This is a genomic window from Aliiroseovarius sp. (genome assembly GCF_030148435.1).
Taxonomy (GTDB): domain Bacteria; phylum Pseudomonadota; class Alphaproteobacteria; order Rhodobacterales; family Rhodobacteraceae; genus JASBTN01.
On the sequence record NZ_JASBTN010000001.1, the window covers coordinates 1 to 55,696 of the forward strand.

Sequence of the window (55,696 nt, forward strand, 5' to 3'; positions counted from 1 at the left end):
GTCGAGTCGTGAATGTCGCCGTCGAAAAACTCGCCATGATCGGAATAGAACATGATCTGGCCAATGGTCGAGCAGGCGCATTTCGGCACCACGCGATAGACCATGCTTTCGCTTTCCGTCATCCAGGTTCCGGGAAACCCCATGCTCGACTGCCTCCTCTTTTACCCTTTATAGGCCTGATCCTGCGCCTTTGGGATGATTGGGTCGAAAAAACCAAAAAAACAGTGTCTATTCAATGGTTCTTCACGCTATCTATGGCAACAATGCCGTGTAACTGAGGTTTTGGTTCCCCAAATGGCAAAAATCGCCTTCATTCTGCTGTGTCACAGGGACCCGGACGGAATCATCAATCAGGCCACGCGTCTGACGGCGGTGGGCGATTACATCTCGATTCACTTCGATGCGCGTGCCAGGCCCGAGCATTTCGAGAAGATTCAGGCGGCACTGAAGGACAATCCGAACGTGACCTTTGCCCGGAAGCGCATCAAGTGCGGATGGGGCGGCTGGTCGCTGGTGCAGGCGACCCTGCATGCGGTCGAAGCGGCGCTCGACGCCTTCCCGCGCGCCACTCATTTCTACATGGTCTCGGGTGATTGCATGGCGATAAAATCGGCCGAATACGCGCATGATTTCCTGGACGCCGAAGAAGTCGACTATATCGAGAGCTTCGATTTTTTCGAAAGCGACTGGATCAAGACCGGGATGAAGGAAGAGCGGCTGATCTACCGCCATTTCTTCAACGAGCGCACCCAGAAGCGGCGGTTCTATGCCAGCTACAACCTGCAGAAACGCCTCGGTCTGACGCGCAGGATCCCGGCCGACCTGCAGGTCATGATCGGCAGCCAGTGGTGGTGCCTGCGGCGGCGCACAATCGAATGGATTCTGAAAATGACGCGGGAGCGCAAGGACGTGATGCGCTTTTTCCGCTCCACGTGGATCCCGGACGAGACCTTCTTTCAGACCCTGGTCCGCCATCTGGTGCCGGAGGCGGAAATCCGCGCCCGCACCCTCACGTTCCTGATGTTTACCGACTACGGCATGCCGGTGACATTCTACAACGATCACTATGACCTGCTTTTGAGCCAGGACTTTCTGTTCGCACGCAAGATCAGCCCGGAGGCGGAAGAGCTGAAGGCGCGCCTGGGCGATCTTTATGCGGCCGAGGGAGTGGATTTCCAGATTTCGAACGAAGGCCGGTCGCTGTTCAAGTTCCTGACCGGCCGGGGCCGGATCGGCCGCCGTTTTGCACCCCGGTTCTGGGAGGTGGAAAGCAGCCTGGGCCGGGAACGCGAGCTGTTGATCGTGGTGGCCAAGAAATGGCACGTCGGCAAGCGGCTGGCGGATCGGGTCAGGCAGGTGATGAACCTTCCCGTGATCGAATACCTGTTTGACGAAGAAGGCACGCCGCTGCCGGACCTCGGTGGCATCCAGGGCAGCCTGGAAAAACGCACCCGCCACCGCCGCGCCCTGGTGCGCATGCTGTTTGACTATTACGAGACCGACAGGCTGCTGATCTGCATGGATCCCAACAACACGGACCTGATGCAGGATTTCTTTTCCGACCGCTCGACGACGCGCATGCTGGAGGTCGAAAGCGAGTTCAGTGACGATTATCTGCTGGGCCACGCAAAACGCATCGGGCTGGCGGGGGAGCGCACGCCACAGGATGCCATCGACCGCCTGCTGCCCACGATCCGGCGCGATGTGCGGTTCGAAAGTGACAGCATCCGCGATGTGGGGTTTGAGGAACACTACCGTGTGCGCGAAGCCGACGGGCCAGACGAGAACGCCCGCCCTCTTGCGAAATTCCTGTCCATCCCCGAAGAAAGGGCGCGTGAAATCGCTGCGACCGACCACCTGTTTGCTGATTGAGGGATCCCATGGCCTATCGATATGACGACCAGAACATCTTTGCGAAGATCCTGCGGGGGGAGATCCCGAATGACACGGTCTACGAGGATGAATTTGCCCTGGCCTTTCGCGATATCCAGCCACAGGCACCGCAGCACGTGCTGGTGATCCCCAAGGGGGCCTATGTGAACTACGACCATTTCGCCGCCGAGGCCCCGGAGGCCGAAATCGTCGGCTTTACCCGCGCCATCGGCAAGGTCTGCGCGGCCATGGGCGTGGAGCCGGGCGAGGGCGGCATGGGCTACCGGATGATTTCCAATGCCGGCGAGGCGGGGGTGCAGGAAGTGCCGCATCTGCATGTGCATATCGCCTCGGGCCGGGTGCTGGGGCGGATGCTGAAGCGGTTCGACTGAGGCGCTGCCGGATCGCGTACGCACACACTCCAGATGTCCCGCCGGGGCGTGGTCCGGCTCGGATTGCCCCCGGGAACGGCGGAATCGCTTGCGGGCATCGGACGCGCTGGTATCATGGCGCGACCGATTTGCACAAGGATATGACATGAGCCAGGATGCGCCCGAAACCAAGGTTGTGGACAGCTACAAGATAGCCTGTGACGGGGGTGAAGGCGCGCTGGGCCATCCGCGCGTCTGGCTGCAGATCCCGGCCGAGCAGGGCTGGGTCGAATGCCCCTATTGCGACTGCAAATACGTGCATAGGGACGCGGCCGACACGACGGTCTCAGGGGCCGCCTGAGGCGGTCTCCGCCCGAACAACACGCGAACAGGGGAGGGCGGGGCATGAGCTTCGGCAAGGGATGTCATTTGCACTTGGTCGACGGCTCGGCCTTCATCTTCCGTGCCTATCACGCATTGCCGCCGCTGACGCGGAAATCGGACGGGCTGCCGATCGGCGCCGTGGCCGGGTTCTGCAACATGCTGTTCAAATTCGTCGAGGATGCGAAGGGCGATGATGCGCCGACCCATGTGGCGGTGGTCTTCGATTACTCCGGCCACACCTTTCGCAACGAGATGTACCCGGCCTACAAGGCGAACCGACCGCCCGCGCCCGAGGATCTGGTGCCGCAGTTCCCGCTGACCCGCGATGCCACCCGCGCCTTCAATATTGCCTGTGTCGAGGTCGAGGGCTTCGAGGCGGATGACATCATTGCCACCCTTGCCCGGCAGGCTGATGCGGCCGGGGGGCGGGTGTCGATCATCTCGTCCGACAAGGATCTGATGCAGTTGGTCGGTGGTGGGGTCGAAATGGTCGACCCGATGAAGAACAGGCGCATCGGCGTCGAGGGCGTGGAAGAGAAATTCGGCGTCGGCCCCGACCGGGTGGTCGATGTGCAGGCGCTGGCGGGGGACAGTGTGGACAACGTGCCCGGCGCGCCGGGGATCGGCATCAAGACCGCGGCCCTGCTGATCAACGAATACGGCGACCTCGAGACCCTGCTGGCCCGCGCCGAAGAAATCAAGCAGCCCAAGCGCCGCCAGACCCTGATCGAGAAGGCGGATCAGATCCGCATTTCGCGTGATCTGGTCAAGCTGGTCGATGACATGGATCTGGACTTCGGCCTGGACGATCTGGAGCTGAAGGACCCGGAACCCTCGGTGCTGCTGCCCTTTCTGGCGGATATGGAGTTCCGCACGCTCACCAACCGCGTCGCTGGAAAACTGGGCCTGGAAGCTCCCGAAATCCGCGAGGTGACGCCGGAGCCGGACGCCCCCGAACAGGCCCCCATCGACCCGGAGAAATACGAGTGGGTGAAGGAGGCCGGGGCGCTGCGGAGCTGGATCACCCGCATCCGGGAACGCGGTTATGTCGCTGTCGATACCGAGACCACCGGGCTTGACGAGATGCAGGCGGACCTGGTGGGGATTTCGCTGTCGGTGGACCCGGGCGAGGCCTGCTATATCCCTCTGATCCACCGCGAAAGCGCAACGGATGATCTGTTCGGGGGCGACGCCCTGGCCGAGGGGCAGATGCCCGTGGACGAGGCGCTGGCGATCCTGAGGCCGGTTCTGGAGGACGCGGCGATCCTCAAGATCGGCCAGAACATGAAATACGACGCGAAGATTTTCGCGCGCTATGGTGTGGCCGTGGCGCCGATCGACGACACCATGCTCATGTCCTATGCGATGAACGCGGGGCTTCACAATCACGGGATGGATGCGCTCAGCGAACGCTATCTGAACCACAAGCCGATCTCGATCAAGACACTGCTGGGCACGGGCAAAAGCGCGATCACCTTCGACCGCGTGCCGATTGCCGAGGCGGTAAAATACGCCGCCGAGGATGCCGATATTACCCTGCGCCTGTGGCAGCTGTTCAAGCCGAAACTGCATGCCGCCCAGGTGACGCGGGTCTATGAGACGCTGGAACGCCCGCTGGTCCCGGTATTGGCCGAGATGGAGATGCACGGCATCCAGGTGGACCGCGATACGCTCTCGCGCATGTCCAACGCCTTCGCGCAGAAGATGGCGGGCTACGAGGCCGAGCTGCACCAGATTGCAGGCCGCGAGTTCAACGTGCAAAGCCCGGCGCAGGTGGGCGAAATCCTGTTCGGCGAGATGGGGTTGGAGGGCGGCAAGAAGACCAAGACCGGTCAATGGTCCACGCCTGCGGACGTGCTGGAAGACCTCGCCGCCGAACATCCCTTTGCCGCGCGGGTGCTGGACTATCGCCAGCTGCAAAAGCTGAAATCGACCTACACGGATGCGTTGCAGACCCATATCCATCCCGAAACCGGGCGCGTGCATACGTCCTATTTGCAGACCGGGGCGAACACGGGGCGTTTTGCCTCGACCGATCCGAACCTGCAGAACATTCCGGTGCGTACGGAAGAAGGCCGCCGCATCCGCGAGGCTTTCGTGGCGCCGGAGGGTAAGCGGCTGATCAGCCTCGACTACAGCCAGATCGAACTGCGGATCCTCGCTCAGATGGCCGGGATCGACGCCTTGAAGGAGGCATTCCGGGCAGGCCACGACATCCACGCCATGACCGCGTCCGAGATGTTCGATGTGCCGCTGGAAGAGATGACACCGGACATTCGCCGACAGGCCAAGGCGATCAACTTCGGTGTGATCTACGGCATTTCGGGCTTTGGCCTTGCGCGCAACCTGCGCATTCCACGTGCCGAGGCGCAGGGGTTCATCGACCGTTACTTTGAACGCTTCCCGGGCATTCGCCGCTACATGGACGAGACCGTCGGCTTCGCCAAGGACAACGGGTTCGTGCAGACCCTGTTCGGGCGCAAGATTCACACACCCGAGATCGGTGCCAAGGGTCCGCAGGCGGGTTTCGCCAAACGCGCGGCGATCAACGCACCGATCCAGGGCACGGCGGCTGACGTAATCCGTCGGGCGATGATCCGCATGCCGGACGCGATCCGCGACCTGCCCGCCAGGATGCTGTTGCAGGTGCATGACGAATTGATCTTCGAAGTTGACGAGGTCGCCATCGACGACACGATCGGGATCGTGCGCGCGGTGATGGAAGGGGCGGCCGAACCGGTGGTCAAGCTCGACCTGCCGCTGGTGGTGGATGCGGGTCAGGGGGACAACTGGGCCGAAGCACATTGATCTTTCGCGCAGCTTCTCTGGTGGTTGCCCTGGCGACCCCGGCCCTGGCCGAGGCACCACGGGTCCTGGTAATCGGCGACAGTCTGCTTTCTTGGAATTCCGTTAGCGGGCAATCCGTGGCCGACCGGCTGGAGGGTTTGTTGAGCGGCGAGGTGCGGGACCGATCCGTCGGCGGCGCACGGTTGATCTACAACCTGCCGATTACCGGTGCGATGGGGCTCTCGATCCCGAAACAGTATCGCAAGGTTGACCGAGACGCCGGCTGGGATTGGATCGTGGTCAACGGTGGTGGCAATGACCTGTTGTTTGGCTGCGGATGCCAAAAGTGCGACCGCAAGCTGGGCAAACTGATCTCGGAGGACAGCCAGCGCGGTGCAATTCCTAAACTGGTTGCACGGATGCGTGCGGACGGGGCCAAGGTGCTCTGGCTGGGCTATCTGCGCAGCCCAGGCGTGGACAGCCCGATCGACAGTTGCCGGGATGAAGGTGACATCCTTGAAGCGCGGATCGAACACCTGGCCGAGAGAGATGAGGGCATGGTGTTCCTGTCCATCGCCGACATGGTCCCCGAAGGAGACAGGAGCTATCACGGGGTCGACATGATCCACCCTTCTCGCAAGGCCAGCCTGGCCATTGCCCGCCGAATTGCAAAGGTAATCGGGCAGGACTAACGGCGACTTTTCCCGGTCAGCAAGTCACAGAGACCTGCGCAGGTCGATGGGGGGCAGGGCTGGGCCCCGGCCCGCTCGATGGCAATGCCCAGAATGATCAACGCGGCAAGAAGGATTGCTTTGAAATTGGTCATTGGAAGTCTCCCGTCACGGATGCGGTCTGCCCGCACCGCAAGGACAGCAGGAGGAGTGTCGCTATGCCATATCGCGGGTTTCCTGTGCAGTTCTGATCCACCCGGCCGGGGCTGTCATGGCCCGTCAGGTGCCTTGTGGGCCGCATAGAAGGCGGCCAGGGACTTGTCCGTTTCGGGCCGAAACGCCGCGCCTTCCGCCATTTCGCGGATGCGGTCGATGCGGAACATACGGAAATCATTGCGCAATTCACACCAGGCGGCGAGTGTCCAAACCTTGCCCCAGAAGAGAAGCCCCAAGGGGCGCACGTCCCGGGTGCTGACGGCGCCCTCGGCGTCCTCGTAGTTGAGCGTGACAGTCAGCCGGGTGTCCGTGGCGGCTTCCAGACGGTCGATCATCGCGCGCTCTTCGTCGGTCAGCGCCCAGTTGCCCAGGGCGTGGATCTCCACCCGCTCGGCCCCTTGCGCAAGCCCCGGCGGCAGCACCGCCTGGATCTTGCTCAGGGCCTCTTCGGCGGCCAGGGCCATCGAGGCGCCGCCCCAGCTGCGCACCATGCGCGCGCCGGCGACAAGGGCCATGACCTCGTCTCGGGTGAACATCAGCGGGGGCATGTCGAACCCTTCGCGCATGATGTAGCCGACGCCGGCCTCGCCCTCGATCGGCACGCCGGAGCCGATCAGGTCGGCCACGTCGCGATAGATCGTGCGCGGGCTGACCTCGAGCTTTTCGGCCAGCGCCTGCGCTGTGGTCAGCCGACCGCCCCTGAGCAGTTGCACGAGGCGAAAGAGGCGGTCGGCCCGGCGCATCAGGTCGCCTGTGCGGGTTCGAACAGGCCCAGTGAATTGCCGTCGGGGTCGATCGCATAGATGAAGCGGCCCGGCGGGATTTCGATTGCTTCGGACAGGACCGTGCCGCCCGCGGCGGTGCAGCGCGCGGCGGCTTCCTCGACCTTGTCGGGCACGACGATATGCACGGTCGGCCCATTGCCGCCCGCGGCAGGTTTGCCCGGATAGAGATGGCCACCGGCGGTGTTCATGTCACCGCCCAGCCAGGCCATCGGGTTCGGGCCGGTGTCGTCGATTGTCAGGGTCCATTTGAACACGGTGTTGTAGAACTCCACGGCCTTGTTCATATCGGAAACGGGAATTTCATTCCAGCAAACAGCGGTTTGGGGGGCTTGGTCGGACATTTACAGGTCTCCATCATCAATGTTGATGAGGAAAGGATGGCACAGGGCTGCTGACAGCTACCTGTCAGCAGTATTTGCAGATCGGAAATCCGGCAAAGAGCTGCGCGGCACGGGTCAATCCAACCCGTCCGTCAGCCAGGTCAGCCCGGCCTCTGTCTGGGCGGCGGGGTGATATTCCCCTGACACGAACCCCTTGTAGCCCTCGGCGTCCAGCTGGCGGAACCAGGCCGGATAGTCGATTTCGCCCTTTGCAGGCTCATTGCGCCCCGGATAGCCGCCGATCTGTATGTGGCGCACCAGGTGCTTGTAGGCCTCCCACTGGGCCAACATGTCGCCGGTGATCATCTGGGCGTGATAGGCGTCGAATTGCAGGCCGAGGTTGGGGGCGTTTACCGCAGCCAGAACCTCGGCGGCCTGGTCGAATCGGTGCAGGAAATATTCCGGCATGTCCGTGTGGTTGATCGGCTCGATGGTCAGGCTCTGATCGGGCGCCTGTTCACAGGCCCATTTCAGATTCTCGACAAAGGTCTGTTGCGCGACCAGACCCTTGGCCTTCCCGGCCATGATGTGCAGATGATTGGCGCGCAGGGCCTTGGCGAAGCGCAGTGCCCGCTTGAAGTCGTGGCGGAACCGGTCGGTGCCGCCCGGCAGGGCGGCAAAGCCGCGGTCGCCGCCGGTCCAGTTCGGAGGAGGCGTGTTGATCAACACCATGGTCAACCCGTTCACGGTCAGCCGCCGGGTGATCTCGCTGGCCGCGTCATCATAGGGAAACAGCACCTCGACCGCAGTGAACCCCGCGTCGGCCGCCGCCTGGAACCGGTCCAGAAAGGGAAGTTCGCGAAAGAGAAAGCTGAGATTGGCGGCGAAACGGGGCATGATCTCTCCTTTGTTGGGTGGGAAGGCAGACAGCGGAACAGAAGGGCGCAACGATGGGGGAATAGTGAAAAAGTGAAATTTCGCGGGGTGTTCTGGTGGCCTAAGGTCCAGAAAGGTTCGAATTCTCTCTGCCCCGGATCAGCCCTCCCGTGCGTTGGAGGAGGTAAGGGGAAAGAAAATCCCGCCCGACCAGAGACCGATCTGCCCGTCGAAATCCACCGCGTGATCAACGAGGCGATAATAGCTCTTGCGATCCAGCCGCGCCTCGAGATTGTGCCGCAGGGTGACATAGGGCACCTCGCCTTGGTCCAGGCGCAGGGGGTGTTCGGCGTCGATCCGCGCCGTGTCACCGAGGTTGGTGGTGAAATGCACCTCCTGGGCGCGGCCCATGCCTGTCACATCCACGTCGACGCCGACGAATGGCGCATCCTCGACCGTGATCTGCCATTTCTCGACCGGGGACACCAGGAAGTAGTCCTCTCCCTCGCGTTTCAGGATCGAGGCGAAGAGCCGAACCAGCCCCTCGCGGCGGATCTCGCCGCCCTCGTGGATCCAGCGCCCGTCGCGGGTGATCACCATGTTCATGACACCCGACTGGGGCGGGTTCCACAGATGTACGGGGGGCGGGCCCTTCGGCGCGGCGTCTTTCGCGGCTCCCGCCAAACCTTCGAGTTTCGGCGTTTTTTCACCGGATTTCGCTTTTGTCATTTGTGCCCACCCTCGGTTTGCGCCTTTAATGGATGGATAGACCGGCTGGCGGAGGATTTCCATGACGAACGAAGAGCTTGTGGGTGAGATCGAGGCGTTGGGCGCGAAGCTGGCCCGGGCCAGGGCGTCGATAGCGCGCCGGATCATCGGTCAGGAAGAGGTTGTGGACTTGACCCTGTCGGCGATGCTGTCAGGGGGGCATGCGCTGTTGATCGGTCTGCCCGGTCTGGGCAAGACACGGCTGGTCGAGACACTGTCGACGGTGATGGGGCTGGACGCGGGGCGGGTGCAGTTCACCCCGGATCTGATGCCGGCGGACATCCTGGGGTCGGAGGTGCTGGAAGAAGGCCAGGGCGGCGCGCGGGCCTTTCGTTTCCTGAAAGGGCCGATCTTCTGTCAACTGCTGCTGGCCGACGAGATCAACCGCGCCAGCCCGCGCACGCAATCGGCGCTGTTGCAGGCGATGCAGGAACGTGTGGTGACGATTGCGGGGCACGAGCACCGGATGCCCGCGCCCTTCCATGTGCTTGCCACGCAGAACCCGCTGGAGCAGGAAGGCACCTATCCGCTGCCCGAGGCGCAGCTTGACCGGTTCCTGTTGCAGATCGACGTGGACTATCCGACCCGCGATGCGGAGCGCGATATTCTGCTGGCGACGACCGGCACGCAGGACGCCCGGGCGGAAGCTGTGTTTACCGCCGAGGAGCTGATGGCGGCGCAACATCTGCTGCGCCGCATGCCTGTGGGCGAGGCGCTGGTCGAGGCGATCCTCGATCTCGTGCGTGCCTGTCGGCCCGATGATGACAGCGCACCCGAGGCGGTGCGCGAGGCGGTCAGCTGGGGGCCGGGGCCGCGGGCCGCGCAGGCCTTGATGCTGCTGGTGCGGGCGCGGGCCCTGCTGGAGGGACGACTGGTGCCGGGGCTTGCGGACCTCGAAGCGCTGGCGCGTCCGGTACTGATCCACCGCATGGCATTGAGTTATGGCGCACGGGCCCGTGGCGAGAGCCTTGCGGGTCTGATTGATTCAGTGGTGGCGGAGCGGGCCGGGAAGGCCGCCGCTTGAGCCCCGCCGTCCTGCGCGCGCGGGCCGAGGCGCTGGCCCAACCCCTACCGCCCCTGCTGGCGGAGGCGCGGCAGCTCGCGGCCTCGATCCAGCTGGGCGAACACGGGCGGCGCCGGCCGGGTATGGGGGACGCGTTCTGGCAATATCGCCCTGCGATGCAGGGGGATCCGGCGCGCGCGATCGACTGGCGCCGCTCGGCCCGGTCGGATCAGCATTTCGTGCAGGAAAAGGAATGGCAGGCGGCACAGAGCGTGGTGCTTTGGGTGGACCGGTCTGCCGCGATGCAGTTTTCCGCCGCCGAACGCGTGACCAAGGCGGACCGTGCGGCGGTCCTGGGGCTGGCGCTTGCCTCGCTGCTGGTGCGCGGTGGCGAACGGGTCGGCCTGTCGGACATGCCCAGCCCGCCGATGAGCGGTGATCTGCAGGTGGAACGGATGGCGCGGCTCCTGATGGCCGAAGAGGATGTCGAGTACGGAGAACCTCGTCTGACCCAGCTGCCCGCACATGGCCGCGCCGTGTTCCTGTCGGATTTCCTTGGTCCGATCGAGGCGGTGGAGGCGGCCTTGGCCCGTGCCACGGGCCGCGGCCTGTCAGGGGTTCTTTTGCAGGTGCTGGACCCGGTGGAGGAGGCATTTCCCTTTGCGGGACGCACGCTGTTTCACTCCATGTCCGGCGGGTTGCGCCACGAGACCCGCGAGGCGGCGGACCTGCGGGATGCCTATCAGGCGCGGTTGGCGGAGCGAAAGGCGGCGCTGTCGGCCCTGGCCGCAAGCCATGGCTGGCGCTGTCACACCCATCACACCGGTGACACCCCGGCGGCGGCGCTGTTGTGGCTTTATCACGCGTTGGAACGGCAGCGCTGATGTGGGCGCTGGGGCCGATAGGCTTTGCCACGCCGTGGCTGCTGCTGGCATTGGCCGGGCTGCCGGTGCTGTGGTGGCTCCTGCGCGCGGTGCCGCCCGCGCCGATCCGCAGGCGCTTCCCCGGTGTCGTGCTGCTTTTGGGGCTGGAGGATCGCAATCAGCAATCCGACCGTACGCCCTGGTGGTTGCTGCTGCTGCGCATGCTGGCGGTGGCGGGGCTGATCATCGGTCTGGCCGGGCCTGTGCTGAACCCGGACCGCGCCGGCCTGCCGCGTTCGGGCCCGCTGCTGGTGTTCATCGACAATGGCTGGGCCGCCGCGCCGGATTGGGCCGCCCGAATCGAGGCCGTGGATGCCGCCCTGGCCGAGGCTGCCCAGGATGGGCGTCCGGTGGCGGTGGTGCTGGCCTCGGACGTGCCGGGCGAGGGGCTGCCGCTGCGACCGGCCGGGGAATGGCGTGCCCGTTTGGCCGGGCTGGAACCCGTGGCCTGGGCGCCGGGCTATGGCGCTGCGATGGCCTGGGCGCCGGACCTGCCCGGCACGGAGGTGCTGTGGCTCTCGGATGGTTTGGACCACGAGGGGCGCGCGACCCTACTGGCCATGTACCAACGGGCGGGCGACGTGACGGTGGCCGAACCGCCCGCCCCGCGTCTGGGGCTGTTGCCCCCGCGGTTCGAGGATGGCGCGGTAAAGCTGGAACTTCTGCGCAGCGCCGAGGGCGGGGAACGCACCGTGCAGGTTGCCGCCATCGGCCCGGACCCCAACGGCATTGAACGGACCCTGGCCCGGGCCGAGCTGACCCTTGCCCCTGGCGCGTTGCGCGCCGAGACTGCCCTGACCCTGCCGCCCGAACTGCGCAACCGCCTGACCCGTTTCGAGGTGGAAGGCATGCGCAGCGCGGGCAGCGTTGCCCTGGCCGATGACAGCCTCCGCCGCCGCCGGGTGGCCCTGGTCGGCGGGGCTGATCGCGAGGGGTTGGAACTGCTGTCGCCGCTGCACTACCTGCGCCAGGCGCTGGAGCCGACCGCCGAACTGATCGAAGGCGCGCTGAACGATTTGATCCAGGCCAGCCCGGACGTGGTGATCCTGGCCGATGTGGCGACCCTTGCAGAACCCGACCAGCGTGCCCTGGCGGAATGGGTGGCCCAAGGGGGGCTGCTGCTGCGCTTTGCCGGGCCACGGCTTGCCGCGAGCGACGTAGGGCGCGGGATCGAGGATATCCTGCTGCCTGTGCGCCTGCGCGCGGGCGGACGCAATGTGGGCGGTGCGATGAGCTGGGGCAGCCCGCGCGCGCTGGCCCCGTTCAGCGATCAATCGCCCTTCCATGGGCTTGCGGTGCCCGACGACGTTCTGGTCTCGGCCCAGGTGCTGGCGGAACCCGGCCCCGATCTGGGCGAGCGGACGATCGCGGCTCTGGCGGATGGCACGCCGCTTGTCACCCGCAAGGCGCTGGGGGAAGGCGCGGTGGTGCTGGTGCACGTCTCGGCCAACGCGGAATGGTCTACCCTGCCGCTCTCGGGCCTTTTCGTGCAGATGCTGGAGCGGCTCGCCGTTTCGACCCGGCCCACGCGGCCCGAGGCCGAGACGCTGGCAGGCACGACCTGGCAGGCGGAGCAGCTGCTGGACGGGTTCGGCATGCTGGTGAAGGCCGAGGCGATGGCCGGAGTGGAGGGCGAACGCCTGGCCGGGCTGGCCGGGCCGGACCTACCGCCGGGGCTTTACGCCGAGGCCGACCGGCGCATTGCGGTCAATGCGCTGGGGGCAGGGGCGCAACTGGCCCCCGCCAACTGGCCCGCCGGTGTTGTGCCGGTCTGGGACGTGGCGCGCGCGGCGCAACCGCTGGGGCATTTGTTCCTGCTGGCCGCGCTGCTTCTTCTGCTTGTGGATATTCTTGCCGCCCTGCGGCTGAGCGGCCGCCTGGGCGGGGCGGTGGCCGCGCTGGCTCTGATCGGGTTGATACCCCTGTCCGAGGCACGCGCCCAGGAGGGTGAAGCCGTTGATCCCGCCCAGCTGGCCGCGGCGGCCGAAGTGACCCTGGCCCATATCCTCACCGGCGACGCAGACCTGGATGCGCTGGCCCGCGCCGGGCTGGACGGGCTTGCCGCCGAGCTCACCCGCCGCAGCTCTGTCGAACCGGCCCCGACGATCAGCGTGAATGTGGAGGCGGACGACCTGTCGCTCTTCCCGCTGCTTTACTGGCCGATCAGCGCGACGCAGCCGCTGCCGTCGCCTGCGGCCTATGGGCGGCTGAACCGCTATCTTGCCGGGGGCGGGTTGATCCTGTTCGATACGCGGGACGGGAACCTGAGCGGCACCGGAGGCTCGACCCCCGCCGGGCAGCGCCTGCGCGCGCTGGCGGCCCCGCTGGATGTGCCTCCCTTGGAACCCATTCCGCTGGATCACGTGCTGACCCGAACCTTCTACCTTCTGGGGGATTTCCCGGGCCGTTATGCAGGCCAACCGGTCTGGGCCGAAGCCGCGCCGCCGGATGCCGAACAGGCCGAGGGCATGCCGTTCCGCAACCTCAATGACGGGGTCACACCGGTGATCATCGGTGGCAATGACTGGGCCGGGGCCTGGGCGCTGGACGCGGGTGGTCGGCCCCTGCTGCCGGTCGGGCGTGGCGGCGCGGGCGAGCGTCAGCGCGAAATGGCCTATCGCTTCGGGGTGAATCTGGTCATGCATGTGCTGACGGGGAATTACAAAAGTGACCAGGTCCATGTGCCGGCGCTGCTGGAAAGGCTGGGCCAATGAATGCGACCAGCGTGATCTTCGACCCTGCCTTGCCCTGGCCCGTCCTGGCCGGGCTGGCGGCGCTGGCGGTGCTGCTGGTGGCACTGGGGGCATGGCGCGGGTTGGCGGGTTGGGGCCTGCGTGCGCTGGCTCTGACGGGGATCCTGTTCGTCCTGTCCGGGCCGTCCCTGCATCAGGAAGAGCGGGATCCGCTCTCCGATATACTCCTGGTCTTGCTGGATGAAAGCGCCTCGCAGGGCCTTTCCGATCGGGCCGCGCAGAGCGCTGCCGCTTTTGCCTCGATCGAAGCGCGGGTGGCGGCCACCGAAGGGTTGGAAATGTCCCTGGCTCGGGTGGGTGACGGCGAAGGGGATCTGGGGACCCGTCTGGCCTCGACCCTTTCGCAGGCCCTGGCGGAATTGCCCCGCGACCGGTTGGCAGGTGTCGTGATGATCTCGGACGGGCGGGTGCATGACGTGGAGCTGATGCCCGACAGCCCGGCGCCCGCCCATCTGCTGCTGACCGGGCGTGACACCGATTGGGACCGCCGCCTGGTGGTGGAAAACGCCCCTGCCTTCGCCATCCTGGGTGAAGAGCAGGAAATCCGGCTGCGCATCGAGGATCAGGGTGCGGCACCCGCGGGCAATGGGCGCACCATGCTGGAAATCTCGATCGATGGCGGCGAGCCGATCCAGCATGACGTGCCGGTCGGTGAAAGCCTGCGCCTGCCCGTCGTGCTGACACATGGCGGGCAGAACGTGATCCGCTTTTCGGTTGCCGAAGAGGATGGCGAGCTGACCGCGCGCAACAATGCGGCCGTGGTGCAGATCAGCGGCGTGCGCGACCGGCTGCGGGTGCTGCTTGTCTCGGGCCAGCCGCATCCGGGCACGCGCACCTGGCGCAACCTGTTGAAATCCGACGCCTCGGTCGATCTTGTGCATTTCACCATCCTGCGTCCACCGAACAAGCAGGATGGCGTGCCGGTGAGCGAGCTGAGCCTGATCGCCTTCCCGACGCAGGAATTGTTCCTGGAGAAGGTCTCTGAATTCGACCTGATCATCTTCGACCGCTACATGCTGCGCGGTATCCTGCCGGGGCAGTATCTTGGCTCGGTACGCGATTATGTGCGGGATGGCGGCGCGGTGCTGGTGGCCGCCGGGCCGGATTTTGCCACCGCGCAGAGCCTTGCGCGCTCGCCTCTGGGCGAGATTCTGCCCGCCACACCCAGTTCCCGGGTGATCGAACGCGATTTCGTGCCGGAAGTGACCGATCTTGGCGCCCGCCACCCGGTGACGCGCGGCTTGGAGCAGTTCGCTCCGCCCGATGGCTGGGGCCGTTGGCTGCGGCTGGTTGAACTGGAGGCGGGGGGAAGCGGCCAGGTGGTCATGGCGGGGCTGGACCGGCCGCTTCTGAGCCTCGACCGGGTGGGCGAGGGGCGCGTGGCGCTGCTGGCCTCGGACCATGCCTGGTTGTGGAGCCGGGGCTACGAGGGGGGCGGGCCTCAGCTGGAACTGCTGCGCCGCCTGGCCCATTGGATGATGAAGGAGCCGGAGCTGGAGGAGGAGGCGCTTGGCGCCCGGGCAGAGGGGCTGCGCCTGGTGGTGACACGCCGGACCCTGGGGGAAGGCGGGCGCGAGGTGCGTGTCACCCGGCCGGACGGTGTGGAAGAAACCCTGACCTTGACCGAAGAAGAGCCCGGGCTCTATCGCGGCACCTACCTGGCGCCGGAAATGGGGCTGTATCTTCTGGAAGAAGGCGACCTGAACGCAGTCGCCGCCCTGGGCCCGGCCGCACCCCGCGAGTTCGAGCAGACCGTGGCAACGGATGCTCTTCTGGCCCCGGCGCTGAAGGCATCGGGCGGCGAGACAAAACGGTTGGAAGACGGGGTGCCAGCCTTGCGTTCGGTGCGCCCGGGACGTCCTGCGGCGGGGCCGGGCTGGATCGGCTTCACCCCGCGCGAGGCCTATGTGACCACGGCGCTGACTGTCGTGCCCCTGGCGCCTGCCTGGCTGATCCTGCTGGTTCTGGCCGGGCTGGCGATCGGGGCCTGGCTCTGGGAGGGGCGGGAGCGCGGCTCGGGTCAAGGTTAGCCCTTGGCAGTGATGGAATCTTAGTGACCGAAAGTGCGCAGGCGGTTGATATTGAATGATTTTGCGTGGCGCTGATTTTCTGGATTTCTGGCGTTTGGCATTCCGCTGGTCCTACTCCAACGGCAAGACAAACACCTGATCCCCCCAACCATCCCGCCCACAGCGGGCGCGGATAAGCAGCGCCTCGACACCATCGGGCACATCCAGCAGCAAGGAGCGCGTGAAGGGCTGCTCGTCCACATGCGGATGGGCCAGAACGCGCAGCCCCAACGCCTGCCCGTCCTGTGCGCGAACCTCCCAGCCATCGGCATAGTGATTCCAACCCGTATCGGGATGAGACAGGGTCACATGCACAGTGCTGCCGCGCATCTCGGCTGCCTCGATCGCTGGGAAATCGGCCAGCGCTGGCAGGGCGGCAATCACGCTCGGTGCAATGAAAAACAGCGATTTCACACCTTGTCCTCCAACAGGACCGCGCGTGACCTGGACGCGAACTCGCGTCGCCACAGGACGAACAGCGTGATCAACGTGGCCGCGATGAGCCCCATTGGACCCGCGAACCAGGCCAGCGCGGCCATCGCGAAATAAACCGACCTGAGCCCCCGGTTGAAACTGCGGGCGGCGGTGATGTTGACCTCGGCGGCCTGGGCGGCGCGGGGAAAGGCGCGCGGATCCTCCGGATCGTTGGGGACCGACGCCATGACCACGGCGCAATACCCGAACAGGCGATGCGACCAGACAAAGCTCAGGAAGGCATGGGCCAACAGGCCGATCACCAGCAGGATGCGCACTTCCCAGACCAGAGCGGGCGCCTCGGCCTGGGCCAGGTCTGCGGCAACGCCGGACAGCCGGTCCGTGTTTCCCAGCAATGCCAGCCCGCCGCCGATGCCGATCATCGTCGCGGAGGCAAAGAAACTGGCCCCCTGGCGCAGGGTCGACAGGATCGACCCGTCAAAGATACGGGGCTGGCGCGTGACCATCTGAACCATCCATTCGCGCCGGTAACGTGCCACCAGCTTCGAGGTCGAGACCCGCCTGTCCGCCGGGTGTTCGATCCGCCAGCCGATGCCGATCCAACCTGCCAGAAGCGCGCAGACAGCCAGGGCATCAAGCAGAGAGAAAGGGGCCAATTGGTCAAGAATTTGCATGGAAAAACCCTAGCCGGATGGGAAGGCGCTTGCCAGCGTCAATTGGTTGGTTATATTTTCTTACCAATCAAGAGGAGGCGCGCCATGCAAATGCCGACCCCGAATGCGCGGATCATTTCCAGAAAGCCGCAGATTGTCGATCACCTGAAGGCGTTGTTGCCGGATGGAGCCGTGATCCATGAAGAGCGCGAGACGAAAGCCTATGAATGCGACGCGCTGACCGCCTATCGCTGCCCGCCGCTCTGTGTTGTGCTGCCGGAAAACACCCAACAGGTCGCTGCCGTCATGCGGCTGTGTCACGCGGAACGTATCCCGGTCGTGCCCCGCGGTGCCGGCACCTCGCTGGCCGGGGGCTCGCTGCCCACGGCGGATGCGGTCGTGCTGGGCACCGCGCGGCTGAATGGTGTGCTGGAAACCGACTATGAAAACCGCTTCATACGGGTCCAGGCGGGGCGTACCAATCTGTCGGTGACGGGTGCGGTCGAGGAAGACGGGTTCTTCTACGCCCCCGATCCGTCGAGCCAGCTGGCCTGTGCCATCGCCGGCAATATCGCGATGAATTCGGGTGGGGCGCATTGCCTGAAATACGGTGTCACCACGAACAACCTGATGGGTGTGACCATGGTCATGGCTGACGGCGAGGTGGTCGAAATCGGAGGGCCCTATCTGGATGCGGGCGGGCTCGATCTGCTGGGGCTCATTTGCGGTTCCGAAGGGCAGCTGGGCGTCGTGACCGAGGCCACCTTGCGTATCCTGGCCAAGCCCGAAGGGGCGCGGCCTGTGCTGATTGGTTATGACAGCAACGATGTCGCCGGGCGCTGTGTCTCGGACATCATCAAGTCGGGCATATTGCCCGTGGCGATCGAGTTCATGGACCGCCCGGTGATCCGCGCGACCGAGGCTTTCGTGGGGGCAGGGTATCCGGATTGCGAGGCGCTGTTGATCATCGAAGTCGAAGGGTCCGAGGCGGAGATCCGGGACCAGCTGTCGCGCATCATCGAGATCGCCCGCCGCCATGACCCGGTGGAGCTGCGCGAGAGCACCTCGGAAGAGGAAAGCACCGCGATCTGGCTGGGGCGCAAATCGGCCTTCGGCGCAATGGGGCGGATCAACGATTACATGTGCCTGGACGGCACCATCCCGGTCAGTGAACTGCCGCGTGTGCTGACCCGGATCGAAGAGCTGTCGGCGGACTATGGCCTGGACGTTGGCAACGTCTTTCACGCGGGAGATGGCAACATGCACCCGCTGATCCTGTTCGACGCCAACAAGCCGGGCGATCTGGAAAAATGCGAGGCGCTGGGCGCGGATATCCTGCGGCTCTGCGTGGATGTCGGGGGATGTCTGACCGGTGAACATGGCGTCGGGGTCGAGAAACGCGACCTGATGGGCGCGCAGTACAGCCCGGACGACCTGGAAATCCAGCTGGCGGTGAAGGATGTGTTCGATCCGCAGTGGCTGCTCAACCCCGCCAAGGTTTTCCCCCTGGATGTGACCGAAGGACGCCGCACATGATCCCCGAAACCGAAGAGGATCTGGCCGAGGCGATCCGTGCCGCCTCGGGCAATCTGCGCATCCAGGGCGGTGGCACGCGCGATATCGGCCAGTCGATCACCGGCGAGGTGCTCAGCACTGCCGGGCTTGCAGGTGTAACCCTGTACGAACCCGGCGCACTGACCCTGGTGGCAAAGGCGGGCACGGCGCTTGCAGAAATCGAAGCGCTCCTGGCCCGCGAAGGCCAGCGCCTGCCGTTCGAACCGATGGATCATCGGGGCCTTCTGGGCACCTCGGGCACGCCTACCATCGGCGGGGTGGTGGCGGCCAATGTCTCCGGCCCCCGCCGCATTCAGGTGGGCGCCGCGCGCGACTTTACCCTGGGTGTGCGCTTTGTTGATGGCACCGGCGCCGTGCTGAAAAACGGCGGGCGGGTGATGAAGAACGTGACCGGCTACGACCTGGTCAAGCTGATGGCGGGAAGCTGGGGCACATTGGGCGTCATGTCCGAAGTGTCGCTGAAGGTTGGTGCGATCCCGGAGACCGAGGCAACCCTCATCGCGCACGGGCTGGATGTGTCACAGGCCGTCGCGGCATTGTCGGCCGCGCTTGGTTCGCCCTTCGACATCTCCGGCGCGGGGCATCTGGATGGGGCCGCATCGGGAGGCGAGAGCGAAACACGCATTCGTATCGAAGGTCTGGCGGGCTCGGTTGCCTATCGCATTGAGCGGTTGCGGGAAGGGATCTGTGCGGGTTGGGAGCTGGTCGAAGGCGCAATGAGCGCCGCCCTGTGGCAGGAACTGCGCGACGTAACCCCGTTCCACAACAAGCCCGGCCATGTCTGGCGCTATTCGGTCAAACCCTCGGACGCGCCGGCGCTGACCGGCTGGATCGCCCGGGAACGGCCCGGGGCAGAGTTCGTCCTGGATTGGGGCGGCGGGCTGGTCTGGGCATTGGTCGAGGCGGGCGCAGAGCTGCGTCCGAACGCCCTTGTACTGGGCGAAAACCACATCTCCGGCCACGCGACCCTGGTGCGGGCGGATGAAAAAAGCCGCGCAGAGCTTTCCATTTTCGAACCTTTGGCCCGTATCGAAGCACGAATTACAGAAGGTTTATTTCAAAAATTCGATCCAAGGCGGATTTTGAACCACCAGCGGATGGGACTGTGAGATGCAGACGACATTTACCCCGGAACAGCTGGAAGATCCCGGTATTGCCCGCGCCAACGAGATTCTGCGAAGCTGCGTACATTGCGGTTTTTGCACGGCAACCTGCCCCAGCTACCAGGTGCTGGGCGATGAGCTGGACAGTCCGCGCGGCCGTATCTACCTGATCAAGGACATGCTGGAAAACGGCCGGGACGCCGATGAGGAGGTGGCCAAGCATGTCGATCGCTGCCTGTCCTGCCTGGCCTGCATGACGACCTGCCCTTCGGGCGTGCACTATATGCACCTGGTCGATCACGCGCGTGAACATATTGAAAAGACGTACAAACGCCCGCTGATGGACCGGCTCCTGCGTTGGACCCTTGCGCGCATCATTCCCTATCCGGGACGGTTCCGTTTCGCCCTTCTGGGGGCCAGGATCGGCAAACCCTTGCGGCGCTTCGTCCCCGACCCCCGGCTGCGGGCCATGCTGGCCATGGCACCCGCGCGGATCCCGGCGCTCAGCCGCAATGACGACCCGCAGGTCTTTCCGGCCAAGGGAGAGCGTAAGAAACGCGTGGCGCTGCTGACCGGCTGCGCGCAGAAGGTTCTGGATACCGATATCAACGACGCCACCATCCGCCTGTTGACCCGGCTGGGCTGCGAGGTGGTGGTGGCCAGAGGCATGGGCTGCTGCGGGGCGCTGACCCATCACATGGGCAAGACCGCAGAAAGCCATGGCTCGGCAGCGGCGAACATCCGCGCCTGGATGGCCGAGGACCGCGGCGAGGGGCTCGATGCGATCGTCATCAACACTTCGGGCTGCGGCACGACGGTTAAGGATTATGGCTACATGTTCCAGGATGACCCCCTGGCCGACGACGCCGCACGAGTCAGCGAATTGGCCAAGGATATCAGCGAGGTGCTGGTGGATCTCGACCTGCCGGAGGGAAGCGTCGGACAGCGTGTCGCCTATCACGCCGCCTGTTCGCTGCAACACGGACAACAGATCAGGAGCCATCCGAAGAGCCTTCTGAAACGGGCGGGGTATGAGGTGGTGGAACCCGCCGACAGCCACCTATGCTGCGGCTCGGCCGGAACCTACAACCTGATGCAGCCGGACATCAGTGCAAAGCTGAAGACGCGCAAGGTGCGCACGCTGGAGGCCAAGGAGCCCGACATCATCGCGGCGGGAAACATCGGTTGCATGGTGCAGATCGGCGGCGGAACAGAGGTGCCGGTGGTGCATACGGTGGAGCTTCTGGACTGGGCCACGGGCGGGCCGAAACCGCGCAAACTGGGGTGAGTCGGGGTGCGCGGATCAAGTGCGCCGCCATGCGTGCGTCGGGGGGATCCGGATCGGGTGTGCCTCATTCTTGCCTCATTTCGCTGCCATACAAACCTGAACGAAAAGGGGCAAATGCGAAGACGGGCGAATGCGAAAACTATTGTCTATTCTGTTGCTTGGCCTGGGTTTTTCAACCCCTCTCGGGGCTTCGGATAACGCGCCTCTGCGCAATCTGATCACCGGAGATGACGGGCGTGGCTGGGAGGCCGTTGGCCGCCTCGACATGGCTGACGAGAGTTTCTGCACCGGCGCCATGATCGCCGACAACCTGGTGCTGACTGCGGCTCATTGCCTGTTCAACAAGGACAGCGGACGCCCCTATGAAGCTGGCGAGATTGAATTCCGGGCCGGGTGGCGCAATGGACGCGCCTCGGCCTATCGCGGTGCGCGTCGGGCGCTGGTTCACCCGGACTTCGAGTTTTCGAGCGGTAACAGGGCGCAGCGGGTTGCCAATGATCTGGCGCTGATCGAACTGGACCGGCCGATCCGCATGACCTCTGTCACCCCGTTTTCCATCGCGAAACGCCCACGCAAAGGGGCCGAGGTGGGCGTGGTGTCCTATGCCCACGACCGTGCCGATAGCCCCGCGCTGCAGGAGTTGTGCCACGTGCTGGCGCGGCAGTCGGGCACCCTGATCCTGTCTTGCGAGGTCGATTTCGGTAGCTCCGGCGCACCGATATTTATCCAGGAGGAGGGCGAGGCGCGCATCGTTTCAGTTGTCTCGGCCAAGGCCTCCGTGCGGGATACTCCGGTAAGTCTGGGCACCAGCCTTGAAAGGCCCCTGGCCGATCTGATGGCCGCGCTGGAGGAAAGCGACGGCCTTCTCACACGGGTCGAACCCACCGCGCGACGCATCGACCTCGGCGGGGGGCTGCACAGTTCGGGGGCAAGATTCGTCCGTCCCTGAGCATGGGGCGCGGCGAAATCCTCCCGGGTCTTGAACGCGAAGAAATCCGCCATACGTGACTGTCACGGGCGCCGCCGAGCGGGCCCGTTTCCTGAACCGCCTGTCCCATGGGGAAGGCAAACTACTCAGTCGCTCAATGGAGGACGACCCATGCGCAATTTTGACCTTTCGCCGCTTTACCGTGCCACCGTCGGTTTCGACCAGATCGCCGACCTGATGGACCGGGTGCTGACCAATGATGTCAGCCGTGAAAGCTACCCCCCGTACAATATCGAAAAAACCGGCGAGGATGCCTGGCGCATTTCCGTCGCCGTGGCCGGGTTCACCGAGGGTGAACTGTCGGTCGAGGTGAAGCAGAATGCCCTGTTCGTGTCGGCCAAGAAGGCCGGTGAAGACGAACGCACCTATTTGCATCGCGGCATCGCCACCCGCGCCTTCGAACGTCGCTTCCACATGGCCGACCATGTGCGCGTGACCGGGGCCGTGCATGAAAACGGCATGCTGCATATCGACCTGACCCGCGAGGTTCCCGAGGCGTTGAAGCCGCGCCGGATCGAAATCGCCCGCGCGGGTGACGTCGAGACCACGGCGATCGAGGCCTGATCGACCTTTCCCTGCGAAAGTGTTGGCACGTGGGCGCTCCCCCCCACGTGCCATTTTCCTGTTGGGTGGGCGGTCACGCTGGCCGTGCGGCACGGCTTTCCCGGTTGAGCAGAAAAAGGCTTGCACCCAGGATCACCGCCGTGCCCAGCCACATGGAACCGGTGGGGGCAAAACCGAAGGCGACAAAGCCTAGCGCCACATTCAGGGGCAGTTTCAGGTGATCGAAGGGCTGCAGGAAGGCGGCATCCGCGAGGCTGTAGGCCCGAACCAGAACGTGCTGCGCCAACGCCGTGAGCAGCCCCGCCCCGACCACGAACCAGAGCGCCGATTGCGGAAGAGAAAACCCGGTGCCTGCCGCCAGCGCAAAGTTGATCGGAGTAAGCAGGATCAGCAGGTAAATCGTGACCGTCTCGGGCCCGTCCTCGCGCGTCAGGTATTTGGTGACGACCGAGGCTGCCGCCCAGAACGCGGCGGCGGCGATGGGCAGCAGCGCGGTCAGCTGGAACCTGTCCGACCAGGGCTCCAGGATGATTGCCCCGCCGAGGATGCCCAGCAGGACGGCACCCCAGCGCTGCGGCGTGACCTGTTCGCCTAGCAGCAGACCGGCACCACTGGTGACGAAGAAGGGTGAGAGCATGATCAGCGCGATGGCCTGCCAGATCGGCACATGGGCGAGCCCCCAGACCCAAAGCTGTACGCCCAGGGCGGCCAGGCCGACGCGCAGCACATGTAGCCCCGCCTGACGCGTGCGCAGCACCGCCAGCCGGTGGCGGTTGATCCAGGGAATGTAGAAGCCCAGGGCAATGAGATATTGCCAGAAAGTAACTGCCGGGGACGCGGCCCCGTGCAGCATGGTGGCGGCCTGAAGTGCGGTGTTCACCAGCGCAAATGAGGCCCCTGCGGCGACCATCAGGGTCGCGGCATAAAGTGGTTTGCGAGTCATGGCGTATCTGTCCTTTCTGTCTTTACGCGCGTGACTCAAGGCAGACAGGACAAGGCGCCTCCATTGCTGGAGCCGCCGTACCCATTCTCTTCCATCCGGACTGTGACCGTCGGCTCCGGAGTTGCACCGGATCTGCTGACCTTGGAGGCCCGGTAGGACCTCCAAGCGCTCGCGGGCTTGAGACGTTGCCGCCCCTCTACCGCCGGTGGGGAATTCCACCCCGCCCTGAGAATGCGCCGCCCCGGATCGGGACGGCGCGCGAACCCTAGGGCCGGGGCCGGGGGAGTGTCAACGAGAGAGGGTTTCGGCCAGACGCATCAGCTTCACCGCCTCGGCACGGTAGCCGAACTCATCCGCACCCTTGTTGGCATTGGCGAGCGCGATGAGGTCAGAGTATCCCCAATTGCCCAGGTATTTTCCACCGCGCAGGAGCTGGCCGAACCCGGCCACCGCCACGCTGAAACGCGCGTCATCGCCGGCTGTTCCCATTTCGGGCAGGATCGGGGTCTCGATCAGGGTCGAGATTTCCTCGCCCGGCGCCTTGTAGCGCAGTTTGAGGAAGCCAAGCTCGCCGGAGCCATCTGCCTCCACCGGTGGGGCGTAGCGCAGGGCGTCGGTCATGACCGCCTCCGATCCGACCGGTGTGACCTCATAGATCGCGGTCACGGTATGGCCTGCGCCGATCTCGCCCGCGTCCACCGCGTCATTGTTGAAATCCTCGCGGGCAAGCGCGCGGGTTTCATAGCCGATCAGCCGGTATTCGGCGACCATGGCCGGGTTGAACTCGACCTGGATCTTGACATCGTCGGCAATCGGAAACAGCGCACCGGTGAGCTGATCCACAAGCACCTTCTGTGCCTCCGAAAGCGTGTCGATATAGGCAGCCTGGCCATTGCCGTTCTGCGCCAGCGCCTGCATGGTCGCGTCTTGCAGGTTGCCCCGGCCGAAGCCCAGAACCGACAGGTAGGTGCCGGTCTTGCGCTTGTCTGCGATATAGTTCTTCAGCGCCTCGGGGTCGGACAGGCCGACATTGAAATCGCCATCCGTCGCCAGGATCACGCGAGAGACCTCGCCGTCCATCGTCATGCTTTCGGCCACCGCATAGGCTTGTTGCAGCCCGGCCTGCCCGGCGGTGGCGCCGCCCGCGTGCAGCCTGTCCAGAGCGGCCAGGATAGTGGCGCGATCCGCGGCGCGGGTGGGTTCCAGAACCTGACCGGCGCTGCCGGCATAGGTGACGATGGAGACCTCATCCTCGGGGCGCAGCTCGGACAGCATCAGGGCAAAGCTCTGTTTGAGCAGAGGCAGTTTGGTCGGGTCGTCCATCGAGCCCGAGGTGTCGATCAGGAAGACCAGGTTCAGCGGTGGGCGGGCGTCCACTTCGGGCATCTCGCCCTGAATGCCGATATGCACCAGCTGCGTGCCCGCGTTCCAGGGCGTGCCCATCACACTCACGGTGGGCTGGAACGGGTGCGGGCCTTCCGGTGCCGGATAGGCATAGGGGAAATAGTTCACCATTTCCTCGATGCGCACGGCGTCCGAAGGGGGCAGCTGACCGCGTGAAATCATGTTGCGGATCAGCGACCAGCTGGCCGTATCCACGTCGGCCGAGAAGGTGGAAACCGGGTCTTTGGAGGTAATCTTCAGCGGGTTGGGAGCCGCGTTGGCATAGGTTTCCGTATCTGTGGGGGCGGGGCGTATCGCATCATCGAAAATCGCCAACCCACCGACGCCGGGGGCCGCGACGCGGGCAGTGGGCGTGGGCGGAGCCGCCGCAAGGGCCTCGGGTGCGCTGGCGGCCATGTCGGCCTCGGCCAGCTCCATCGGTGCCAACTCCATCGGGGCCGGTTCGACCAGCGGTTCGACGTCAACGAACTGCTCTTCTTCCATGCGCGTGTCGTCGGTTTTCTGCGTGGCCACTTCGCGCAGGCGCAGGTCGGTGCCAACCTGGTAGGTCGGCAGAACCGTCACCGCAACGGCAACGGCAACAAGGGCGGTGGAGGCGGCAATGGCGCCGCGTGTGGACAGGGTCTGAAACATCTTTGTCACTCCTTTGCGCAGCCACCCGGACCGGGTGGCTTCAGGAGTAGGACGCGTGCCGTCCCGACTTTCTTGGAGCCGATCGAAATTTTTCATCGCCAGCGCGAAGTTTTCCTCCCTTGCGCTCTCATCCGGGCTGGGCGGGGCCCGTTTCAGCCCGTCAGAGACCAGCTTGAGATCGTCGTCGCTCATGGCCAATCCTCCGTTTCTCGCAAGTGTTTGAGGCGTTTCTTGACCTCTGACATGCGCCAGGCAACGGTGCCTTCGGAGACACCCAGCACCTGTGCGGCCTGCGATTGTTTCATCTCCTCACCCAGCACCAGCGCCACGGTGTCGCGCAGATCCTCGGGCAGGGCGCGCATGGCCTGGGCGAGCCAGTCGAGGTTGCCCGCGGCCTCGTCATTCGCCGCGCGGCGGTTCTTCTCCCAGTCGCCCCACCCGTCGGCGGCGCGGTTGCGGCTGGCCATGCGCCTGCGCCGGTCATGCATTGCATTGACTGCCACCCGGTAGAGCCAGGTCGAAAACCGTGCCTCGCCTCTGAAGGTGGCCAGTTTCGCGGGCAGGACGGCGCAGATGTCCTGGGTCAGATCCTCGGCTTCGGGGCGCGATCCGGACAGGCGGAAGGCAAAGGCAAACAGCCGGTCGTAGTGGCGCGTCAGAAGCATCGCGAAAGCTTCGCGATCTCCGCCCGCAGCGTGTCGGGCCAATACCTCGTCCGTCCGTTCCATGCGCATCACATAGAGTATGACGCACGGGCGGGGTCAATCCTTGGATTTTTCCACTTTCTTGTTGGGGGCTAGCCCCCAAACCCCCAGGATATTTTTGGAAAGATGAAAGGGAGGGCCTGCTTTCATCTTTCTTCAAGTATCCCCGCCGGAGGCAATGTCGAGGCGGAGGCGCAGCCGAGGCCGAGACATCAAGCGCGCCGCAGGCGCTCCTTTGGAGAAGGCAACGAGGCGCCGTAGCGCCCCGTCAAGGGGTGTTCCCTCAGACTGACATGCAGATGTATTTCATCTCCAGGTAATCCTCGATGCCGTGATGCGAGCCTTCACGGCCCAGGCCGGACTGTTTCACCCCGCCGAAGGGCGCGACCTCGGTCGAGATGATGCCGGTGTTCACGCCGACAATGCCATATTCCAGCGCCTCGGTCACCTTGTAGACGCGGCTCAGATCCTTGGCGTAGAAGTAGCTCGCCAGACCGAAGATCGTGTCATTTGCCAGCTCGATCACCTCGTCTTCGTCCTTGAACTTGAACAGTGGCGCGAGCGGACCGAAGGTCTCGTCGGTGGCGAAGTCCATCTCGCGGGTGGCACCGGTGACGATGGTGGGTTCGAAGAACAATCCTCCGCTTGCGTGTTCCTTGCCGCCCAGGATCACTTCGGCGCCCTTGGCGGTGGCATCGGCGATGTGCTGGCGCACCTTGTCGACTGCGGCTTCCGAGATCAGGGGGCCGAGCGCCGTGCCTTCCGCCAGCCCGTCGCCCACCGGCAGGGCCGCCACGGCAGCGCTGAGTTTCTGGGCAAAGGCGTCATAGACCCCCTCCTGCACGTAGATGCGGTTGGCGCAGACGCAGGTCTGGCCGTTGTTGCGGAACTTGCAGGCGATGGCCCCCTCGACGGCGGCGTCCAGATCGGCGTCGTCAAACACGATGAAGGGCGCGTTGCCGCCCAGTTCCATCGAGCATTTCATCACCTGGTCGGCGGCCTGGCGCAAGAGGATGCGGCCCACGTTGGTCGAGCCTGTAAAAGTCAGCTTGCGCACCGTGTGGTTTTCGCAGAACTCCTTGCCGATCTCGGAAGCGTTGGAGCTTGGCACGACGTTGAGCAGCCCGCCGGGCAGGCCCGCGCGTTCCGCCAGCACGGCCAGGGCAAGGGCCGACAGAGGGGTCAGTTCGGCAGGGCGGGCGACGAAACCGCAGCCCGCAGCAATCGCGGGGCCAGCCTTGCGGGTGATCATAGCATTGGGGAAGTTCCAGGGCGTGATCGAAGCCGCCACGCCGATGGGCTGTTTGATCACCGTGATGCGCTTGTCGGGCTGGTGGCCCGGGATCGTTTCCCCGTAAATGCGGCGGCCTTCCTCGGCGAACCATTCGATGAAGCTGGCACCATAGGCGATCTCGCCCATCGCTTCGGCCAGCGGCTTGCCCATCTCGGCGGTCAGGATGGTGGCCAGGTCGGCCTGGTTCTCCATCATCAGATCGTACCAGCGGCGCATGATCTGGGCACGTTCCTTGGCGGTGCGCTTGGCCCAGGCCTTGCCGGCCACGTCGGCGGCGGCGATGGCGCGCGCGACCTCGGTGCGCGACAGGTCGGCCACCTGGCAGATCACGTCACCCCGGGCGGGATTGATCACGTCGAAAGTGGCGCCGTCATCGGCGTCGATCCACGCACCGGCCACATAGGCGCGGGTTTCCAGCAGGCTTGAATCGTTCAGAAGGCTTTTCAGATCGGTTGCATTGGCGGTCATTTTCATCTCCCATGGCCCTGCGTCACCTGTGCCGAAACACGCGGCCCAAGTAAAGAGCTTAACGTGTTAATTATCGCAAGGATTTCCCTTTGAACCCTGATCTAGCCTATGCAAATGCGGATTTCATCCCGAATGCGACACAGTTTCCGCCACGATGGTCGCATCAGGCGACAGAATTTCGCGCGAAGGCGAAGAATCTGCGAACGGGCCTGCGATACGGGCCCGGTTCGCGTCAGATTCTGGACCTGGTTCTGCCCGAAGGCGTGCCGCACGGGCTCGTCGTTTTCGTGCATGGCGGATACTGGCGCGCCTTCAGCCATGCGACCTGGACCCATCTGGCGGCGGGGCCTCTGGCACAGGGCTGGGCGGTGGCGTTGCCGTGCTACACGCTCGCGCCCGACGGGCGGATATCCGGGATCACGCGGGAGGTGGCGCGCGCCATCGACCTGGCCGCGGGAGAGGTTCAGGGGCCGATCGTGCTGGCGGGACATTCGGCGGGTGGCCATCTGGTGGCACGGATGAATTGTGCGGATGTGGCGCCTAAATCCGCTGATCGGATCAGGCGCATCCTGGCGATCTCGCCGCTGGGGGATCTGAGGCCGCTGCTGCACACATCCATGAATGCGGACTTGCGCCTGGACCCGGCAGAGGCAGAGGCGGAAAGCCCCGCGCTGGCCACCGACCGGCTGCACATCCCAACCACGGTCTGGGTTGGCGCGCAGGAGCGCCCGGCGTTTCTGGATCAGGCGCGCGGCCTGGCCGAGGCCTGGTCCGAAGCGCGGCTGCGCGTGGCGCCGGGGCGGCACCATTTCGACGTGATCGACCCCCTGGAGCACCCCGAGAGCGCGCTCACACGGGCCTTGCTGGCTTAGGGTCAGCCGCCGAAATCCTCCAGCGCCTTCACGTCGATCGCCTTCAGCACGGGGATCATCACATCGACCGGCGCGCCCTTGGCCTGAATCAGGATGCGGTTGTCCACGAGCCCGGAAAGCTCGCCGTCCTGATTCATGTATTTCATCCGCCCTACCCGTTCGAGCTTGGCGCCCATCATGCCGGCATTGCCGATCATGCCGGCAAAGGCCGCGATCATCGGATTGTCGGCCATGATGGTGATCGAGAAGGTCTGGCCGTCCCTGCTGTAGTCCGCCTCGGCCCCGATCCCGCCCCCCATGAAGGCGAGGCCGGCGTTCATCTCGGAGTTTACCTCGCGGGTCCAGCCGTCGGGCGCGGCGGGCAGAAAGGCCGACAGGGCGTCGGTCTTCATCGCCGCGATCAGTTGCTTGGCATATTCCAGCTCTTCCAGCGCGTATTGGATATCGCCCTCGTTATAGGCGGCAAGCGCGCTTTCCAGCGTGTCCGAAACCTCATCTGCCCGGGCCGCGATTGTGCTCAGCAGCAGGGCTGTAGCGGCAAGAAATACTTTCATGGAAACCTCCCTTGTCTGAATGGCGGCAGTCTCGCCGGGGAAGGGTGGGGATGCGTCGCCCGGTCAGCCTGACCCGAATCGTGCCTGCCATGTGGGCAGGATATCACCGGGCGCTGTTTTCGCAGCATGGACTCCGCGCGCGATGGCGCGGGCGAGGCAGGTGGCGGCGGCGTGGCCCAGTCTGAGCGCATCGAATGCGGGATCGGGCAGGCGGGTTGCGCCGGTGGCGGCGGCAAAGATCAGGTCTCCGTCGAAGGGCGTGTGGCTGGGGTGAATCGCGCGGGCCATGCCGTCATGGGCGGCTGTGGCAAGCCGTGTGGCCTGGGCCTGGGTGAGGATTGCGTCGGTGGCAATGATCGCAATGGTGGTGTTTTCGCCAAGCTGCGCCTCGGGGCGGGGTTCTTCGCCGGGGTCGTGATGGCCCGGGCCATGGCCACCGAACTCCGCGCCCATCTCCCACGGGGCGGCCCAGAATTCCGGACCTTCGCCCATGGTGACGGCCCCGAGCGCATTCACGGCAACCAGCGCGCCGACGGTAATGCCGTTTTCCAGCACCAGCGAGGCGGAGCCCAATCCCCCTTTCAGCCCGGCCACGGTCGCACCGGTGCCGGCCCCTTCCGTACCCAGGTTGAACTCCATGGAAGCGGCATCCAGAGCCGCCCGTCCCAACGCCTTGTAGGGGTTTTCCTGCCAGTCCTTGGCGCCTCCGTTCAGCAGGTCGAACAGGATCGCCCCGGGCACGATCGGCACACGCTGATCGCCGACCAGAAAGCCGCGTCCCCGGGTGCGCAGCGCGTCGGCCACGCCGCCGGGGGCATCCAGCCCGAAGGCCGAGCCACCTGACAGCACCAGCGCGTCGACCTCCTGCACCAGCTTGTCCGGGGCAAGCAGATCGGTCTCCCGTGTGCCGGGGGCACCCCCCATGACATGCACCGCGGCGGTAAAGGGTTTCTCGCCGACCAGCACCGTCGCGCCGGTCTTGATCACCGCATCCGAGGCATTTCCGACCTTCAGCCCGGCCACATCGGTGATCAGATTGCGTTTGCCCGGTTTCATGCCTGTCTCCATTGTGGCCTGCACAAAAGACTAGGCCCCCTTGCGGGGGCCTGAAAAGAGCTGATTTGGTCGCGGCCTGGCGCTTACTGTGCGGCCATCGGAATGCGCGCGATCTCACATTGCACCCAGAGCTCCTCGAGCGCTCCGAGGAGGTGTTCGATATCCGCATCCGTATGGACCGGGCTGGGGGTGATGCGCAGCCGTTCGGTGCCCTTGGGCACGGTCGGGTAGTTGATCGGCTGGATATAGATCCCGTACTCCTGCATCAGCGTGTCGGACAGGAACTTGCACTTGACCGCGTCGCCGACCATCACCGGGATGATGTGGCTGGGGTTTTCGACATGCGGGATGCCCATCGCGTCCAGTCCGGCGCGCACCTTGGCGACGCGTTCCTTCTGGCTGTCACGTTCGGCGTTCGAGCGTTTCAGGTGCTGGACCGAAGCCCGGGCGCCCGCGGCCACGGCAGGCGGCAGGGCGGTGGTAAAGATGAAACCTGAGGCAAAGCTGCGCACGAAATCGCACAGTTCGGTCGAGGCAGCGATATAGCCCCCCACAACGCCGAAGGCCTTGCCCAGCGTGCCCTCGATCACCGTCAGGCGATCCATCAGCCCTTCGCGTTCGGCAATGCCGCCGCCGCGCGGACCGTACAGGCCGACTGCGTGTACCTCGTCCAGATAGGTCATGGCGCCGTATTTGTCGGCCAGGTCGCAGATTTCCTTGATGGGCGCGATGTCACCGTCCATCGAATAGACCGATTCGAAGGCGATCAGCTTGGGCGCGTCCGGGTCGGCGGCGGCCAGCTTTGCTTCGAGGTCTTCAAGGTCATTATGTTTCCACAGCACCTTGGCGGCGCGCGAGTGGCGGATGCCCTCGATCATCGACGCGTGGTTGAGCGCATCGGAAAAGACGATGCAGCCGGGGATCTTCGAGGCGAGCGTGCCAAGAGCGGCCCAGTTCGACACGTAGCCGGAGGTGAACAGAAGCGCGGCTTCCTTGCCGTGCAGATCGGCCATTTCCTGTTCCAGAAGAACATGTTGGTGGGTGGTTCCCGAAATGTTGCGCGTCCCGCCGGCCCCGGCGCCGACCGTGTCGATCGCGTGGTGCATGGCCTCCAGCACATCGGGGTGCTGGCCCATGCCCAGGTAGTCGTTCGAACACCAGATGGTCACGTCATCCTCGCCGCGTTCGCTGGTGTGGCACGCTTTCGGGAAGTTGCCACGCTTGCGTTGCAGGTCGGCAAAAACGCGATAGTTTCCGTCTTCGCGCAGGCTGTCGAGGCTGGCTTTGAAGAAGGCCTGATAGTCCATGTGACGTCCTCCGGGGGTTGATCCTGGTTGCAAGCAATGAACATGTTCGGGAGGGTTCGGAACGTGATTTATGTCAAGTCGGGCAGAAAAAGTGTACCGGTGGAGGGGCGGCGCAGGCACATCCGGTTCCGATCGGAAACCCGCATATGGGTGAAAAGAGAGCGCCGCGGAACGCCATACGGTGCGGTATGAAGGAAGGTTAGACCAACCGTCCGCCACCCCCGAAGAGGCCTCGGCCCCGTGCTGCGTGAATCTTCACGCGCGCGGACGGCTGGCCTTGTGGGTTCGAAAACCCGTTTGATCCAGAGGCTGCCGCCGGCCTCACCCAAGAACAGTGGCAGCATGAATCATCGAGGCCGTGTTTGCAAAACGGATGCGGGGCAAGTCGTGCCTGCCAGCGCCGGGTGAGGCCAATGCGCGCAAGCTGGCACGGGGCCGGTCAAACCGTCTTGACCAACGTCAAGAGTGCGGGGATTTCATCTCGGGTGGCAGCGGCGGCGGCGGAGGGGGCGCCGGGCGGGCCGGACGTTCGGTTGTCAGAGCCTCGATGAGCCCCGCCAGGAACAGGGTGAAGGCCAGGATCCAGGCGGCCCCCGCCAGCAGCATCAGGTTGAAATACCATGAGGTCGGCCCGGTTGAGCCCAACCACCGCACCGCGGTGGCGAAAGCCATCAGCGCATAGGCCCAGGCGACCGGGGCAGGGGCCACCAAACCGCGCCCGGAATGGGCCAGGATGGCGCGCGACATCACCGCCAGGGTCATGCCGCCGACCACGCCCAGGCCCAGCACATGCAATGCGGCAACTTCGGAGCCGATCTTCCAGACGGACAGTGCCCAGAGCACGAGGCCGACCGGCAACATGCTCTGCGCCAGCGCAAGAGCCCAGAGCAATGCGTCGCGGCGGGTGGAAAGCAGGCGCCAGCGGATCAGCCGGGCAGAATGGGCAATCGCGAGGCCCAGGGCGACGACGGAGGCAATGCGCGGCCAGGTGGCGCTCCAGGGCAGGAGAATCGCCAGGGCGACGGTGGCGCGGTCGAGGCGTGGTGTCTCGGGGGGCAGCTGATCTTCGGGCGCCCCGGCCCGGCGCAGTGCATTGCGGATGAAGCCGGGCGTGACCCGGCCACCGAGAACGGCGATCAGCCCGATCAGCGCCATGATCCCGATACGCAGCCCGTTCTCGGTGCTGCCATAGGCCCAGCCGAGCCAGTCGAGATGCACCAGAAGGTTGCCCAGGGTCATGGCTGCGAGGAAGACCAGGAACACCGCCTGTTGCGGGTTGCGGCGACGTATCAGGATCTGCGCAACGTGCCCGGCCAGGAGCGGCAGGAAAGCAAGATCGATCGTGGCCACCACCAGCCCCGGCAGTGGGCCTGAAGCCCAGACAACCAGACGTCCCGCCAGCCACAGACCGGCAGCCAAGGTAATGAATCCCGCGCGCGCGCCCGCGAGGGAGGTCAGCAGGAACCCCGCCACCGCAGCCGCCGCGTAGCCAAAAATCATCTCGTGCCCGTGCCACAGATGCGGTGCCATGCCCGGCCCGGGCAGATCCATCATCCCGCCGGTGGCATGGACAAGGAGCCACAGCTCCCAGACGATTCCCGCCAGGATCGCCCAGAGCGGGGCGAGCAGGAAGAAAGTGCGATGACCCTGCTGGAGCACGAGCCTGACGGAAGAACGCATGGGGGTGGACCTTTCGTTGGACCGCGAAAGCCTACGCATGGGCGGGTGGCAATTCTTGACACTCGTCAAGTTGCAGCCGGCGCGAGAAGAGGTTGCGTGAAACTGTCGGGCATCGCGACTCTGCTCGGTTTATGCAAGAAATCGCGTTTAATTTCAGGGGATTGCCCTTGACGTCATTCGGGGGATTCCGTCCGAAGGGCCCGAATTCTGTGCCTTCATCCGGAGTTAAATCACGCGCCGCTCACTTTTTCGGGAGCATCGTTGACTTTTGTCAAGACGCACAGGTCCGGTCCCGACCATCTTCCGAAGTGCCTCACCAAGCAAACGGAGAGTGATCATGTCACTTGGAATCACCCAAAAGAAAACCCGCGGCATACTTGGCCTCGGTTTTGCGATGCTGCTGGGCGGCGTGGCCATCCCGGCTTTCGCCGAAGAGCCGTCACTGAGCGAGGATGCCTTTGACGCGTCCAAGCAGCTGTACTTTGAACGCTGCGCCGGCTGCCACGGCGTCCTGCGCGTGGGCGCAACCGGCAAGAACCTTTTGCCCGAATGGGAAAAGACTGCCGCAGATGGCACCGTGACCACCGGTGGCACGCTGAAACTGGGCCAGGAACGCCTTGAAAAGATCATTTCCTGGGGCACCGAAGGCGGTATGAACAACTTCTCGGACATCATGACCGAGCAGGAAATCAAGGATATGGCGACCTACATCCAGATGGAGCCGCCCAAACCGCCTGAGATGTCACTGGCGCAGATGAAAGAGACCCGCAAGGTCTATGTCGAGCCCGAGGATTACCCGACCGAGCCGCTGCATGGCCGCAACTGGGAAAACTTCTTCGTCGTCATCGAACGTGATGTGGGCAAGGTGGCCGTCATCGACGGAGACACCAAGGAAGTTCTGGCGCACATTCCCACGGGCTATGCCGTGCACGTGATCAAGGCGTCGGAAAAGAGTGAAATCGCTGATCCGAAGGATCCCGGCCGCTTCTGGTACACGATGGGCCGTGACGGCAAGATGACCAAGATCGACCTCTGGCAGACACCGGACAAGATGTTGGTCTCGGAAGTCAAGATCGCCTACGACGCGCGTGACGTGGCCGTGTCCGGCGACGGCAAATACGTGATCGGCGGGGGCTATTGGCCGCCGCATTTCGCGATCGTCGACGCCGAGACCATGGAGCCGCTCAAGGTCGTTTCGACCCGTGGCGTGAACATTGACGGCGAATATGTTGAAGAGGCCCGCGTTGCGGCCATCTACAACACGCCGAACGAGCCGACTTGGCTGGTCTCGGTGAAGGAGCTGGGCCAGATGTGGCAGGTCGATTACTCGAACCTCGACAGCCTGCGCATCGACAAGATCGACACCTCCAAGTTCCTTCATGACGGGTTCTTCGATCCAACCGGCCGCTACTTCCAGATCGCCGCGAACGCGTCGAACCAGATGGTCGTGGTTGATGCAAAAGAGCGCAATCTTGAAGCCATTATCGATACGGCTCCGCTGCCGCACCCCGGCCCGGGCGCCAACTGGGTTGACCCGAACTGTGGTCCGGTGGCTGCGACCCCCCACCTCGGCGAAGGTACTGTGACGGTCTGGGGCAATGATCCCGAAAGCAACCCGGACAATGCCTGGAAGACCTGTTACGAAGTTGAAACCGATGGCGCGGGCCTGTTCATCCGGACCCACCCGAATTCGGATTACGTCTGGGTTGACCAGACCAAGCATCCGGAGCCGGACGTGCAGCAGTCGGTTCAGGTCATCTCTAAAGAGACCGGTGAGATCGTGAAAACCATCCGGGTCACAGAAGAGGAAGGCAACGTCGCCGTTCACTTCGAATTCAACAAGGATGGCACCGAAGTCTGGGTCTCGAAGTGGAACCGTGCGACCTCGAAAGAGCCCAATGGCGAGATCGTGATCTACGACGCCAAGACTCTCGAAGAGGTCGGCCGCGTGAAGGGTCTCTATGCCCCGACCGGCAAGTTCAACGTCTACAACCGGTCGAACCACGTCACCTGATGTGATCGGAGAGACACCCAGGGGGGGCGGGCCAGGCGCCCGCCCCCTTTTGCGTCACCCGCGCAACCCCCCACACACTCACCGCGTCGGGATCAACAGCCGACGACGACCAGCCACTTAACGGAGCCAGGACATGACCCAGGACAGCGGTCAAGAACCGAAGAAACCGATCTGGCGGCGCACCCTCATCTGGGGCATGCCCATCGCCGCAGTTGCGGGCATTTTTGTCGCCGGCATCATCTTCTGGGGTGGTTTCAACACCGCCATGGAAGCGACCAACACCAAGGATTTCTGCATCTCGTGCCACGAGATGGGGGATTTCGTTTATGAAGAATACAAGGGCACGATCCACGATGTGAACCGGTCCGGCGTGGGCGCGGTCTGTTCCGACTGCCACGTGCCGAAGGACTGGACCCACAAGATCATCCGCAAGATCAAGGCCTCCAGGGAAGTCTGGGGCAAGATCACCGGCAAGATCTCGACGCCCGAGAAATTCGACGCCCACCGCCTGCAACTGGCGATGAACGAATGGGAGCGGATGAAACGCACGGACTCGGTCGAATGCCGCAACTGCCACGACTTCGAATCGATGATGCCGGAATTCCAGGCCCCGCGCGCGCGCCAGCAGCACCTGAACGCGATGGAGACGGGCCAGACCTGTATCGACTGCCACAAGGGCATTGCCCACCTCGACCTGCGTGACCGTGCGGACGAGGACTACCTGGCCGCGCTGGAGGCGCCGAACCCGGAATTCATCCGCAAAGTGCCGGAGGAATACCTGGCAAGCCTCGCGCGCATCGAAACGATCGAGGCCGAAGAGGCAGCCGCTGCCAAGGCCGAGGACGAGGCCGCGCGTCAGCGCATTGCCGATGCCGTCGCCAATGCACGCGCAGATGAACGCGCCAAGGTCGAAGCCGAGATGGCCGGCACCGCCAGCGCCGTCGATGAAGGTGTCGACGTGGCGCCGAACATCGACTGGGGCACGGTTGCCTCCAGCGACCTGACCCTGTTCTACCCGGGACAGGCAAGCTTCGAATGGGTGCAGAACGGCAAGACCCACGGTGGCGCACGTCCGTTGACCCAGGGTGGCGATGCCTGCACGACCTGCCACGCCAAGGAACTGGAAGACATCGGCAACAAGATCGTCGCCGGCGGCGGCGGCAAGAACGACGAGCTGGAACCGACCCCGATTCCGGGCAAACGTGGGACGATCGGTGCCACGGTCCAGGCAGCCTATGATGCGGACAATGTCTACTTCCGTCTGCAATGGCAGAATGCGATCCATGCCCCCGCGCCCTTTGTGGACGGCGGCAAGATGGACCCGGATAACCAGATCAAGGTCGCGATGATGATCACCGGGACCGGCATCGAGATGGGTGATCAGGTGGGGTGCTGGGCGTCCTGCCACGCCGACAACACCTACATGCCCTTCGATCCGGGCGCCGAGGCGATTGCCGCAAACGGCGAAGTGGCCACCGCGCTGATGGCCGAAGAGACCATCACCAAATACCTGACGGAAAGTCGCACCAAGGTTGAGGTCAAGGGGCGCCGCGGCAAGGCCCAGGGTGGCTGGGACAAACTGGCCGAGGCCGCTCAGATCGAGCAGTACCTGGCCGACGGCACCTATCTGGACCTGATGCGTGTCTACGCCGATGGCTCCGCCTCGAACGGCTACCGGCTGGAACGCCGGGTCGAGAACGACGGTGATATCGCGGCGCAGGCCAAGCTGGGTGACGATGGCATGTGGACCGTGGTCTTCTCGCGGCCGCTGGTCGGCGGGGTGGGCGACGTGCCGCTTGAATCCGGCAAGACCTATACGGTCGGCTTTGCGATCCACGACGATTACGCCGCCGCACGCTTCCACCATGTGACGTTGGACACCACCATGGCGCTCGACGACCCGGAGGCCCAGATCAACGTGGTTGGTCAATAAGAACAAAGACGCGGCCGCCCCTTGGGGCGGCCGCTTTTCTTTGGCATTATGCAGAGGATTTCAGAGAGGACACCATCATGCGAATCCCCCTTTCCCCCTTCGCATTCGCCGCCGCGCTGGCAAGCGCGGCTTTGCCCGTTCTGGCGGGCGACAAGACCGAGGCCGAGATTGCCGAGATCTGCGGCGAAGCCGAAGAACGCTATGTCGATATCTACGGCGCCCCGTCGGCCGAGGCCGAAGGCGTGACTGTTGTCACCATGTACAAGTACAGCTTCTGCCCGCCCGAGATCGCCGTGCCCGTCGGCACCACCGTGCGCTGGGTCAATGTCGACAGGCGCACCAGCCATTCGGTGATCGCGAAGGGCCAGCCGGAAAGCGACCGGGTTTTCCCCGAGGAGGCGATCGAGTTTACCTTCCTGGAGGCCAGTGACCCGCAGGAATATCTCTGTGGGCCGCACTGGGAAAGCCACGAGATGATCGGCATGGTCACAGTTGTCGAGGAATAAGGGCCCCCGGGCTCCCGCGGCCGTATTGTACCTTTGCGCCTAAGCGCCCTTCCCGGAAATTCTCCGGCAAACCCCACTCACCTGGCCCGCCACTGCAGGGCGCAGGAGAATGCCGTGTCGACCGGGCTCCAGCACGCGGCTTCGCGTGTCGCGCACCCTTCCCGGGCGAAACCCCTGGACGTTTACGCTGACAGTCCGCGCAGGGCCGTATTCAATCGCATGTGTGGCTTCGTCGCGCTGGAACGATGGCCACGGGACCGTGAGGACCGGTCCTTCAAAGAGCTGAAATCGCGCCTTTTAGGGTAGGTCGCCTGATGCAGGGTGACAGAGAAAATTGTTTGAATACAAGGGGGTTGAGCCAAAGCATGGCCCCCTTAACTTATGTCAAGGAATAGCAGCCCCCCCTGCGGCATTTTACCTTTGAAACCGGACCGAGCCTCACCCGCCGGCAATGTCATCGATTCGACACGCGCTGAAAGGGCGCGCCTGTCCGCGGGAGGGGTTTGCATCCAGCCAACCCTTGGGAAGAGCGAGACACACATGACCGGCAAAGTTCACCTCATCGGCGCAGGCCCTGGAGATCCCGAACTGCTGACCTTGAAGGCTGCCCGTTTGATCGCCGAGGCGACCTGTGTGGTCTATGACCGCCTGGTCTCGGACGAAATCATCGCCATGGCGAACCCCGAGGCGAAGATGATCTTTGTCGGCAAGATGCCGCAATGCCACCCCGTGACCCAGGACCGCATCAACGAGATCCTGGTCGAGGAGGCGCAGGCGGGCCAGGTGGTTGCCCGGCTGAAAGGGGGCGATCCGCTGATTTTCGGCCGCGGCTCGGAGGAGGCCGCTTACCTGGCGGAGCATGATGTCGAGGCCGAATATGTGCCCGGCATTACCGCCGCCCAGGGGGCCGCCACCGTGTCCGGCGTGCCGCTGACTCACCGGGGGCTGGCCACCGGTGTGCTATATGTCACCGGCCACCGCCAGGCCGACAAGGTGCTGGACCTCGACTGGAAACGACTGGCCGACCCGATGACCACGCTGGTGGTCTACATGGGGGTTTCGTCGATCGGCCAGATCGCCATGGGCCTGATGACCGAAGGCCTGCCGGGCTCTACCCCGGTGATGGCGATCTCGAAGGCCACGAATGCGGATGAACGCCGCATGGTTTCGACCCTGTCCAACATTGCCGCGGATACCCGCGATGCCGGGCTGAAACCGCCCACCCTGTTCATCATCGGCCAGGTCGTGTCGCTCTATGGCCGCCAGGCCGTGCCCTCGCGGGAGGTTGCTGCAAATGCCTGAACTGGTTGCCCTCTCCCTTCTGGCGACCACACTGGCCATGGCTGCCCCTCCGGCCATGGCCGACAGCCTCGATCCTGATGCGCTCAAGCGACTGGTGCATCAGGATTGCGGCTCCTGCCACGGGTTGACGCTGAAAGGCGGTCTGGGGCCGGATATCCGCCCCCAAACGCTGGAGGGCTACGACCCGGAAATTCTGCAATTCATCATCCTCGAAGGCATGCCGGGCACCGCCATGCCGCCGTGGTAGCCGCTGATCAGCGAGGCGGAAGCCGCCTGGATCGCCGATTACCTCCTGAAGGGAGACACCGAATGAAACGGCTGATTTCGACCCTTGCTCTGGGCATCGCCCTGGCCACCCCCGCCCTGTCCGACACCCTTGCCACCGGCGACCTGGGCCTGATCATCGAACGCGCCAAGGGGTCGGTCGTCCTGATCGACCAGTCGGACCGCGCCGCATTGGCCCGGATCGAGGGGCTGGGCGATCTTTCGCATGCCTCGATGGTCTACAGTTCGGACGAGCGCTATGCCTACGTGTTCGGCCGCGACGGCGGGCTGACCAAGGTCGATATCGTCGAGCGCAAGATCGCCAAGCGCGTCGTGCAGGGTGGCAACTCGATCGGCGGGGCGATCTCGGACGACGGCACGCTGGTGGCCGTGTCGAACTACGAACCCGGCGGAGTACGCATCTTCGACGCCGAAACGCTGGAGATGGTCGCTGACATCCCGACCGCATCCAAAACCATCGGCCTGGTCGATGCCCCGGGCCGTCGCTTCGTCTTTACCATGTGGGACACGGGCGAGACCTGGATCGCCGACATGGACGGGGTGGAACCGGGCGCCGAGCCCAGGATCACCAAGATCCCCGAGATGGGCGAAAACCCCTATGACGCGTTGATCACTGCCAATGGCCGCACCTATATCACCGGTCTCTTCGGTGAAGACGGGCTGACCGCCCTGGACCTGTGGGACGAGAGCCCGGAACCCATCCGCGTGCTGCCGGACTACGGCCGCGGGCAGGAGGAAATGCCGGTCTACAAGATGCCCCATCTGGAAGGTTGGGCCGATACCGGCGCCGAGTTCGTGCTGCCCGCCGTGGGCCACCACGAGGTGCTGTGGATCGACAGCGACAGCTTGCAGGAGACCGCGCGCACCAAGACCTACGGCCAGCCGGTTTTCGCCATGGCCCGACCCGATGGGCGCCAGGTCTGGGTGAACTTCGCCCACCCGCTGAACGACACGATTCAGGTGATCGACACCGTGACCAAGGAAGTCGTGCATGAGTTCAAGCCCGGTCCGGGCGTTCTGCACATGGAGTTTACCCCGCGCGGGCACGAGATCTGGGTCTCGGTCCGCGACGAGAACAAGGTCAAGATCTACGACACCGAGACATTCGAGCTCCTGTCCGAGATCGACGCCGACAGCCCCTCGGGCATTTTCTTTACCGCGCGTGCGCACAGAACCGGATTGTAAGTCATGAGACTGGTTGCCGACCCCGCCGACCGCCGCCTGCTGGACGATTTCCAGCGAGATTTTCCGGTCACGCCCCATCCCTTCGCCCTCCTCGCCGAAGAGGTGGATCTGAGCGAGGCCGAGGTGGTGCGCCGGCTGAACGCCATGCGTCAGACCGGCCGGATCACCCGGGTCGGCGGCACCTGCGCGCCCAACACCCTTTCGGCCTCGACCCTGGCCGCCGTGGCCGCCCCGGCGGACCGGATCGAGGGTGTCGCCGAGATCATCAATGACGAGCCGGGGGTGAATCACTCCTACGAGCGCGAGGATGACTGGAACATCTGGTTCGTCGCCACCGGTCCGGACCGCACCCATGTGGACGCGACGCTGGCCCGGATCGAGGAACGCACCGGCCTCACCGTGCTGGACCTGCGCCTGGTGCGGCCGTTCAACGTTGATCTGGGTTTCAAGATGGATGGCACCACGAACCCGGTGAATCCGCCCGCGCCTCGAGCGGCCGATCTGGACGTGATCCAGCCCGGCGACCGCGACCTGATGCAGGCCCTGTGCCAGGGGGTGCCGATCGTGCCGCGCCCTTATCAGGCGCTGGCCGAGAGCCTGGGACGCAGCGAAAACGAGGTGCTGGACCGCATCAGCGCGCTTTCCGATGCAGGCATCCTGTCGCGGCTGGGCGTGATCGTGCGCCACCGCGCGCTGGGCTGGCGGTCGAATGCGATGGTGGTCTGGGATCTGCCCCATGACGCCATTACCGAAGCCGGCCCGCAACTGGCCGCGCTTCCCGGCGTGACCCTGTGTTACGAGCGTAGCCCGGTCGAAGGCACCTGGCCCTACCGCCTCTATTCGATGATCCATGCCAAGTCCCGCGAGGATGCACTGGAGGTGCTGGATCGCGCATCGAACCTGCCCGCGCTGCGGGGGGTAGATCACAAACCGCTCTTCTCCACCCGCTGCTTCCGCCAGACCGGCGCGATGATTGCCGACCGCAGGGAGCGCGCGTGATGGTGGCCCGTGACCGGACGCCCGCGGTTCTGGACGAGACCGACCGCCTGCTGGTGAACGCGCTGCAGGATGACCTGTCGCTCGATCACCGCCCCTTTGCCACCTTGGCCGAAAAGCTGGGGCTGAGCGAGGATGAGGTGCTGACCCGCACCAAAGCCCTGCGCGAAGAGGGTGTCCTGACCCGGTTCGGCCCGTTCTTCGACGCGGCCGCCATGGGCGGGGCCTTCTGTCTTTGTGCCATGGCCGTGCCTGCCGACCGTTTTGATACGGTCATGACTCGGGTCAATGCACACCCGGAAGTCGCGCATAATTATGAACGGACGCACCGGCTGAACATGTGGTTCGTTCTGGCGACGGAAACGCCCGGAGGGATCAAGGACGCAGCCGACAGGATCGAAGGGGAAACCGGCATCAAGGTGCATTGTTTCCCCAAACTGCAAGAGTTCTACATCGGGTTTCGGGTGGCCGCATGAGCTATGTTCTCGACACGACGGATCGCGCGATAATCACCGCGCTGCAATCGGGCCTTCCGCTGGTGCCGGCCCCCTATGCCGAGGTGGCCGCGGGGCTGGAGCTTGCCGAGGACGAGCTTTGCACCCGCCTGCAAGCGATGAAGGACACCGGCGTCATCCGCCGTATCGCCGCAGCTCCCAACCACTACAAGCTGGGCATGGTCGCCAATGGCATGACCGTCTGGGACGTGGATGACGCGCAGCTGTCCGAGCTTGGCCCGCTGGTCGGTGCGCTCGATTTCGTCAGCCATTGCTACGAACGGCCGCGCGATCTGCCGGACTGGCCCTATAACCTTTTTGCGATGGTCCACGGATCCTCGAAGGGCGAGGTGGAAGAGAAACGCGCCCGCATCACCGACCTCTTGGGCGATGCGCTCAATGGCAGCGACATCCTTTATTCCACCCGCATCCTGAAAAAGACGGGGCTGAGGCTCCGCAAGAAAGGATAAACCATGTTTCGCCTGACCGAATACATGCACCAGCTGGTCGCGCCGACCCCGGTACGCCAACGCCGTGGCTCCGGCCTGCCGAAACCGGTGGTGATCTGGAACCTGACCCGCCGCTGCAACCTGAAATGCCGCCACTGTTATACGGTTTCGGCGGATGTGGATTTTCCCGGCGAGCTGACCCATGACCAGGCCATGGCCACGCTGGAGGATCTGGGGCAGTTCAAAGTACCCGCGATCATCCTGTCGGGCGGCGAGCCGCTGGACCGGTTCGATGTGTTCGAGATCGCCCATCGTGCCCGCGAACTGACGCGCGTTCTGGCCTTTTCCACCAATGGAACAAAGATTTACGGCGAAACCGCCGACAAGATTGCCGAGGTCGGGTTTGACTATGTCGGCATCTCGATCGACGGGATTGGCAAGACCAACGACTGGTTTCGCGGCGTGGACGGTGCCTTTGACGATGCCGTGCGCGGCGTGCGCGAATTGAAGAAACGCGGCGTGAAGGTGGGCCTGCGTTTCTGCCTGACCGAGGGCACGCAGCACCACCTTGAGGATCTGTTGCAGCTCTGTGATGACGAGGGCGTGGACAAGTTCTACCTGTCGCATCTGGTCTATGCCGGGCGGGGCGACAAGAACCGGGGCGAGGATGCCCACCACCTGATGACCCGCAAGGGTATGGACATCCTGATCGAACGCGCCTGGCTGGCCGCGGCCGAGGACATGCCGCTGGACATCGTGACCGGCAACAATGACGCCGACGCGGGCTATTTCCTGAAATGGGCCGCCAAGAATTTCGACGCCGACAAGGTCGCCAACCTGCGCGAACATCTGGCTGCCTGGGGCGGCAATTCTTCTGGCATGGGAGTCGCGAACATTGACTTTCTGGGCAACGTACACCCGGATACCTACTGGTCCGACTACACGATCGGTAGCGTGAAGAAGACACCGTTTTCCGAGCTCTGGACCGGCTCCGACCAGATGCTGGCCACCCTGCGCACGCGGCCCCGCCCGTTGGAAGGGCGCTGCGGCGACTGTTCCCTGCAGGACGTCTGCGGCGGCAACACCCGCATTCGCGCGCTGCAGCTGACCGGCAACCCCTGGGCCGAGGATCCGGCCTGCTACCTGACGAATGACGAAATCGGTGTGACCGACACGGCCGAACGGCTGGAAGTCACCCCCTTCCGAGGCAAGAAACATGACCCGAAACACCAGTTTTTCTAAAGAGCCCCGGCAGATTGCCCGGACTCCCACCCGCGCGAGAGCCGGTGTGTGGTTTTCACTGATCGTTGCCATGGTGCTGGGCGGACCCGCGTTGGCCGACCCGGTCGCCGATTACAACGAGTTCTGCGCCGATTGCCACGCCGCGAACCGCCTTGGTGGCACCGGCCCGGCGCTGATCCCTGAGACCCTGCGCCGGATGCGCGGTCCCAAGATCGAGGCCGTCATTCGCGACGGCCGCGTGGCCACCCAGATGCCGGGCTTTACCGAAGAGCTGACGGACGCGCAGATCACCGCCCTGTCGGACTACCTGAAGACCCCGCTGGACACCATCCCGCCCTGGGGCGCGGAACAGATCAACGCCTCGCGCGTGATGGACGAGGATTATGTCGCCGCCGACTCCCCTGTCTGGGACGCGGACCCGATGAACATCACTCTGGTGGTGGAAACCGGCGATCACCATGTCTCGGTCCTGAACGGCGACACTTTCGAGGTGCTTGACCGGTTTGCCACCCCCTTCGCAGTGCATGGCGGGCCGAAATTCAGCCCGGATGGGCGCTATGTTTTCATCATGTCGCGGGACGGTTGGGTTCAAAAATACGACATTTACAGCCTGAAACAGGTGGGTCGTACTCGTGCAGGCTTGAACTCTCGCAACATTGCCATGTCTGGTGACGGAAAATGGCTTGCCGTGGCGAACTACCTGCCCAACACGCTGACCATCCTGTCCACCGAAGACCTGACGGTGGCCGAAGTGCATAAGATCGAGGGCAAGGATGGCACACCCAGCCGCGTCTCCGCTGTCTATCAGGCACCGCCGCGCGACAGTTTCGTGCTGGCCCTGAAGGACGTTCCGGAGGTCTGGGAAGTGTCCTATTCCGAGAACCCCGACATGAGCCTCTTTGCCGGCGGGTTCACCCATGACTGGCGGATCGAAGGTCCGACCGAACAGGATACGGATTTCCCGATCCGCCGCATCACCACGCCGGACTATCTGGACGATTTCTTTTTCGACCAGAGCTACGAGCACCTGATGGGCGCTTCGCGCAAGGGCGAGGACGGCATGGTCATCGACCTAGTGATCGGCATGAAAGTGGCCGATCTGGACCTGCCGGGCATGCCGCACCTGGGATCGGGGATCACCTGGGCCTATGGCGACACCACGGTGATGGCGACTCCGCACCTGAAGGAAGGCGTGATCTCGGTCATCGATATGAACAGCTGGGAGACGATCAAGCGCATCCCGACCGAAGGTCCCGGTTTCTTCATGCGCAGCCACGAGAACTCCAAATACGTCTGGGCGGATGTGTTCTTTGGCCCGAACAAGGACGCGATGCATGTGATTGACAAGCAGACCCTGGAGATCGTCAAGACCCTGCGCCCGGTGCCGGGTGCCACGGTCGCCCACGTGGAATTCACCCGCGACGGCAAATACGCCCTGGTGTCGGTTTGGGAGGACGATGGCGCGGTATTGATCTATGATGCCGAGACTTTGGAGGAGGTGCGCCGCCTTCCCATGCGCAAACCGTCGGGGAAATACAATGTCTGGAACAAGATCACCTTCTCGGAAGGGACCAGTCACTGAGGCGCTCATCGTCGCCCATGGCCAGCCCTCCGATCCCTTGCCTCCGGAGCGGGCGCTGGCCAGGCTGGCGGGCGAGGTGAACGCACACTGGCCGGATGGCCAGCTGCGGGCGGCCACCATGGCCGCCCCCGGCATGTTGGAGGCGGCCCTTGACCAGCTGCCACCCGGCGCCGCGATCTACCCGTTCTTCATGGCCCGGGGCTGGTTCGTGAAATCGGCCCTGGCCCGCCGCCTGGAGGGGCGCGATGTCCGGGTTCTGGACCCTTTCGGCCTTGACCCGGACCTGCCCGCCGTGGCCGCGGCGCTGATCCGTGAGGAAGCCGCAGGGCGGGGGTGGGAGTTGGCGGATTGCCACGTCCTGATGGCCGCCCACGGATCCGCCCGGGGAAAGGCCGCTGCCGCATCCGCCGAAGACTTCGCCACGCGCCTCGCGCCGCTTCTGGGCGGGGCAGGGCTGCGCTGCGGCTTTGTCGAACAGGCCCCCTTTCTGCCGGATCTGGCGCCGGGACTGCGTGAACGCACCCTCTGCCTGCCCTTTTTCGCGATGGCGGGCGACCATGTGCGCGATGACGTGACCCGGGGCCTGCGTGACGCCGGTTTCGAGGGACCGATCCTGCCCGCCCTGGGCCAGGCAGAGCCCGTTCCGGCGCTGATCGCGGCTGCGTTGCAGCGCGCCTCGGCCAATTCCGCTTCGATTTGATTCGAGTCCTCTGCCCGGCCCGGGGTGGAGCGCGCGCTGATCGGCGGCGGAAAAAAACGCCACACATTCCCTCATTTGCAGGTGTTAGAAATACCTCGTGAAAGCGTGATTTGACACCGCATATAGATCTCTTGTGGCCAACGCTTTCTATATATTGTGGCGGCTTCTCCCACTGGAAAAGGGATACCGCTTAACAATTGTTAAGGCTGGCAGGGCTTCGCTCACGTACCTGTGAGGGCGGTAACTGAGCTGGAGGCCAAAATGCGTGAAGTCATGACCAAGACCATGGCCCGCAACGTGTTCTACGGAGGCTCGCTGTTTTTTGTCGTGATCTTTCTGATCCTGTCGGCGCACTCGGTACGGTATATCGTGACCGAATCGACAGCGTCGGTCGAACTGACAGACAGCGTGGCTGCGGGCAAACACGTGTGGGAAAGAAATGCCTGCATCAACTGCCACACGTTGATGGGTGAGGGGGCGTACTTTGCCCCGGAACTGCAAAACGTGATGGCGCGCTGGGGCGTCGAAGACGCACCGGAAGATGCATTCGACGTACTCAAGGGTTGGATGGATAGCCAACCCAGTGGAGTGGAAGGGCGGCGTCAGATGCCGCAGTTCAACCTGAGCGACGAAGAGGTGCGCGATCTCGCCAACTTCTTCCTGTGGGTCAACAAGATCAACGCCCAGGACTGGCCGCCGAACGACGCGGGCTGAGGCGCTCTAGGAGGACGCTGATATGAAATACGAAACACAAAAAATTGCCTATTGGTACTTCCTTGCCGCCATGGCCGTCTTCGCGGTCCAGGTGCTGGGTGGTCTGCTGGCTGGTTGGGTTTATGTACAACCCAACTTCCTGGCCGAGGTGCTTCCGTTCAACATCATTCGCATGTTGCACACCAACTCGCTGATCGTCTGGCTGCTGCTGGGCTTCTTCGGCGCTGCCTACTTCCTGATCCCGGAAGAGGCCGAGCGTGAAATGCACTCGACCAAACTGGCCTACCTGCAGTTGATCATCATGCTGGTGGGCACAGCCGGCGCTGTCGTGACCTATGTCTTCGACCTGTTCCAGGGCAACTGGCTTCTGGGCAAGGAAGGCCGTGAGTTCATCGAACAGCCCGTCTGGGTCAAGGTGGGCATCGTGGTTGCCGCGCTGATCTTCCTGTACAACGTCACCATGACGGTGCTGAAAGGCCGCAAGACCGCGATCACCAACGTGCTGCTGATCGGCCTCTGGGGCCTGGCGCTGCTGTTCCTGTTCTCCTTCTACAACCCGGCCAACCTGTCGCTCGACAAGATGTTCTGGTGGTACATTGTGCACCTGTGGGTGGAAGGTACCTGGGAACTGGTGATGGCCTCGATCCTGGCCTACCTGTTGCTGAAGCTGACCGGTGTGGACCGTGAGATCATCGAAAAGTGGCTGTACATCATCGTCGCCACCGCGCTGTTCTCGGGCATCCTGGGCACCGGCCACCACTACTACTGGATCGGCACCCCCGGTTACTGGCAGTGGATCGGCTCGATCTTCTCGTCGCTCGAAGTCATCCCGTTCTTTGCGATGATGTCCTTCAGCTTCGTGATGGTCTGGAAAGGCAAGCGTGATCACCCGAACAAGGCGGCCCTCCTGTGGGCGCTGGGTGCCACGACCGTTGCCTTCTTCGGCGCCGGCGTCTGGGGCTTCCTGCACACGCTGCACGGTGTGAACTACTACACCCACGGCACGCAGATCACCGCCGCTCACGGCCACCTGGCATTCTTCGGCGCCTATGTGTCGATGAACCTGGCGATCATCACCTACGCCATGCCGATCCTTCTGGGACGTGATCCCTACAACCAGGTCCTGAACATGGTGAGCTTCTGGCTGATGACCGGCGGCATGGCCTTCATGACCTTCGTCCTGACCTTCGCGGGTACCATTCAGACGCACTTGCAGCGCGTCCTGGGTGAGGACTTCATGAGTGTGCAGGAAAGCCTGAACCTTTTCTACCTGATGCGCTGGGGTTCCGGTGCCGCGGTGGTTCTGGGTGCGCTCCTGTTCATCTACGCGCAGCTTGCTCCCCGCAAGGAACTGATTGCGCAAGGTTCGAAGGAAGGTGCCTGATATGGCTGCCCTGAAACAGCAAGGGGAGGGGGCTTCGGCCCCCTTCTATTCCCCGGTCGCGGACGAATGTGAACTGTTCGAAACCGCGTCTCAACATGACCTGCCCCTGCTGCTCAAAGGCCCGACGGGCTGCGGCAAGACACGTTTCGTGGCCCATATGGCCGCACGTCTGGGGCGTCCCCTCTATACGGTCGCTTGCCACGATGACCTTTCGGCATCCGATCTGGTGGGCCGTTACCTGCTGAAAGGCGGCGAGACCGTCTGGGTGGACGGACCCCTTACACGTGCCGTGCGCGAAGGTGCGATCTGTTATCTCGACGAGGTGGTCGAGGCCCGCAAGGACGTTACCGTGGTGTTGCACCCGCTGACAGATGACCGGCGCATCCTGCCTTTGGACAAGACCGGCGAGGAAATCGAGGCCGCACCCGGCTTCATGCTCGTCGCAAGCTACAACCCCGGGTATCAGAACATTCTGAAAACCTTGAAACCGTCTACCCGCCAGCGTTTCCTATCGATCGAATTCGATTTCCCGACCCAGGACCGGGAAGTTGATATCGTGGTGCGTGAAAGCGGGCTTGAAGCCAGCCGGGCGACGTCCCTTGTCCGGCTGGCCCACAAGCTTCGCGGCTTGAAGGGGCAGGATCTCGAGGAAGGGGTTTCGACCCGCCTGGTGATCTACTGTGCCACGCTGATCAAGGCGGGCGTTCCGGTGGAACGCGCGATCCTGACGGCGATGATCGAGCCGCTGTCCGACGATGACGACGTCAAGGCTGGTCTGATGGACCTGGTCACGGCTGTATTCGGCTGAAGCCGAAGATACAAGTTGCGGGGCGGGACCCTCTTGATCCTGAGCCACCCGCCCTGCAACATCCTTAACACGGGCCCACGAAGTGAGCGGGGGAGCACCCATGTCCGAGCGAGAGTTCGACATTTTTGAACCGGAAGAGACCGTCGGCAAGATCTGGCACGCCTATGCCAGCCGGCTGGACGCTCCGGACACCCATGAGGAAGCCGGCGTCGACCTGGCCGACATCCAGGGGCGCCTGGGCGTGTTCTTTCGCGGTTTGGGTGGAGCCCATGCGGCCGAGATCAAGCCCGCCGTCGCCCAGGTCAGCCACCACCGCCTGTCCCTGCGCCGCGCGCTGGGCACCTGGCGCGAACGCGAGGCGCGGCCCAGTTTCGACGGCGAGGCCCTGCGCCTGCCCGAACGCATTACCGAATTTCCCGCCCGCGAGGCCAATGCGGCGCTGTTCTTCTGGATCGTCGCCTCGATGGCCCATGCGCCCGCCCCGGTGCGCGAGGGCGATCCGCTGCGCGCCGACCTGCGCGCGCTGGCCGCCTCGGTCGAGATGACCCGCGCGACGCTGGCCGATTGCCCCGGCCTGTCGGGCTTCTATGAAACCCTGCTGGTCGCCTGTCGTGCCACCCGGCCCGATGCCTCCCTGCCGCGCCACGAGGCGGCGGTCGAGGCCGCAATCGACCACCTGCTGGGCGGCCCGGAGCCGAAAAGCAAACTGGCGCGCCAGATGCTGGTGCTGATCCGCCAGCCCGACGCGGACCTCTCCGACTTCACCGCGCCCGCAAAATACCGCCCGTTCCGCCCGGTGCCGCTCTGGCCCGACATCCGCCCGCTGGCGCAGCGCCAGAATGTCGACCGTCTGCCCGAGGCCGAGGAAGAAGGCGGCGGCGAAGGGGAAGAGGCCGAAGGCACCAAACGTGCCCGCCGGTCCGATAGCGACCTGGCGGAACGCAAGGACAGCCTGATCCTGCACAAGTTCGAAGCGATCTTCTCCTGGGTCGAAAGCCTGAACATGAACCGCCAGGTCGAGGATGACGACGAGGACAACGCCCGTCGTGCTGCCGACGACCAGGACGAGCTGGCGCTGGGGCAGATCTCGAAGAAGACCGCGACGCGGCTGAAGTTCCACCTGGATCTTTCCCCCGAGGACGCCGAACGCGAACGCATTTCCGGCAAGTTCGTCTACCCGGAATGGGACGCGCGTCAGGCGGCCTATATCCCCGATCACGCCCGGGTTCTGGCCTCCATGGCTGACGAGCCCGACGAGCAGCCGGAGTTCGTCACCGATCCGGGCGCGCAACGTCGCATCCGCGCAGTGAAACGCCAGTTCGAGGCGCTGCGACCGAAACGCGTGATCCTGCCGCGCCAGTTGGAGGGCGACGATCTGGACCTGGAAGCCGTGATTGCCAGCCAGGTTGAACTGCGCGCCACGGGCCACGGATCCGACCGGGTCTATCGCGCTGCACGCACACAGGATCGCGATCTGGCGATCTCGGTGCTGATGGACACGTCGCGTTCGACCGAAAGCGCCATCGGCGACCGCATGGTCATCGAAGTCGAACGCGAAGCGCTGGCCGCTTTTGCCTGGGGGCTCGACGCCTGCGGGGATGATTTCGCGATCAACACCTTCAGTTCGCTCAAGCGCCAGCGGGTTTATGTGCAGACCTGCAAGGGGTTCGACGAGAAGATGAACTCCCGCATCGAGGCGCGTATCGGCGGCATTACACCGGCCTTCTATACCCGGCTGGGCGCGGCGATCCGCCATACTTCGGCCGAGCTCGACGAGCGCCCGAATTCGCGCCGCCTGCTCTTGGTCATCACCGACGGCAAGCCCAACGACCTCGATCACTACGAAGGTCGCCACGGCATCGAGGACACCCGCATGGCGGTGCGCGAGGCACGCCGCCGTGGCCAGGCGGTGCATGGCGTCGTGGTGGACCAGAACGGGCAGGGCTGGGTCAATCGCATTTTCGGAAATGGCGGGTTTTCGATCGTGCCGGATGCGAACAGGCTGACTGCCGCACTGCCTGAGATCTACAGGCACATCACCGGTGGGGCATGAGCGAGGGCATCGACATTTCCGACCGGCCCAGCGTGCTGGATGAACTGCCCGGGGACCTGATGATCTGGGTTCTGATCATCTCGGAGCTTCTGGTGTTCGGTGCCGGTCTGCTGGCCTTTCTGGGTGTGCGGGCGATGGATCCAGTCGGGTTTGCCGAAGATCAGGACAACCTGAACCGGGTTGCAGGGGCGGTGAACACGATCGTGCTGGTTGCCTCGGGCTATTGCGCGGCACGGGCGGTGAACTCCGCCAACCACATGCGGGCCTGGCTGGGCGGCGCGATGGCCTTGGGCGCGGTTTTCCTGGTGGTGAAGTGGATGGAGTATGCCGAAAAGGCGCGCCATGGGATCGGTTTGGAAAGCTCTGATTTCTTTACCTTCTACTACCTGCTGACCGGGTTTCATGCGATGCATGTGGCGGCGGGTCTGGTTATCTTTGCCCTGCTCATGCGCTGGAACTCGCACCGAAACCTCGAAGCCGGTGCCGCATTCTGGCACATGGTGGACCTGGTCTGGGTCCTTCTGTTCCCGATCATCTACCTGGTGCGCTGAGATGGACAACCGCAGCCTCACCCGCGCCTTTCTGACCCTGGTCGGCCTGTCGGTCGTCACGACCCTGCTTGCCGAACGTGTGCCCGGGGCGGGGTATCTGTTCGTCGCCGCGGTGCTGGTCTTGTCGGGGCTGAAGGGACGGATCATCCTGACCCACTACCTGGGCCTGGCGCAGGCACCGAGCTTCAAGGGCGGCTTTGCCGCCTTCCTGGTTGCCTTCATGGGCCTGGCCTTTGCGCTCTACGCGATCGGCGGGTAGCAAAGGAGGCACGGAACCCGACCGGAATATCCGGTTCGATTCCCATGTCGGACTTCGCTTTGTTCAGGCGTCGTCCGAGACGAATTCCTTGAGCTGGGTAATGTCATCGACATCAACGCTCTGGCGCTTCACCGATACCCCCTGCTTGCGCAGGTTGGCAAAGCTGCGCGACAGGCTTTCGGGTTTCATACCCAGCCGCTTGGCGATCAGCACCTTGTCATAGGGCAGGACCAGCGAGCAGGGCCCGTCCTCGACCGGGGCAAGCGAAATCAGGAAGGTCGCCAAACGCTGCGCGCCGGACAGGGCCTTGAGGTTCTCGATCTCCATCACCAGTTCGTGCAGATGCGAGAAGGTCGAGCTCAGCATCGCCACAGCCAAATCCGGGTCCGAACGCAGCGTATCGAATACCACACGGGTTTCGACCTGCAAAAGGACCGAGTCCTGGACCGCTTCCACCGTCACCGGGTACTGGCCGCCTTTCAGCGCGACGGCCTCGCCGAAACTATCGCCCTCGGAATAGACCGCCACGACGATCTCTTCACCGCCGGGGGTGATGCGGATCAGTTTTACACAGCCTTCGAGGATTACGAACATATGTGTCGCCGGGTCGCCCTGCACAAACAGGGTCGCGCCACGCGCGACCTTCCGCTTGTGGCTGTCGCTAAGCAGGTTTTGCAACATCTGGTCCGGCACGTTGCGAAACAGGACCGAACGCTTGGCCGTATTCAGTTCAGATTGGCTCAGCACGAGATACCCCTCACTTCCCGCGTGCGTTTAGGGCCTCAGACATTCCAGTACAAGGGAAAAGGCGCCCATTGCCCGGGATGTTGTTCCCGCAGTGAAGTAAAATCAAGCCCTTCGGTGCGCCGCTGAGGAGGAAGTTGATTGACCAAGATCAAGCCCTTGGCCGATGGGTTCCTGTAGGAATGTGGCGAACAAGACAGGAGAATTGACATGAGAAAGCTTCCATTTGCCGCACTGACCGGGCTTGTGCTGAGCACCGGAGCTGCCTTGGCGAGCCATGACAAGACCATCTTTCGTGAGGTGATGATCGACGGGCACCGCCATGACTCCGGCGGAGCGACCTTTTGGCTGGCCGCCGCCGCCGTGGCAATGTTGCTGGCACTTTGGGGGGTGCAGAGAACGGTCTTCCGCAAGCGGTAAGCACCCATGATGACTGAAACAAATCCCCAAAGGGGCGGGCGCTGGCCTGTCTGGGCGCTGGCCGTGGTTCTGTACCCCTTTGCCGCGGGCGCGGCGGCGGTCAACCTGTTCTTTCTGGGCCTGATGAGCCAGGTCATCGGCCTGCGCGTGCTGTCGACCTCCGAGGCGATCATCGGCGGTTTGATCCTCGGCGTCCCCTTTGCCTGGATCACCGGCCGTTGGATTCGCGGGCTGATCGACGAGGCCGAGGACGGGCAGTGAGCCAGCTGAAACCGGCGCGTGCCGCCCGCAGGTGACATCACGCGCGAGCTGGAGGGGGCAGGGTTCCACGTAACCCGCACGCGGCCCTTCATGCTCGGTCTCGCGATGTTGCATGTGGCCGCGGTGAAAGTGGCCGAGGTAAAATGAACGCATCCGCAGCCCCGTCGCATCCCTCCGACCGCGCCCGGGCGCAAGCCGAGCTAATTGCCCGGCTGAGCCGCCTGTCGCAGCCGACCCGCTGGGTCATTGCCGCGCGGGTCAAGACCCTGGGCCTGTCACTGGTTCCTGTCGCTGCCGGAACCTGGTTGGCGGCGAGGCAGGGCGGCTGGCACCTGGGCGTCATGGTGGCAACCATGCTGGCATCCGCGCTGATCCAGATCGGCACCAACCTGTGGAACGACGCGGCGGATGCGAAAAGCGGTGTCGACGGACCCGAGCGCCTGGGCCCGCCGCGCCTGACCTCTCTGGGGCTGCTGGAATCGGGCCGGGTGCGTCTCGCTGCAGCCGGGGCGTTTCTTCTGTCGGGGGTGCTGGGGCTTTATCTGACCACCATCGGCGGGTGGGTGATCGTTGCCGTTGGCCTCGTGTCCCTGGCGCTGGGATTTTTCTATTCGATGGGACCGCACCCCCTGTCCGGCACGCCTCTGGGCGAGCTTCTTGTCATCGGCTTCTTCGGCGTGGTGGCGGTGGTGGGTACGGTGTTCCTGCATGGCCAGGCGATCACCGTTCAGGCCCTGGCCCTTGGGGCGATCATCGGCCTTCCCGCCGCTGCGGTGCTGCTTTTGAACAATCACCGTGATCGTGTCACCGATGCCCGGGTGGGGCGTCGCACGCTGGCGATCCTGCTGGGGCAGGAGGCGTCGCAGGGGCTTTATGCCGTTCTCCTGGCCGGAGCGGTGCTCTGGGCGGGGCTGTGGTCCGGTGCCGTGCTGACCCTGCTGCCCGCGGCGGGATTGGGCCTGGCCCTGGCCGTGGCCATGGCACGCCTGCCGATCAGCGCCGCGCTGAACCGGCTGATCCCCGGCACCGCCCTTTTCCAGATGCTGCTTCTTCTGGGGATTGCGACCGGCCCGACCCCGTAGCGGAGGGGGTGGGCGTGACCTGTTCGCCTTCGACCAGCATCTCCGCCGCGCCGTGGAGCGAAACGCCATGAGGGCGACCCCGGTCATGGCGGTCGCGGGTGCCGCGCGCGAGAAAACGCCGGTGATTTCCAGGCTAAAAGCTCCCGGTGGTCCAGAGCAGACGAGGGACAGTAAGCACGGTGACTGGTCATGTCAGATCGCCGTTGGTCTGCCCTCTTTAATCGACAAAGCTGCATCCTGAACTTTATATAAGTCAGGAAACGTTACCGGTCCTGCCGGATATGCCGGCCGGAGCGAAATCGAGGCCCTGATCTCATCAAAACGTGACCGGAGACGCCCATGGCCGCGCTGCTTGCAAACCTCCTGCCCCTGGGTCTGATCCTTCTGATGTTCGTTGTCGGGCTCCGCTTGCGTCCCGCTGCCCTGAAAGGTGTTCTGGGCCGTCCGAAGGCCCTGGCGACCGGGCTGATGGTCCAGTTGCTGGCCCTGCCGGTTGTGGCGCTGCTGCTTGGCACCCTGTTTGGGCTGACCGCGCCGATGCTTCTGGGGCTGGTTCTGGTCGCCGCCGCCCCCGGGGGAGTGACTTCGAACTATATCGCGCACCTGGCCAAGGCGGAGCTTGCCCTATCGGCTGCCATGACCCTTGTCACCACGGCACTGGCTTCGATCACCATTCCGCTGGTGCTGGGGCTGACCGGTCTGGGCGAGATCTCGGGGGCTTCGGGCCTGACCGGACTTTCCATGATCATGCTGGTCGTGGCGGTCACGCCGATGGCGCTGGGCGTGGGGGTGGCGGCCTGGAAGCCACGCTTGGCCGCAACTGTCCTGAGTGGGCTCGAACCGGTGGCGAAACTGGTATTTGCAGCCATGGTTCTGGCCACATTCGTGCAGAACTGGGGCCCGATGCAGGCCAACCTGGGCACCGTCGGTCCTGCCGTCATCGGGCTGAACCTTGCCGCCTTGAGCCTGGCCTTCGCCGCGGGGCAGGGCATGCGGCTCACCACGCCGGATCGCCGCGCGATCATGGTCGAGGCGTCCTTGCAGAACGTTGCTGTCGCGTTGTTCGTGGCAGGGGCCGTTCTGGGGCAACCCGCCGCCTCCGTGCCGGCCCTGATCTATGCGATGATGATGAACCTCTCGGCCCTGGTGCAGATCATGGCCGGGCGGCGTGACCCGGCCGCGACCCCGGTCGAATAGGACCGCACGGCCGCCTTCAGAGGGCGGCCATGACCTTTTTGACGGCGCGCCCGAACGCATCCAGTGCGTCGTCGAGCTCCGCCTCGGAGGCGATGAAGGGCGGGGCCAGCAACACATGGTCGCCGTTGCGCCCGTCCCGCGTGCCGGGCATCGGATAGCAGATCAGCCCCTCGGCAAAAGCTGCCTTCTTGAGCTTGCCGGCGAGCCCCCTGGACG

The 55,696-nt window shown here is 64.3% G+C and carries 55 protein-coding genes and 1 riboswitch (1 of these 56 cut by a window edge); of the genes, 37 read left to right on the forward strand and 18 right to left on the reverse strand.

Translation table 11 applies throughout. The annotated features are described in order from the left end of the window. Window positions 1–143: sulfotransferase family 2 domain-containing protein (locus Q1V43_RS00005; RefSeq protein WP_300512941.1), on the reverse strand; the 143-nt coding region annotated here is incomplete at its 3' end. A 151-nt stretch (window positions 144–294) separates the two neighbouring features. On the opposite strand from Q1V43_RS00005, the gene Q1V43_RS00010 reads away from it, so the two are divergent. From Q1V43_RS00010 to Q1V43_RS00030, 5 genes are all read left to right on the forward strand, one after another. Further along, window positions 295–1,872 (forward strand): DUF5928 domain-containing protein, encoded by a 1,578-nt coding sequence (locus Q1V43_RS00010; protein ID WP_300512605.1) that lies wholly within the window; start codon window positions 295–297, stop codon window positions 1,870–1,872. A gap of 8 nt (window positions 1,873–1,880) precedes the next feature. Then, window positions 1,881–2,264, forward strand: coding sequence for an HIT domain-containing protein (locus tag Q1V43_RS00015; protein ID WP_300512607.1), 384 nt, complete (start codon window positions 1,881–1,883; stop codon window positions 2,262–2,264). Window positions 2,265–2,409: 145 nt separating this feature from the next. Then, window positions 2,410–2,604: a zinc-finger domain-containing protein gene (locus tag Q1V43_RS00020; protein WP_300512610.1), complete on the forward strand. Its 195-nt coding sequence runs from the start codon at window positions 2,410–2,412 to the stop codon at window positions 2,602–2,604. 44 nt (window positions 2,605–2,648) lie between these two features. Next, window positions 2,649–5,435 (forward strand): DNA polymerase I, encoded by a 2,787-nt coding sequence (gene polA, locus Q1V43_RS00025; RefSeq protein ID WP_300512612.1) that lies wholly within the window; start codon window positions 2,649–2,651, stop codon window positions 5,433–5,435. Between the two features lie 20 nt (window positions 5,436–5,455). After that, window positions 5,456–6,106, forward strand: coding sequence for an SGNH/GDSL hydrolase family protein (locus Q1V43_RS00030; RefSeq protein ID WP_300512615.1), 651 nt, complete (start codon window positions 5,456–5,458; stop codon window positions 6,104–6,106). Here Q1V43_RS00030 and Q1V43_RS00035 read toward each other — a convergent pair. The 5 genes from Q1V43_RS00035 to Q1V43_RS00055 form a co-directional block, all read right to left on the reverse strand. Further along, window positions 6,103–6,240, reverse strand: coding sequence for a hypothetical protein (locus Q1V43_RS00035; RefSeq protein ID WP_300512617.1), 138 nt, complete (start codon window positions 6,238–6,240; stop codon window positions 6,103–6,105). The genes Q1V43_RS00030 and Q1V43_RS00035 overlap by 4 nt on opposite strands. Before the next feature lie 114 nt (window positions 6,241–6,354). Then, window positions 6,355–7,044 carry a YafY family protein gene (locus Q1V43_RS00040; protein ID WP_300512618.1) on the reverse strand — a complete coding sequence of 230 codons (690 nt, stop codon included), beginning with the start codon at window positions 7,042–7,044 and terminating at the stop codon, window positions 6,355–6,357. After that, window positions 7,044–7,427, reverse strand: a complete 384-nt coding sequence (locus tag Q1V43_RS00045; RefSeq protein ID WP_300512619.1) for a VOC family protein — start codon at window positions 7,425–7,427, stop codon at window positions 7,044–7,046. Before Q1V43_RS00045 ends, Q1V43_RS00040 begins: the two co-directional genes overlap by 1 nt. Before the next feature lie 114 nt (window positions 7,428–7,541). Next, window positions 7,542–8,303, reverse strand: coding sequence for a TIM barrel protein (locus tag Q1V43_RS00050; RefSeq protein ID WP_300512621.1), 762 nt, complete (start codon window positions 8,301–8,303; stop codon window positions 7,542–7,544). Between the two features lie 138 nt (window positions 8,304–8,441). After that, complete coding sequence (locus Q1V43_RS00055) at window positions 8,442–9,011, reverse strand: DUF1285 domain-containing protein (protein ID WP_300512623.1); 570 nt, start codon at window positions 9,009–9,011, stop codon at window positions 8,442–8,444. 61 nt (window positions 9,012–9,072) lie between these two features. Here Q1V43_RS00055 and Q1V43_RS00060 point away from each other — a divergent pair, with 61 nt between their 5' ends. The 4 genes from Q1V43_RS00060 to Q1V43_RS00075 are packed head-to-tail and all read left to right on the forward strand — an operon-like array spanning window position 9,073 to window position 15,759. Then, window positions 9,073–10,074, forward strand: coding sequence for a MoxR family ATPase (locus tag Q1V43_RS00060; RefSeq protein ID WP_300512626.1), 1,002 nt, complete (start codon window positions 9,073–9,075; stop codon window positions 10,072–10,074). Beyond that, window positions 10,071–10,937: a DUF58 domain-containing protein gene (locus Q1V43_RS00065; RefSeq protein WP_300512629.1), complete on the forward strand. Its 867-nt coding sequence runs from the start codon at window positions 10,071–10,073 to the stop codon at window positions 10,935–10,937. Before Q1V43_RS00060 ends, Q1V43_RS00065 begins: the two co-directional genes overlap by 4 nt. Next, window positions 10,937–13,690, forward strand: a complete 2,754-nt coding sequence (locus Q1V43_RS00070; RefSeq protein ID WP_300512632.1) for a DUF4159 domain-containing protein — start codon at window positions 10,937–10,939, stop codon at window positions 13,688–13,690. Before Q1V43_RS00065 ends, Q1V43_RS00070 begins: the two co-directional genes overlap by 1 nt. Further along, the gene (locus Q1V43_RS00075) at window positions 13,687–15,759 is read left to right on the forward strand and encodes a hypothetical protein (protein WP_300512635.1); all 2,073 of its coding nucleotides are present in this window, start codon (window positions 13,687–13,689) and stop codon (window positions 15,757–15,759) included. The genes Q1V43_RS00070 and Q1V43_RS00075 overlap by 4 nt, the downstream gene beginning before the upstream one ends. Before the next feature lie 111 nt (window positions 15,760–15,870). Here the strand turns inward: Q1V43_RS00075 and Q1V43_RS00080 are convergent, their stop codons facing one another. Then, window positions 15,871–16,128, reverse strand: coding sequence for a hypothetical protein (locus tag Q1V43_RS00080; RefSeq protein WP_300512943.1), 258 nt, complete (start codon window positions 16,126–16,128; stop codon window positions 15,871–15,873). Window positions 16,129–16,208: 80 nt separating this feature from the next. Continuing rightward, entirely contained in the window at window positions 16,209–16,907 is a 699-nt protein-coding gene (locus Q1V43_RS00085) for a DUF599 domain-containing protein (RefSeq protein WP_300512637.1), read from the reverse strand. A gap of 84 nt (window positions 16,908–16,991) precedes the next feature. Here Q1V43_RS00085 and Q1V43_RS00090 point away from each other — a divergent pair, with 84 nt between their 5' ends. The 5 genes from Q1V43_RS00090 (at window position 16,992) to Q1V43_RS00110 (ending at window position 22,404) form a co-directional block, all read left to right on the forward strand. Then, a complete protein-coding gene (locus tag Q1V43_RS00090) occupies window positions 16,992–18,422 on the forward strand; it encodes an FAD-linked oxidase C-terminal domain-containing protein (RefSeq protein ID WP_300512640.1) in 1,431 nt (476 codons plus the stop codon). Beyond that, a complete protein-coding gene (locus tag Q1V43_RS00095; RefSeq protein ID WP_300512643.1) occupies window positions 18,419–19,570 on the forward strand; it encodes an FAD-binding protein in 1,152 nt (383 codons plus the stop codon). The genes Q1V43_RS00090 and Q1V43_RS00095 overlap by 4 nt, the downstream gene beginning before the upstream one ends. A 1-nt stretch (window position 19,571) precedes the next feature. After that, on the forward strand, window positions 19,572–20,852 hold the full coding sequence (gene glcF / locus Q1V43_RS00100; protein WP_300512646.1) for a glycolate oxidase subunit GlcF: 1,281 nt from the start codon (window positions 19,572–19,574) through the stop codon (window positions 20,850–20,852). A gap of 130 nt (window positions 20,853–20,982) precedes the next feature. Continuing rightward, a complete protein-coding gene (locus Q1V43_RS00105; protein WP_300512648.1) occupies window positions 20,983–21,801 on the forward strand; it encodes a trypsin-like serine protease in 819 nt (272 codons plus the stop codon). A gap of 150 nt (window positions 21,802–21,951) precedes the next feature. Continuing rightward, the gene (locus Q1V43_RS00110; RefSeq protein ID WP_300512650.1) at window positions 21,952–22,404 is read left to right on the forward strand and encodes an Hsp20 family protein; all 453 of its coding nucleotides are present in this window, start codon (window positions 21,952–21,954) and stop codon (window positions 22,402–22,404) included. A 73-nt stretch (window positions 22,405–22,477) separates the two neighbouring features. Here Q1V43_RS00110 and Q1V43_RS00115 read toward each other — a convergent pair whose 3' ends face one another. The 4 genes from Q1V43_RS00115 to Q1V43_RS00130 form a co-directional block, all read right to left on the reverse strand. Next, on the reverse strand, window positions 22,478–23,347 hold the full coding sequence (locus Q1V43_RS00115; protein WP_300512652.1) for a DMT family transporter: 870 nt from the start codon (window positions 23,345–23,347) through the stop codon (window positions 22,478–22,480). A 79-nt stretch (window positions 23,348–23,426) separates the two neighbouring features. Then, a riboswitch (FMN riboswitch) is annotated at window positions 23,427–23,584 on the reverse strand. A gap of 51 nt (window positions 23,585–23,635) precedes the next feature. Then, the gene (locus Q1V43_RS00120) at window positions 23,636–25,576 is read right to left on the reverse strand and encodes a VWA domain-containing protein (protein ID WP_300512654.1); all 1,941 of its coding nucleotides are present in this window, start codon (window positions 25,574–25,576) and stop codon (window positions 23,636–23,638) included. Beyond that, window positions 25,573–26,112 (reverse strand): RNA polymerase sigma factor, encoded by a 540-nt coding sequence (locus Q1V43_RS00125; RefSeq protein ID WP_300512658.1) that lies wholly within the window; start codon window positions 26,110–26,112, stop codon window positions 25,573–25,575. Before Q1V43_RS00125 ends, Q1V43_RS00120 begins: the two co-directional genes overlap by 4 nt. A gap of 259 nt (window positions 26,113–26,371) precedes the next feature. After that, a complete protein-coding gene (locus Q1V43_RS00130) occupies window positions 26,372–27,850 on the reverse strand; it encodes an NAD-dependent succinate-semialdehyde dehydrogenase (RefSeq protein ID WP_300512661.1) in 1,479 nt (492 codons plus the stop codon). Between the two features lie 89 nt (window positions 27,851–27,939). On the opposite strand from Q1V43_RS00130, the gene Q1V43_RS00135 reads away from it, so the two are divergent. After that, on the forward strand, window positions 27,940–28,722 hold the full coding sequence (locus Q1V43_RS00135) for an alpha/beta hydrolase (RefSeq protein ID WP_300512664.1): 783 nt from the start codon (window positions 27,940–27,942) through the stop codon (window positions 28,720–28,722). 2 nt (window positions 28,723–28,724) lie between these two features. Here the strand turns inward: Q1V43_RS00135 and Q1V43_RS00140 are convergent, their stop codons facing one another. The 4 genes from Q1V43_RS00140 to Q1V43_RS00155 all read right to left on the reverse strand — a co-directional run bounded on the left by Q1V43_RS00140 (window position 28,725) and on the right by Q1V43_RS00155 (window position 33,319). Continuing rightward, complete coding sequence (locus Q1V43_RS00140; protein WP_300512666.1) at window positions 28,725–29,276, reverse strand: hypothetical protein; 552 nt, start codon at window positions 29,274–29,276, stop codon at window positions 28,725–28,727. Between the two features lie 63 nt (window positions 29,277–29,339). After that, complete coding sequence (locus Q1V43_RS00145; RefSeq protein WP_300512668.1) at window positions 29,340–30,332, reverse strand: P1 family peptidase; 993 nt, start codon at window positions 30,330–30,332, stop codon at window positions 29,340–29,342. A gap of 83 nt (window positions 30,333–30,415) precedes the next feature. Continuing rightward, on the reverse strand, window positions 30,416–31,639 hold the full coding sequence (hemA, locus tag Q1V43_RS00150) for a 5-aminolevulinate synthase (protein ID WP_300512670.1): 1,224 nt from the start codon (window positions 31,637–31,639) through the stop codon (window positions 30,416–30,418). A gap of 459 nt (window positions 31,640–32,098) precedes the next feature. After that, window positions 32,099–33,319, reverse strand: a complete 1,221-nt coding sequence (locus Q1V43_RS00155) for an NnrS family protein (protein ID WP_300512672.1) — start codon at window positions 33,317–33,319, stop codon at window positions 32,099–32,101. 337 nt (window positions 33,320–33,656) lie between these two features. On the opposite strand from Q1V43_RS00155, the gene Q1V43_RS00160 reads away from it, so the two are divergent. From Q1V43_RS00160 to Q1V43_RS00245, 18 genes are all read left to right on the forward strand, one after another. Further along, window positions 33,657–35,333, forward strand: a complete 1,677-nt coding sequence (locus tag Q1V43_RS00160) for a cytochrome D1 domain-containing protein (RefSeq protein ID WP_300512674.1) — start codon at window positions 33,657–33,659, stop codon at window positions 35,331–35,333. A gap of 133 nt (window positions 35,334–35,466) precedes the next feature. Then, window positions 35,467–37,266, forward strand: coding sequence for a NapC/NirT family cytochrome c (locus tag Q1V43_RS00165; RefSeq protein ID WP_300512676.1), 1,800 nt, complete (start codon window positions 35,467–35,469; stop codon window positions 37,264–37,266). A 77-nt stretch (window positions 37,267–37,343) separates the two neighbouring features. Next, complete coding sequence (locus tag Q1V43_RS00170) at window positions 37,344–37,772, forward strand: copper-binding protein (protein WP_300512678.1); 429 nt, start codon at window positions 37,344–37,346, stop codon at window positions 37,770–37,772. A gap of 540 nt (window positions 37,773–38,312) precedes the next feature. Next, window positions 38,313–39,074, forward strand: a complete 762-nt coding sequence (gene cobA, locus Q1V43_RS00175; protein WP_300512680.1) for a uroporphyrinogen-III C-methyltransferase — start codon at window positions 38,313–38,315, stop codon at window positions 39,072–39,074. Beyond that, window positions 39,067–39,321 (forward strand): cytochrome c, encoded by a 255-nt coding sequence (locus Q1V43_RS00180; protein WP_366146196.1) that lies wholly within the window; start codon window positions 39,067–39,069, stop codon window positions 39,319–39,321. The genes cobA and Q1V43_RS00180 overlap by 8 nt, the downstream gene beginning before the upstream one ends. 62 nt (window positions 39,322–39,383) lie before the next feature. Further along, window positions 39,384–40,544 (forward strand): cytochrome D1 domain-containing protein, encoded by a 1,161-nt coding sequence (locus tag Q1V43_RS00185; RefSeq protein WP_300512682.1) that lies wholly within the window; start codon window positions 39,384–39,386, stop codon window positions 40,542–40,544. A 3-nt stretch (window positions 40,545–40,547) separates the two neighbouring features. Then, entirely contained in the window at window positions 40,548–41,543 is a 996-nt protein-coding gene (locus Q1V43_RS00190) for an AsnC family transcriptional regulator (protein ID WP_300512684.1), read from the forward strand. After that, complete coding sequence (locus tag Q1V43_RS00195; protein WP_300512686.1) at window positions 41,543–42,016, forward strand: Lrp/AsnC family transcriptional regulator; 474 nt, start codon at window positions 41,543–41,545, stop codon at window positions 42,014–42,016. The genes Q1V43_RS00190 and Q1V43_RS00195 overlap by 1 nt, the downstream gene beginning before the upstream one ends. Further along, window positions 42,013–42,504, forward strand: a complete 492-nt coding sequence (locus Q1V43_RS00200; protein ID WP_300512688.1) for an Lrp/AsnC family transcriptional regulator — start codon at window positions 42,013–42,015, stop codon at window positions 42,502–42,504. The genes Q1V43_RS00195 and Q1V43_RS00200 overlap by 4 nt, the downstream gene beginning before the upstream one ends. A gap of 3 nt (window positions 42,505–42,507) precedes the next feature. Beyond that, a complete protein-coding gene (gene nirJ / locus Q1V43_RS00205) occupies window positions 42,508–43,725 on the forward strand; it encodes a heme d1 biosynthesis radical SAM protein NirJ (RefSeq protein ID WP_300512690.1) in 1,218 nt (405 codons plus the stop codon). A 70-nt stretch (window positions 43,726–43,795) separates the two neighbouring features. Beyond that, window positions 43,796–45,307, forward strand: a complete 1,512-nt coding sequence (locus Q1V43_RS00210; RefSeq protein ID WP_300512945.1) for a nitrite reductase — start codon at window positions 43,796–43,798, stop codon at window positions 45,305–45,307. A 76-nt stretch (window positions 45,308–45,383) separates the two neighbouring features. Continuing rightward, window positions 45,384–46,007, forward strand: coding sequence for a cobalamin biosynthesis protein CbiX (locus Q1V43_RS00215; RefSeq protein WP_300512692.1), 624 nt, complete (start codon window positions 45,384–45,386; stop codon window positions 46,005–46,007). A gap of 261 nt (window positions 46,008–46,268) precedes the next feature. Continuing rightward, window positions 46,269–46,721: a cytochrome c gene (locus Q1V43_RS00220; protein ID WP_300512693.1), complete on the forward strand. Its 453-nt coding sequence runs from the start codon at window positions 46,269–46,271 to the stop codon at window positions 46,719–46,721. 22 nt (window positions 46,722–46,743) lie between these two features. Then, window positions 46,744–48,105, forward strand: coding sequence for a cbb3-type cytochrome c oxidase subunit I (locus Q1V43_RS00225; protein WP_300512710.1), 1,362 nt, complete (start codon window positions 46,744–46,746; stop codon window positions 48,103–48,105). Between the two features lies 1 nt (window position 48,106). Further along, the gene (locus Q1V43_RS00230; protein ID WP_300512713.1) at window positions 48,107–48,913 is read left to right on the forward strand and encodes a CbbQ/NirQ/NorQ/GpvN family protein; all 807 of its coding nucleotides are present in this window, start codon (window positions 48,107–48,109) and stop codon (window positions 48,911–48,913) included. A gap of 100 nt (window positions 48,914–49,013) precedes the next feature. Further along, window positions 49,014–50,966 (forward strand): VWA domain-containing protein, encoded by a 1,953-nt coding sequence (locus Q1V43_RS00235; RefSeq protein ID WP_300512715.1) that lies wholly within the window; start codon window positions 49,014–49,016, stop codon window positions 50,964–50,966. After that, entirely contained in the window at window positions 50,963–51,517 is a 555-nt protein-coding gene (locus Q1V43_RS00240) for a cytochrome c oxidase subunit 3 (protein ID WP_300512717.1), read from the forward strand. The genes Q1V43_RS00235 and Q1V43_RS00240 overlap by 4 nt, the downstream gene beginning before the upstream one ends. Before the next feature lies 1 nt (window position 51,518). Further along, window positions 51,519–51,776, forward strand: coding sequence for a hypothetical protein (locus tag Q1V43_RS00245; RefSeq protein WP_300512719.1), 258 nt, complete (start codon window positions 51,519–51,521; stop codon window positions 51,774–51,776). 63 nt (window positions 51,777–51,839) lie between these two features. Here Q1V43_RS00245 and Q1V43_RS00250 read toward each other — a convergent pair whose 3' ends face one another. Beyond that, complete coding sequence (locus Q1V43_RS00250; protein ID WP_300512721.1) at window positions 51,840–52,523, reverse strand: Crp/Fnr family transcriptional regulator; 684 nt, start codon at window positions 52,521–52,523, stop codon at window positions 51,840–51,842. A gap of 207 nt (window positions 52,524–52,730) precedes the next feature. Here Q1V43_RS00250 and Q1V43_RS00255 point away from each other — a divergent pair, with 207 nt between their 5' ends. The 4 genes from Q1V43_RS00255 to Q1V43_RS00270 all read left to right on the forward strand — a co-directional run bounded on the left by Q1V43_RS00255 (window position 52,731) and on the right by Q1V43_RS00270 (window position 55,480). Then, window positions 52,731–52,940 carry a hypothetical protein gene (locus tag Q1V43_RS00255; protein ID WP_300512722.1) on the forward strand — a complete coding sequence of 70 codons (210 nt, stop codon included), beginning with the start codon at window positions 52,731–52,733 and terminating at the stop codon, window positions 52,938–52,940. A gap of 6 nt (window positions 52,941–52,946) precedes the next feature. Then, window positions 52,947–53,201, forward strand: a complete 255-nt coding sequence (locus Q1V43_RS00260; RefSeq protein WP_300512724.1) for a hypothetical protein — start codon at window positions 52,947–52,949, stop codon at window positions 53,199–53,201. A 143-nt stretch (window positions 53,202–53,344) separates the two neighbouring features. Continuing rightward, window positions 53,345–54,283 (forward strand): 1,4-dihydroxy-2-naphthoate octaprenyltransferase, encoded by a 939-nt coding sequence (gene menA, locus Q1V43_RS00265; RefSeq protein ID WP_300512726.1) that lies wholly within the window; start codon window positions 53,345–53,347, stop codon window positions 54,281–54,283. A gap of 339 nt (window positions 54,284–54,622) precedes the next feature. Next, window positions 54,623–55,480: a hypothetical protein gene (locus Q1V43_RS00270; RefSeq protein ID WP_300512728.1), complete on the forward strand. Its 858-nt coding sequence runs from the start codon at window positions 54,623–54,625 to the stop codon at window positions 55,478–55,480. 16 nt (window positions 55,481–55,496) lie between these two features. Here Q1V43_RS00270 and Q1V43_RS00275 read toward each other — a convergent pair whose 3' ends face one another. After that, a protein-coding gene (locus Q1V43_RS00275) for an aspartate aminotransferase family protein (RefSeq protein ID WP_300512730.1) crosses the window boundary here: on the reverse strand, window positions 55,497–55,696 show its 3' portion. Its footprint extends 1,138 nt past the window's final position; 200 of the gene's 1,338 nt are visible here — the last part of the coding sequence; the start codon falls outside the window, past its right edge; the stop codon is at window positions 55,497–55,499.

What these genes read in the sequence shown, in the direction of transcription:
- Q1V43_RS00040 (WP_300512618.1), bottom strand. Translation starts at nt 7,044, where the DNA reads ATGCGCCGGGCCGACCGCCTCTTTCGCCTCGTGCAACTGCTCAGGGGC.
- Q1V43_RS00260 (WP_300512724.1), top strand. Translation starts at nt 52,947, where the DNA reads ATGATGACTGAAACAAATCCCCAAAGGGGCGGGCGCTGGCCTGTCTGG.
- Q1V43_RS00010 (WP_300512605.1), top strand. Translation starts at nt 295, where the DNA reads ATGGCAAAAATCGCCTTCATTCTGCTGTGTCACAGGGACCCGGACGGA.
- Q1V43_RS00110 (WP_300512650.1), top strand. Translation starts at nt 21,952, where the DNA reads ATGCGCAATTTTGACCTTTCGCCGCTTTACCGTGCCACCGTCGGTTTC.
- Q1V43_RS00245 (WP_300512719.1), top strand. Translation starts at nt 51,519, where the DNA reads ATGGACAACCGCAGCCTCACCCGCGCCTTTCTGACCCTGGTCGGCCTG.
- Q1V43_RS00115 (WP_300512652.1), bottom strand. Translation starts at nt 23,347, where the DNA reads ATGACTCGCAAACCACTTTATGCCGCGACCCTGATGGTCGCCGCAGGG.
- cobA (WP_300512680.1), top strand. Translation starts at nt 38,313, where the DNA reads ATGACCGGCAAAGTTCACCTCATCGGCGCAGGCCCTGGAGATCCCGAA.
- Q1V43_RS00195 (WP_300512686.1), top strand. Translation starts at nt 41,543, where the DNA reads ATGGTGGCCCGTGACCGGACGCCCGCGGTTCTGGACGAGACCGACCGC.
- Q1V43_RS00070 (WP_300512632.1), top strand. Translation starts at nt 10,937, where the DNA reads ATGTGGGCGCTGGGGCCGATAGGCTTTGCCACGCCGTGGCTGCTGCTG.
- Q1V43_RS00185 (WP_300512682.1), top strand. Translation starts at nt 39,384, where the DNA reads ATGAAACGGCTGATTTCGACCCTTGCTCTGGGCATCGCCCTGGCCACC.
- Q1V43_RS00240 (WP_300512717.1), top strand. Translation starts at nt 50,963, where the DNA reads ATGAGCGAGGGCATCGACATTTCCGACCGGCCCAGCGTGCTGGATGAA.
- Q1V43_RS00055 (WP_300512623.1), bottom strand. Translation starts at nt 9,011, where the DNA reads ATGACAAAAGCGAAATCCGGTGAAAAAACGCCGAAACTCGAAGGTTTG.
- Q1V43_RS00090 (WP_300512640.1), top strand. Translation starts at nt 16,992, where the DNA reads ATGCAAATGCCGACCCCGAATGCGCGGATCATTTCCAGAAAGCCGCAG.
- Q1V43_RS00165 (WP_300512676.1), top strand. Translation starts at nt 35,467, where the DNA reads ATGACCCAGGACAGCGGTCAAGAACCGAAGAAACCGATCTGGCGGCGC.
- Q1V43_RS00105 (WP_300512648.1), top strand. Translation starts at nt 20,983, where the DNA reads ATGCGAAAACTATTGTCTATTCTGTTGCTTGGCCTGGGTTTTTCAACC.
- nirJ (WP_300512690.1), top strand. Translation starts at nt 42,508, where the DNA reads ATGTTTCGCCTGACCGAATACATGCACCAGCTGGTCGCGCCGACCCCG.
- Q1V43_RS00155 (WP_300512672.1), bottom strand. Translation starts at nt 33,319, where the DNA reads ATGCGTTCTTCCGTCAGGCTCGTGCTCCAGCAGGGTCATCGCACTTTC.
- Q1V43_RS00050 (WP_300512621.1), bottom strand. Translation starts at nt 8,303, where the DNA reads ATGCCCCGTTTCGCCGCCAATCTCAGCTTTCTCTTTCGCGAACTTCCC.
- Q1V43_RS00235 (WP_300512715.1), top strand. Translation starts at nt 49,014, where the DNA reads ATGTCCGAGCGAGAGTTCGACATTTTTGAACCGGAAGAGACCGTCGGC.
- Q1V43_RS00200 (WP_300512688.1), top strand. Translation starts at nt 42,013, where the DNA reads ATGAGCTATGTTCTCGACACGACGGATCGCGCGATAATCACCGCGCTG.
- Q1V43_RS00180 (WP_366146196.1), top strand. Translation starts at nt 39,067, where the DNA reads ATGCCTGAACTGGTTGCCCTCTCCCTTCTGGCGACCACACTGGCCATG.
- Q1V43_RS00270 (WP_300512728.1), top strand. Translation starts at nt 54,623, where the DNA reads ATGGCCGCGCTGCTTGCAAACCTCCTGCCCCTGGGTCTGATCCTTCTG.
- Q1V43_RS00080 (WP_300512943.1), bottom strand. Translation starts at nt 16,128, where the DNA reads ATGCGCGGCAGCACTGTGCATGTGACCCTGTCTCATCCCGATACGGGT.
- Q1V43_RS00075 (WP_300512635.1), top strand. Translation starts at nt 13,687, where the DNA reads ATGAATGCGACCAGCGTGATCTTCGACCCTGCCTTGCCCTGGCCCGTC.
- menA (WP_300512726.1), top strand. Translation starts at nt 53,345, where the DNA reads ATGAACGCATCCGCAGCCCCGTCGCATCCCTCCGACCGCGCCCGGGCG.
- Q1V43_RS00225 (WP_300512710.1), top strand. Translation starts at nt 46,744, where the DNA reads ATGAAATACGAAACACAAAAAATTGCCTATTGGTACTTCCTTGCCGCC.
- Q1V43_RS00120 (WP_300512654.1), bottom strand. Translation starts at nt 25,576, where the DNA reads ATGAGCGACGACGATCTCAAGCTGGTCTCTGACGGGCTGAAACGGGCC.
- Q1V43_RS00160 (WP_300512674.1), top strand. Translation starts at nt 33,657, where the DNA reads ATGTCACTTGGAATCACCCAAAAGAAAACCCGCGGCATACTTGGCCTC.
- Q1V43_RS00125 (WP_300512658.1), bottom strand. Translation starts at nt 26,112, where the DNA reads ATGGAACGGACGGACGAGGTATTGGCCCGACACGCTGCGGGCGGAGAT.
- Q1V43_RS00015 (WP_300512607.1), top strand. Translation starts at nt 1,881, where the DNA reads ATGGCCTATCGATATGACGACCAGAACATCTTTGCGAAGATCCTGCGG.
- Q1V43_RS00035 (WP_300512617.1), bottom strand. Translation starts at nt 6,240, where the DNA reads ATGACCAATTTCAAAGCAATCCTTCTTGCCGCGTTGATCATTCTGGGC.
- Q1V43_RS00060 (WP_300512626.1), top strand. Translation starts at nt 9,073, where the DNA reads ATGACGAACGAAGAGCTTGTGGGTGAGATCGAGGCGTTGGGCGCGAAG.
- Q1V43_RS00170 (WP_300512678.1), top strand. Translation starts at nt 37,344, where the DNA reads ATGCGAATCCCCCTTTCCCCCTTCGCATTCGCCGCCGCGCTGGCAAGC.
- Q1V43_RS00210 (WP_300512945.1), top strand. Translation starts at nt 43,796, where the DNA reads ATGGTGCTGGGCGGACCCGCGTTGGCCGACCCGGTCGCCGATTACAAC.
- Q1V43_RS00140 (WP_300512666.1), bottom strand. Translation starts at nt 29,276, where the DNA reads ATGAAAGTATTTCTTGCCGCTACAGCCCTGCTGCTGAGCACAATCGCG.
- Q1V43_RS00230 (WP_300512713.1), top strand. Translation starts at nt 48,107, where the DNA reads ATGGCTGCCCTGAAACAGCAAGGGGAGGGGGCTTCGGCCCCCTTCTAT.
- Q1V43_RS00045 (WP_300512619.1), bottom strand. Translation starts at nt 7,427, where the DNA reads ATGTCCGACCAAGCCCCCCAAACCGCTGTTTGCTGGAATGAAATTCCC.
- hemA (WP_300512670.1), bottom strand. Translation starts at nt 31,639, where the DNA reads ATGGACTATCAGGCCTTCTTCAAAGCCAGCCTCGACAGCCTGCGCGAA.
- glcF (WP_300512646.1), top strand. Translation starts at nt 19,572, where the DNA reads ATGCAGACGACATTTACCCCGGAACAGCTGGAAGATCCCGGTATTGCC.
- Q1V43_RS00220 (WP_300512693.1), top strand. Translation starts at nt 46,269, where the DNA reads ATGCGTGAAGTCATGACCAAGACCATGGCCCGCAACGTGTTCTACGGA.
- Q1V43_RS00085 (WP_300512637.1), bottom strand. Translation starts at nt 16,907, where the DNA reads ATGCAAATTCTTGACCAATTGGCCCCTTTCTCTCTGCTTGATGCCCTG.
- Q1V43_RS00130 (WP_300512661.1), bottom strand. Translation starts at nt 27,850, where the DNA reads ATGACCGCCAATGCAACCGATCTGAAAAGCCTTCTGAACGATTCAAGC.
- Q1V43_RS00020 (WP_300512610.1), top strand. Translation starts at nt 2,410, where the DNA reads ATGAGCCAGGATGCGCCCGAAACCAAGGTTGTGGACAGCTACAAGATA.
- Q1V43_RS00190 (WP_300512684.1), top strand. Translation starts at nt 40,548, where the DNA reads ATGAGACTGGTTGCCGACCCCGCCGACCGCCGCCTGCTGGACGATTTC.
- polA (WP_300512612.1), top strand. Translation starts at nt 2,649, where the DNA reads ATGAGCTTCGGCAAGGGATGTCATTTGCACTTGGTCGACGGCTCGGCC.
- Q1V43_RS00145 (WP_300512668.1), bottom strand. Translation starts at nt 30,332, where the DNA reads ATGAAACCGGGCAAACGCAATCTGATCACCGATGTGGCCGGGCTGAAG.
- Q1V43_RS00255 (WP_300512722.1), top strand. Translation starts at nt 52,731, where the DNA reads ATGAGAAAGCTTCCATTTGCCGCACTGACCGGGCTTGTGCTGAGCACC.
- Q1V43_RS00095 (WP_300512643.1), top strand. Translation starts at nt 18,419, where the DNA reads ATGATCCCCGAAACCGAAGAGGATCTGGCCGAGGCGATCCGTGCCGCC.